General features: G+C 51.1%; 59 protein-coding genes, 2 riboswitches and 1 other annotated feature (2 of these 62 cut by a window edge). Of the genes, 2 read left to right on the forward strand and 57 right to left on the reverse strand.

Features of this window, described 5'->3' with window-relative positions; all coding sequences use genetic code 11:
• From QTL79_RS08445 to QTL79_RS08455, 3 genes are all read right to left on the reverse strand, one after another.
• Positions 1 to 455 carry the 5' portion of a TVP38/TMEM64 family protein gene (locus QTL79_RS08445; protein ID WP_346354528.1) on the reverse strand. Its footprint begins 247 nt before the window's first position, so the window shows 455 of its 702 coding nt (coding positions 1-455); its start codon is at positions 453 to 455; its stop codon lies beyond the left edge, outside the window.
• A 73-nt stretch (positions 456 to 528) separates the two neighbouring features.
• Positions 529 to 2586, reverse strand: coding sequence for an ATP-dependent DNA helicase RecG (recG, locus tag QTL79_RS08450; RefSeq protein ID WP_346354529.1), 2058 nt, complete (start codon positions 2584 to 2586; stop codon positions 529 to 531).
• A 37-nt stretch (positions 2587 to 2623) separates the two neighbouring features.
• On the reverse strand, positions 2624 to 2812 hold the full coding sequence (locus QTL79_RS08455; RefSeq protein ID WP_346354530.1) for a DUF1858 domain-containing protein: 189 nt from the start codon (positions 2810 to 2812) through the stop codon (positions 2624 to 2626).
• A gap of 167 nt (positions 2813 to 2979) precedes the next feature.
• Here QTL79_RS08455 and rpmB point away from each other — a divergent pair, with 167 nt between their 5' ends.
• Positions 2980 to 3171, forward strand: coding sequence for a 50S ribosomal protein L28 (rpmB, locus tag QTL79_RS08460; protein WP_346354531.1), 192 nt, complete (start codon positions 2980 to 2982; stop codon positions 3169 to 3171).
• 66 nt (positions 3172 to 3237) lie between these two features.
• On the opposite strand, the gene hslO is transcribed toward rpmB, so the two are convergent.
• From hslO to dapF, 27 genes are all read right to left on the reverse strand, one after another.
• Positions 3238 to 4101, reverse strand: a complete 864-nt coding sequence (gene hslO, locus QTL79_RS08465; RefSeq protein ID WP_346354532.1) for an Hsp33 family molecular chaperone HslO — start codon at positions 4099 to 4101, stop codon at positions 3238 to 3240.
• A gap of 149 nt (positions 4102 to 4250) precedes the next feature.
• Positions 4251 to 4715: a 6,7-dimethyl-8-ribityllumazine synthase gene (ribH, locus tag QTL79_RS08470; protein WP_346354533.1), complete on the reverse strand. Its 465-nt coding sequence runs from the start codon at positions 4713 to 4715 to the stop codon at positions 4251 to 4253.
• Complete coding sequence (locus QTL79_RS08475; RefSeq protein WP_346354534.1) at positions 4715 to 5938, reverse strand: bifunctional 3,4-dihydroxy-2-butanone-4-phosphate synthase/GTP cyclohydrolase II; 1224 nt, start codon at positions 5936 to 5938, stop codon at positions 4715 to 4717. Before QTL79_RS08475 ends, ribH begins: the two co-directional genes overlap by 1 nt.
• Positions 5939 to 5960: 22 nt before the next feature.
• Positions 5961 to 6620 (reverse strand): riboflavin synthase, encoded by a 660-nt coding sequence (locus QTL79_RS08480; protein ID WP_346354535.1) that lies wholly within the window; start codon positions 6618 to 6620, stop codon positions 5961 to 5963.
• On the reverse strand, positions 6589 to 7722 hold the full coding sequence (gene ribD / locus QTL79_RS08485; RefSeq protein WP_346354536.1) for a bifunctional diaminohydroxyphosphoribosylaminopyrimidine deaminase/5-amino-6-(5-phosphoribosylamino)uracil reductase RibD: 1134 nt from the start codon (positions 7720 to 7722) through the stop codon (positions 6589 to 6591). Before ribD ends, QTL79_RS08480 begins: the two co-directional genes overlap by 32 nt.
• 146 nt (positions 7723 to 7868) lie before the next feature.
• A riboswitch (FMN riboswitch) is annotated at positions 7869 to 7999 on the reverse strand.
• A gap of 44 nt (positions 8000 to 8043) precedes the next feature.
• Positions 8044 to 8697, reverse strand: coding sequence for a ribulose-phosphate 3-epimerase (gene rpe, locus QTL79_RS08490; RefSeq protein WP_346354537.1), 654 nt, complete (start codon positions 8695 to 8697; stop codon positions 8044 to 8046).
• Between the two features lie 3 nt (positions 8698 to 8700).
• The gene (rsgA, locus tag QTL79_RS08495; RefSeq protein ID WP_346354538.1) at positions 8701 to 9576 is read right to left on the reverse strand and encodes a ribosome small subunit-dependent GTPase A; all 876 of its coding nucleotides are present in this window, start codon (positions 9574 to 9576) and stop codon (positions 8701 to 8703) included.
• A 40-nt stretch (positions 9577 to 9616) separates the two neighbouring features.
• A complete protein-coding gene (gene pknB / locus QTL79_RS08500; RefSeq protein ID WP_346354539.1) occupies positions 9617 to 11488 on the reverse strand; it encodes a Stk1 family PASTA domain-containing Ser/Thr kinase in 1872 nt (623 codons plus the stop codon).
• Between the two features lie 17 nt (positions 11489 to 11505).
• Complete coding sequence (locus QTL79_RS08505; RefSeq protein ID WP_346354540.1) at positions 11506 to 12921, reverse strand: peptidoglycan D,D-transpeptidase FtsI family protein; 1416 nt, start codon at positions 12919 to 12921, stop codon at positions 11506 to 11508.
• Complete coding sequence (locus tag QTL79_RS08510; RefSeq protein ID WP_346354541.1) at positions 12918 to 14180, reverse strand: FtsW/RodA/SpoVE family cell cycle protein; 1263 nt, start codon at positions 14178 to 14180, stop codon at positions 12918 to 12920. Before QTL79_RS08510 ends, QTL79_RS08505 begins: the two co-directional genes overlap by 4 nt.
• Positions 14170 to 14895, reverse strand: a complete 726-nt coding sequence (locus tag QTL79_RS08515) for a Stp1/IreP family PP2C-type Ser/Thr phosphatase (protein WP_346354542.1) — start codon at positions 14893 to 14895, stop codon at positions 14170 to 14172. The genes QTL79_RS08510 and QTL79_RS08515 overlap by 11 nt, the downstream gene beginning before the upstream one ends.
• Positions 14892 to 15338, reverse strand: coding sequence for an FHA domain-containing protein (locus QTL79_RS08520; RefSeq protein WP_346354543.1), 447 nt, complete (start codon positions 15336 to 15338; stop codon positions 14892 to 14894). Before QTL79_RS08520 ends, QTL79_RS08515 begins: the two co-directional genes overlap by 4 nt.
• Entirely contained in the window at positions 15335 to 16078 is a 744-nt protein-coding gene (locus QTL79_RS08525) for an FhaA domain-containing protein (protein WP_346354544.1), read from the reverse strand. The genes QTL79_RS08520 and QTL79_RS08525 overlap by 4 nt, the downstream gene beginning before the upstream one ends.
• An 82-nt stretch (positions 16079 to 16160) precedes the next feature.
• The gene (gene rlmN, locus QTL79_RS08530) at positions 16161 to 17228 is read right to left on the reverse strand and encodes a dual-specificity RNA methyltransferase RlmN (RefSeq protein WP_346354545.1); all 1068 of its coding nucleotides are present in this window, start codon (positions 17226 to 17228) and stop codon (positions 16161 to 16163) included.
• Between the two features lie 12 nt (positions 17229 to 17240).
• Positions 17241 to 18560: a 16S rRNA (cytosine(967)-C(5))-methyltransferase RsmB gene (gene rsmB, locus QTL79_RS08535; RefSeq protein WP_346354546.1), complete on the reverse strand. Its 1320-nt coding sequence runs from the start codon at positions 18558 to 18560 to the stop codon at positions 17241 to 17243.
• 12 nt (positions 18561 to 18572) lie between these two features.
• Positions 18573 to 19337, reverse strand: coding sequence for a DUF116 domain-containing protein (locus tag QTL79_RS08540; RefSeq protein WP_346354547.1), 765 nt, complete (start codon positions 19335 to 19337; stop codon positions 18573 to 18575).
• An 11-nt stretch (positions 19338 to 19348) separates the two neighbouring features.
• A complete protein-coding gene (fmt, locus tag QTL79_RS08545; protein ID WP_346354548.1) occupies positions 19349 to 20293 on the reverse strand; it encodes a methionyl-tRNA formyltransferase in 945 nt (314 codons plus the stop codon).
• Between the two features lie 3 nt (positions 20294 to 20296).
• Complete coding sequence (def, locus tag QTL79_RS08550; protein ID WP_346354549.1) at positions 20297 to 20752, reverse strand: peptide deformylase; 456 nt, start codon at positions 20750 to 20752, stop codon at positions 20297 to 20299.
• Between the two features lie 105 nt (positions 20753 to 20857).
• Positions 20858 to 23263, reverse strand: a complete 2406-nt coding sequence (priA, locus tag QTL79_RS08555) for a primosomal protein N' (RefSeq protein WP_346354550.1) — start codon at positions 23261 to 23263, stop codon at positions 20858 to 20860.
• Between the two features lie 142 nt (positions 23264 to 23405).
• A complete protein-coding gene (metK, locus tag QTL79_RS08560; protein WP_346354551.1) occupies positions 23406 to 24596 on the reverse strand; it encodes a methionine adenosyltransferase in 1191 nt (396 codons plus the stop codon).
• A 74-nt stretch (positions 24597 to 24670) separates the two neighbouring features.
• A riboswitch (SAM riboswitch) is annotated at positions 24671 to 24778 on the reverse strand.
• Between the two features lie 55 nt (positions 24779 to 24833).
• Entirely contained in the window at positions 24834 to 26033 is a 1200-nt protein-coding gene (gene coaBC, locus QTL79_RS08565; protein WP_346354552.1) for a bifunctional phosphopantothenoylcysteine decarboxylase/phosphopantothenate--cysteine ligase CoaBC, read from the reverse strand.
• An 11-nt stretch (positions 26034 to 26044) separates the two neighbouring features.
• The gene (gene rpoZ / locus QTL79_RS08570; protein ID WP_346354553.1) at positions 26045 to 26251 is read right to left on the reverse strand and encodes a DNA-directed RNA polymerase subunit omega; all 207 of its coding nucleotides are present in this window, start codon (positions 26249 to 26251) and stop codon (positions 26045 to 26047) included.
• Between the two features lie 45 nt (positions 26252 to 26296).
• Entirely contained in the window at positions 26297 to 26911 is a 615-nt protein-coding gene (gmk, locus tag QTL79_RS08575; RefSeq protein ID WP_346354554.1) for a guanylate kinase, read from the reverse strand.
• A gap of 23 nt (positions 26912 to 26934) precedes the next feature.
• The gene (remA, locus tag QTL79_RS08580; RefSeq protein ID WP_346354555.1) at positions 26935 to 27198 is read right to left on the reverse strand and encodes an extracellular matrix/biofilm regulator RemA; all 264 of its coding nucleotides are present in this window, start codon (positions 27196 to 27198) and stop codon (positions 26935 to 26937) included.
• A gap of 43 nt (positions 27199 to 27241) precedes the next feature.
• Positions 27242 to 28126, reverse strand: coding sequence for a YicC/YloC family endoribonuclease (locus QTL79_RS08585; RefSeq protein WP_346354556.1), 885 nt, complete (start codon positions 28124 to 28126; stop codon positions 27242 to 27244).
• Positions 28127 to 28201: 75 nt separating this feature from the next.
• Positions 28202 to 28810: a hypothetical protein gene (locus tag QTL79_RS08590; RefSeq protein WP_346354557.1), complete on the reverse strand. Its 609-nt coding sequence runs from the start codon at positions 28808 to 28810 to the stop codon at positions 28202 to 28204.
• A 104-nt stretch (positions 28811 to 28914) separates the two neighbouring features.
• On the reverse strand, positions 28915 to 29763 hold the full coding sequence (gene dapF, locus QTL79_RS08595) for a diaminopimelate epimerase (protein WP_346354558.1): 849 nt from the start codon (positions 29761 to 29763) through the stop codon (positions 28915 to 28917).
• Between the two features lie 148 nt (positions 29764 to 29911).
• On the opposite strand from dapF, the gene QTL79_RS08600 reads away from it, so the two are divergent.
• Positions 29912 to 31663, forward strand: coding sequence for an Rqc2 family fibronectin-binding protein (locus QTL79_RS08600; protein ID WP_346354559.1), 1752 nt, complete (start codon positions 29912 to 29914; stop codon positions 31661 to 31663).
• A gap of 92 nt (positions 31664 to 31755) precedes the next feature.
• Here the strand turns inward: QTL79_RS08600 and pyrR are convergent, their stop codons facing one another.
• The 27 genes from pyrR to QTL79_RS08735 form a co-directional block, all read right to left on the reverse strand.
• Positions 31756 to 32307, reverse strand: coding sequence for a bifunctional pyr operon transcriptional regulator/uracil phosphoribosyltransferase PyrR (pyrR, locus tag QTL79_RS08605; RefSeq protein WP_346354560.1), 552 nt, complete (start codon positions 32305 to 32307; stop codon positions 31756 to 31758).
• 12 nt (positions 32308 to 32319) lie between these two features.
• Positions 32320 to 33261 (reverse strand): RluA family pseudouridine synthase, encoded by a 942-nt coding sequence (locus QTL79_RS08610; RefSeq protein WP_346354561.1) that lies wholly within the window; start codon positions 33259 to 33261, stop codon positions 32320 to 32322.
• Complete coding sequence (gene lspA / locus QTL79_RS08615) at positions 33258 to 33698, reverse strand: signal peptidase II (protein WP_346354562.1); 441 nt, start codon at positions 33696 to 33698, stop codon at positions 33258 to 33260. Before lspA ends, QTL79_RS08610 begins: the two co-directional genes overlap by 4 nt.
• Positions 33699 to 33788: 90 nt before the next feature.
• Complete coding sequence (locus QTL79_RS08620) at positions 33789 to 34181, reverse strand: carboxymuconolactone decarboxylase family protein (protein WP_346354563.1); 393 nt, start codon at positions 34179 to 34181, stop codon at positions 33789 to 33791.
• Positions 34182 to 34332: 151 nt separating this feature from the next.
• The gene (locus tag QTL79_RS08625) at positions 34333 to 34497 is read right to left on the reverse strand and encodes a DUF362 domain-containing protein (protein ID WP_346354564.1); all 165 of its coding nucleotides are present in this window, start codon (positions 34495 to 34497) and stop codon (positions 34333 to 34335) included.
• Positions 34498 to 34588: 91 nt separating this feature from the next.
• Positions 34589 to 35293: a TVP38/TMEM64 family protein gene (locus QTL79_RS08630; protein WP_346354565.1), complete on the reverse strand. Its 705-nt coding sequence runs from the start codon at positions 35291 to 35293 to the stop codon at positions 34589 to 34591.
• Positions 35294 to 35449: 156 nt separating this feature from the next.
• Positions 35450 to 38236, reverse strand: coding sequence for an isoleucine--tRNA ligase (ileS, locus tag QTL79_RS08635; protein WP_346354566.1), 2787 nt, complete (start codon positions 38234 to 38236; stop codon positions 35450 to 35452).
• Between the two features lie 39 nt (positions 38237 to 38275).
• Positions 38276 to 38511: a binding site (T-box leader), on the reverse strand.
• 52 nt (positions 38512 to 38563) lie between these two features.
• Positions 38564 to 39016, reverse strand: a complete 453-nt coding sequence (locus tag QTL79_RS08640; protein WP_346354567.1) for a DivIVA domain-containing protein — start codon at positions 39014 to 39016, stop codon at positions 38564 to 38566.
• 30 nt (positions 39017 to 39046) lie between these two features.
• Positions 39047 to 39832, reverse strand: coding sequence for a YlmH family RNA-binding protein (locus QTL79_RS08645; RefSeq protein ID WP_346354647.1), 786 nt, complete (start codon positions 39830 to 39832; stop codon positions 39047 to 39049).
• Positions 39833 to 39874: 42 nt separating this feature from the next.
• Positions 39875 to 40309 (reverse strand): cell division protein SepF, encoded by a 435-nt coding sequence (locus tag QTL79_RS08650; protein ID WP_346354568.1) that lies wholly within the window; start codon positions 40307 to 40309, stop codon positions 39875 to 39877.
• Between the two features lie 5 nt (positions 40310 to 40314).
• Complete coding sequence (locus QTL79_RS08655; RefSeq protein ID WP_346354569.1) at positions 40315 to 41031, reverse strand: YggS family pyridoxal phosphate-dependent enzyme; 717 nt, start codon at positions 41029 to 41031, stop codon at positions 40315 to 40317.
• Between the two features lie 152 nt (positions 41032 to 41183).
• Positions 41184 to 41990 (reverse strand): peptidoglycan editing factor PgeF, encoded by an 807-nt coding sequence (gene pgeF / locus QTL79_RS08660; RefSeq protein WP_346354570.1) that lies wholly within the window; start codon positions 41988 to 41990, stop codon positions 41184 to 41186.
• The gene (locus QTL79_RS08665) at positions 41987 to 43717 is read right to left on the reverse strand and encodes a TIGR03960 family B12-binding radical SAM protein (protein ID WP_346354571.1); all 1731 of its coding nucleotides are present in this window, start codon (positions 43715 to 43717) and stop codon (positions 41987 to 41989) included. The genes pgeF and QTL79_RS08665 overlap by 4 nt, the downstream gene beginning before the upstream one ends.
• A gap of 106 nt (positions 43718 to 43823) precedes the next feature.
• Complete coding sequence (gene nrdG / locus QTL79_RS08670) at positions 43824 to 44327, reverse strand: anaerobic ribonucleoside-triphosphate reductase activating protein (RefSeq protein WP_346354572.1); 504 nt, start codon at positions 44325 to 44327, stop codon at positions 43824 to 43826.
• A 12-nt stretch (positions 44328 to 44339) separates the two neighbouring features.
• Positions 44340 to 46352, reverse strand: coding sequence for an anaerobic ribonucleoside-triphosphate reductase (gene nrdD, locus QTL79_RS08675; RefSeq protein WP_346354648.1), 2013 nt, complete (start codon positions 46350 to 46352; stop codon positions 44340 to 44342).
• Positions 46353 to 46362: 10 nt separating this feature from the next.
• The gene (gene nrdR, locus QTL79_RS08680) at positions 46363 to 46839 is read right to left on the reverse strand and encodes a transcriptional regulator NrdR (RefSeq protein WP_346354573.1); all 477 of its coding nucleotides are present in this window, start codon (positions 46837 to 46839) and stop codon (positions 46363 to 46365) included.
• Positions 46840 to 47057: 218 nt separating this feature from the next.
• A complete protein-coding gene (gene ftsZ, locus QTL79_RS08685) occupies positions 47058 to 48113 on the reverse strand; it encodes a cell division protein FtsZ (RefSeq protein WP_346354574.1) in 1056 nt (351 codons plus the stop codon).
• 231 nt (positions 48114 to 48344) lie between these two features.
• Positions 48345 to 48674 carry a small basic family protein gene (locus QTL79_RS08690; RefSeq protein WP_346354575.1) on the reverse strand — a complete coding sequence of 110 codons (330 nt, stop codon included), beginning with the start codon at positions 48672 to 48674 and terminating at the stop codon, positions 48345 to 48347.
• A gap of 1 nt (position 48675) precedes the next feature.
• The gene (locus QTL79_RS08695; RefSeq protein ID WP_346354576.1) at positions 48676 to 49371 is read right to left on the reverse strand and encodes a DUF881 domain-containing protein; all 696 of its coding nucleotides are present in this window, start codon (positions 49369 to 49371) and stop codon (positions 48676 to 48678) included.
• 29 nt (positions 49372 to 49400) lie between these two features.
• The gene (locus QTL79_RS08700) at positions 49401 to 50147 is read right to left on the reverse strand and encodes a cell division protein FtsQ/DivIB (RefSeq protein ID WP_346354577.1); all 747 of its coding nucleotides are present in this window, start codon (positions 50145 to 50147) and stop codon (positions 49401 to 49403) included.
• A 10-nt stretch (positions 50148 to 50157) separates the two neighbouring features.
• On the reverse strand, positions 50158 to 51084 hold the full coding sequence (locus QTL79_RS08705; RefSeq protein ID WP_346354578.1) for a D-alanine--D-alanine ligase: 927 nt from the start codon (positions 51082 to 51084) through the stop codon (positions 50158 to 50160).
• A gap of 1 nt (position 51085) precedes the next feature.
• Complete coding sequence (gene murC / locus QTL79_RS08710; protein WP_346354579.1) at positions 51086 to 52480, reverse strand: UDP-N-acetylmuramate--L-alanine ligase; 1395 nt, start codon at positions 52478 to 52480, stop codon at positions 51086 to 51088.
• A 17-nt stretch (positions 52481 to 52497) separates the two neighbouring features.
• A complete protein-coding gene (gene murG / locus QTL79_RS08715; protein WP_346354580.1) occupies positions 52498 to 53610 on the reverse strand; it encodes an undecaprenyldiphospho-muramoylpentapeptide beta-N-acetylglucosaminyltransferase in 1113 nt (370 codons plus the stop codon).
• An 18-nt stretch (positions 53611 to 53628) separates the two neighbouring features.
• The gene (gene murD, locus QTL79_RS08720) at positions 53629 to 54981 is read right to left on the reverse strand and encodes a UDP-N-acetylmuramoyl-L-alanine--D-glutamate ligase (protein ID WP_346354581.1); all 1353 of its coding nucleotides are present in this window, start codon (positions 54979 to 54981) and stop codon (positions 53629 to 53631) included.
• A gap of 1 nt (position 54982) precedes the next feature.
• Positions 54983 to 55960 (reverse strand): phospho-N-acetylmuramoyl-pentapeptide-transferase, encoded by a 978-nt coding sequence (gene mraY, locus QTL79_RS08725; protein WP_346354582.1) that lies wholly within the window; start codon positions 55958 to 55960, stop codon positions 54983 to 54985.
• A complete protein-coding gene (locus QTL79_RS08730; RefSeq protein WP_346354583.1) occupies positions 55948 to 57312 on the reverse strand; it encodes a UDP-N-acetylmuramoyl-tripeptide--D-alanyl-D-alanine ligase in 1365 nt (454 codons plus the stop codon). The genes mraY and QTL79_RS08730 overlap by 13 nt, the downstream gene beginning before the upstream one ends.
• A protein-coding gene (locus tag QTL79_RS08735; RefSeq protein WP_346354584.1) for a UDP-N-acetylmuramoyl-L-alanyl-D-glutamate--2,6-diaminopimelate ligase crosses the window boundary here: on the reverse strand, positions 57312 to 57671 show its 3' portion. It continues 1134 nt past the right edge of the window; only the last 360 of its 1494 coding nucleotides appear in the window; the start codon falls outside the window, past its right edge; it ends in the stop codon at positions 57312 to 57314. Before QTL79_RS08735 ends, QTL79_RS08730 begins: the two co-directional genes overlap by 1 nt.

A 57671-nucleotide genomic window follows, 5' to 3' on the forward strand; every position in this document is an offset into this window, starting at 1 on the left:
ATAATTCCAGACGGCGCAAGCGGCAACAGCCGCGCAATTAACAATGCTTTGAAGCCGTTTGCCGCACTGTAGTCATCTACTTGTTTCCAATATGGACTGCCGCCGATCCACTTTGCGACCAGCTTGCGAAAACAAACACGGGCAAAGAAAAACATCACTAGCGCACCGAGCACCTCTCCTAGCCAGGAAATCAAAACAGCGCCAAGAATCCCGTACATTATGGCCGCCGCACCGGATAAAATCATAAACGGAAAAACGATTGTGAAGGTCATGACAATGAACAGCAACAACGTAATGCCGATCGACCATCCGCCAAAACTGCGTAAAAAAGCTGCTAAACCAGCAATATCACCGCGTTCAATAAAATGATACGCGGTTGCAAAAAACTCCGGCTGCCACCAATACACCATCGCGCACAGGCCAAGCACTGCCGACCAGCCCCAGAAACGACTCATAGTTTCCTCCTAATTGTTGCGGTAAAAATAAACTGTTTTCACTATACTGCATCGCTACGTAAAACGCAATTTCTCATGCATTAAAAATCAGATCCCCCACTCCAGCAAAGCGAGCCTCTAGAACGCGTTCAATTCGTTCACGGCTTGTTTTTTTCTCAAGCGAAGATTTCGCCGCACTACGCGCCTCCAACAAAATTTCTCCATCGCGGAACACGTCAGCAATCTTAAGATCCGGCAGACCATGTTGACGCGCACCGAAGAATTGTCCTGGACCGCGCAACTTCAAATCTTCTTCCGCCAAAAGAAAGCCATCAGCAACAGACGCCATAATTTCGAGCCGCGCCCGCCCCTCCGGACTCGGTTTTTCGGAAAGCAGGACACAATAGGACTGATGTGCGCCGCGGCCGATCCGTCCTCGCAGCTGATGCAATTGAGCCAGACCGAATCGCTCCGCGCACTCAATGACCATTACCGCAGCATTCGGCACATTCACGCCGACTTCAATGACAGTTGTCGAAACTAAAACCTTTATTTCCCCAGCATAAAAAGCGTCCATCACCACATCGCGCTCCGACGATTTAAGCCGACCATGAACAAGACCGCAAGCGATTCCCTGCAGATAACCGCCAGACAGTTCTTCATGAAGTTCAACCGCGGCCTGCGCTTCAATCTTATCCGATTCTTCAACTAACGGGCAAACGACGTAAGCCTGACGTCCTTTCGCCACCTGATCGCGAATAAACAAATACACCTTTTCACGGCTTTGACGATTTCTCACATAGGTTTTGACCGGTTTGCGCCCCGGAGGCAACTCACGAATCGCCGACACTTCAAGATCTCCATATACCGTAAGCGCCATTGTTCGCGGAATCGGCGTCGCCGTCATGACCAGCATATCCGGCAGGCGTCCTTTCTCCTGCAACTTCGCTCGCTGAAAGACGCCGAAACGATGTTGCTCGTCGGTAATAGCAAGTCCCAACTTTTCAAATTCTACGCCGTCTTGAATTAAGGCATGCGTACCGATTGTGACTTGAATATCGCCCTGTCGGATTGCCGTAAGCAGCGCCGCCTTCTCCTTATCTTTCAATCGTCCAGTCAACAGCGCCACTTTGACGCCATGACGACCTAATAGTTCCTGCATCGTCAGATAGTGTTGTTCGGCAAGAATTTCTGTTGGTACCATCAGCGCTCCCTGATAGCCGTTTTCTACGGTTTTAGCCAAAGCGAGCGCCGCAAGCACCGTCTTCCCCGAGCCAACGTCCCCTTGCAGCAAACGCTGCATGGCAGCCAGTTCTTCCATATCCGCTCGGATCTCTTGCCACACCTGTTTCTGATCCTGCGTCAAGGCAAAAGGCAAGGCTTCTAATACCCTCCGTTCAAGCGCACCTTGCGGCCCATGCTTGATTCCCGGTAAACTCCGGCACTTCGTACGCGCCGCTAGCACCCAACACTGCATCCAGTACAATTCTTCAAAGATCAACCGTTTGCGCGCCGCCGCCAATTCAGTCTGACTGCTGGGGAAATGCACCTGCTGCAGCGCCGTATGCCAGTCCATTAAATCATATTTTTCTTTAATCGCAAGCGGCAACGCTTCCTCTTGCATTTGCAGCATCGCAAATAATTCGAGCGCCTGTTCGATAAGAGTACGAAAAAAACGCTGATTTAGCGGTTCTGTCATGCCATATACCGGCATAATTTTACCCACGCTCGCCCATTCGGCAGCTTCAAAGTCTTCCACTTCCGGATTTGTTATTTCCGGCTGAAAACGTTGCCGTTTCACTTTGCCGGCAACAACGATTGTTTGCCCCACCTTATAAGCCTGTTTACGATATCCTTGGTTGAACCAAACGAGAAAGCATTGGCCGGTACCGTCTGACACCGCTACCTTCAAGATACTGAGCCCCCTGCGAGGTTTTTGTTCTTGAACGCCCGTTACCCTGCACTTAAAAGATGCCAGCAAGCCATCCTGCAATTCGGCAATCGAAGTCCATTTGCTGCCATCCTCGTATCGTTTCGGAAAGTGCTCCAGCAAATCGCGTACGCTAAACAAGCCTAGTTTGCTTAGCATCGCAGCCTTGGCCGGACCAACCCCTTTTAAATACTGTATTCCCTTATCTAATACGCTGTTCAAAAAACCACCTACATCACTTTGCTGTAACTGCGCCTCGTCACTTCAATTCATTCAATTCTTTCAATAGAGCCTTTACATCGATTTCATGCATTTTAGCTCCATTTTCCAAGGTCTCTGTCAACGATCCCATACACCCAATGCAGCCCATGCCGTGTTTAGCAAAAATTTCCCGGGCACGGGGGTGGCTGCGCAACACTTCAACAATCGGCGTCTCTTTGGTAATCATGATGCTACTCCCCCTTTTCTGCTATCTGTCTGTTTATTTTCCATAACCAGGCTTAAAAATCCTGCAAAATCAAACAAAGACCTTGCACAGTTTCATCGTTCTATGCTAAAATACTACTGTTATCGTAAAAAGGATATTTTGTCCTTCAATTAAAGGAGGTGGAATAGATGGCAACTGTTTGCGGAACTTGCGGCAAAGGTGAAGCTAGCGGCAACAACGTCAGCCACTCTAACTTGAAAACCAAACGTACTTGGAAACCCAACATTCAAAGAGTTAGAGCATTGTTGGACGGTGAGGTAAAACGCATTAACGTTTGTACCCGCTGCCTGCGCTCTGGTAAAATCCAACGGGCTATCTAACTTGAACTCTTCAAGTTACACAGATAAAGGACTGGGAATCTTCCCAGTCCTTTTTACTATGCTTTTTTATAATTCGTCTATGAGACATTGCAGTTCTTCACGTTTGAACGCGTAGGCTTCCGCACAGAAATGGCAAATAATCTCCGCCTCTTCTTCATTGGCCATGTCCTCGAGTTCTTCCCGCCCCAGACTAATCAGCATATTGCTGACTTTATCCCGGCTGCAAGTGCAGCGAAAAGCCAGCGGCTGTTCCTCTTGAATCGTATACTCAAGCCCCGCAAATGCATGCTGGATGATATCGCTTGCCGCAAGCCCCGTCTTCACCAAGCTTGATATCGGTGCCAGCGCAGCCAGGTTTTTCTCAACTTGCGTGATCACACCCTCTTCAGCGCCAGGCATTACTTGAATGAAAAAACCGCCCGCTGCGGCAACAGTCGCATCCGGATTAACAAGAACGCCCAGTGCGACGCTCGATAGCGTCTGTTCGGACGAATACAGGTAGTGCGTGATATCCTCGGCAATTTCTCCGCTTACCAAGCTTGCATTGCCCGTAAACGGCTGCTTCATACCGGTAAATCGTGTAACATGGATATTGCCGTTGCCGACTGCGGCAGCAACGTCCAGTTTCCCTTCACGCAGCGGTAAATCGATTTGCGGCTGCTTCACATAACCGCGAACGGTACCCGCGCCATCGGCGTCGGCAATCACTTCGCCAATCGGCCCGTCCCCGGCAATCCGAATCGTGATTCGTTCCTGCGTCTTTAAGTCAGCCGCGAGCAAAAGCGCGCCCGTCATCGTTCTACCTAATGCAGCTGCCGCAACCGGATAACAATCGTGCCGCCGTCGCCCCTCTTCCACTAACTGCGTCGTCACCGCGGCAAAAATCCTCACGCTGCCGGCAGCAACGCCCTTCACGATATGATCGTGCATATTCATCTCCTCCTCTGCAAAGTTTGCACACAACACAATAGGGCGGCTGATTGCCGCCCTATCTTTTAAACTCTGCCAGCATATTCTTTCATTACTATTATATATAATAGTAATTTTTTTTCAACCGTTCTCGTTTTTCACTCGAAGTGTTAGCCGATGCTCTCTAAGAGATTCGCCATTTCAATCGCAGCCACGGCGGCTTCGAATCCTTTATTGCCTGCTTTAGTTCCGGCGCGCTCAATCGCCTGTTCAATGTTTTCGGTTGTCAGTACGCCAAATATCGTCGGCACGCCCGTTTCCATGCCGACATGCGCAACGCCTTTCGAGACTTCGGCGCAGACATAGTCATAATGACTCGTACCGCCGCGAATTACGGTTCCCAAACAAATGACCGCCTGGTATTTGCCGCTGCGCGCCATCGCCTGGGCTACCATGGGGATTTCAAAAGCGCCGGGAACCCAAGCGACCTCAATATCATCGCCTTCGACGCCATGGCGTTGCAGCGCGTCCATAGCGCCGCCCAGCAGCTTACTGGTAATAAATTCATTGAATCTCGCTACGATAATGCCTACTTTCATTCCTTGGGCGGTTAATTTACCTTCATATACTCGCATTACTTATTTTCCCCCTCGTATTGTTTTAACATATGACCCAATTTTGCTTTCTTAACCGACAGATAGCGTTGATTAAAGCGGTTCGCCTTGATTTCAAGCGGCACCCGCTCCGTAATGGTGAGACCATACCCTTCCAACCCTGCCCGTTTGCGCGGATTATTCGTCAGCAGACGAATACTGGATAAGCCGAGATCAGTCAAGATTTGTGCGCCGATGCCATAATCGCGCAGATCCGGCGCAAAACCAAGCAACTCATTCGCTTCTACCGTGTCTTTCCCTTGATCCTGGAGTGCATACGCTCTTATTTTATTAGCCAGGCCGATGCCTCGCCCCTCCTGGCGCATATACAAGAGAACGCCGCATCCCTCCTTCCCAATACGCTGCAGAGCAGCCTGCAATTGGTCTCCGCAGTCACAGCGAAGCGAACCGAGAACGTCACCCGTCAAACATTCTGAATGCACCCTGACCAGGACATCTTCCTGCCCCGCCACATCGCCATGCACCATCGCCACATGGCATTTATGGTCTAGCGTGCTCTCATAGCCAATAATCCTAAAATCTCCGTATTTAGTCGGCATCTTGGCTTCTGCACCGCGCAAAACAATTTTATCATTCGGGTCATGCTTTTTACGATATTTAATCAAATCGGCAATCGTAATCATCTTTAAACCGTGTTTAGCCGCAAATTCAAGAAGTTCTGGCACACGGGCCATCGTCCCGTCCTCGCTCATGATTTCGCAAATAACGCCCGCCGGATAGCGACCGGCCAACTTCGCCAGATCGACAGACGCTTCCGTATGGCCCGCACGGCGCAACACGCCTCCGTCACAATAGCGAAGCGGGAAAACATGTCCCGGGCGGCGCAGGTCTTCCGCTTTCGTTTTAGGATCCAATACGGATAAAATCGTTTCCGCCCTTTCATGTGCGGAAATACCGGTCGTCGTGTTTTTGCCGTCAATCGAAACGGTAAATGCCGTGCAATGCAAATCGGTATTATCGCAGACCATCGCACCAATACCTAGTTCATCGAGGCGCGAACCAATGACGGGCATGCAAATCAATCCGCGTCCGTAGGTAGCCATAAAGTTAATGGCCTCCGGCGTCACACGGTCAGCCGCCATCAGTAGGTCCCCTTCATTTTCCCGGTCCTCATCATCAACCACGATAACAATTTTCCCATCGTGGATATCCTTGATCGCATCTTCAATCGCATTGAATTTCATGACGCCAGCCTCCTCTTTCTCGTTACAGGAATCCATTTTTCTGCAACAGTTCCAAATTCAAACCGCTTTTATTCGGCTTCGTCGCCTGCTCATCCGTCCGAGAAAGCAACTTTTCCACATACTTTCCGATAATATCGCCTTCCAAGTTGACTTTCCCGCCGACGCCTTTGTATCCGAGCGTCGTCAACGCCGCCGTATGAGGAATCAGTGACACGCTGAACCAGTCCGGCCCTAGCGCCACAATCGTCAAACTAATTCCGTCGATCGTAATTGAGCCCTTTTCCACCACATAGCGCATGACTTCTTCAGGCGCTGCAATCGAAATCACAATCGCATTGTCATTTCGCTCCTTGCGGCGGATGCTGCCGACTCCATCGATATGACCGCTCACGATATGCCCGCCCAGACGATCCCCGACCCGAAGCGTCCGTTCTAAATTGACCTTCTCACCATTTTGCAAAGTGCCGAGTACCGTGCGCCGCATCGTTTCCGGCATAACATCAGCCGTAAACCAATCTGCCCCAAACGCCACGACCGTCAAACATGTACCATTCACTGCAATGCTGTCGCCCATTTTAACATCGTCAACGACAACCTTTGCCCTGACGGTAATTCGGGCCGACTGCGCGCCAGATTCGACAGATTGGACACTACCTAATTCTTCCACAAGTCCGGTAAACATCGCGTCCCTCCCGTCGGCTCACATCGCCGCTAATTAAAATATCGTCCGCTATTTTTTCTATTTCAACCTCTTCGAGTTCCGCCATATCGGGAACACGCTCTAGTCCCACTCCGCCAATCGGCCCCGGTGCAGCATCCCCACCGATGACCTTCGGCGCAATAAACCAATAGACGCGATCCACGAGATTATCCGCCCAGAAAGAAGCATTCAGCCTCGAACCACCTTCAAGCAACAAGCTGCTAATCTGCGCTTTACCTAATTGCTGTAAAAGAGCCCGCAGATCAATTCGTCCAGCCGTATCGGCCTTGATCAGCCAGACCTCGACACCCGCCTGGCGCAATGCTTCAATGCGCTCCGGCGGCGCAGCCTCTGTCACCGCAATGATCGTCTGCGCCAAATCATCGCATACGACCTTTGCCGTCAATGGCGTCTGTGCATGGCTGTCGACAATGACCCTCAGGGGATTTTTTCCGCCCTGCGGCAAGCGGGTCGTCAATTGAGGATCATCTTTTAACACGGTCCCGATTCCCGTCAAGATCGCATCATGGCAATCTCTCAGATGATGTACCCTCTCCCTAGCTGCGCTTCCTGTAATCCACTGCGAGTGCCCTGTTTTCGCAGCTACCTTGCCGTCAAGCGACATGGCCGTTTTTAAGCTGACGAAGGGCAACCCGGTACTAATCCACTTTAAAAAAACAATGTTTTGCCTGGCCGCTTCTGCAGCAAGGACACCTTCCACCACCTCAATCCCCGCCTGGCGTAAATAAGCTAGACCTTTACCAGCCACTAAGGGATTCGGATCCAGCATCGCAACAAACACGCGCTTAACGCCCGCCTCCGCCAACGCTTTCGCGCAGGGACCCGTCCGACCTCGGTGTGAACAAGGTTCCAACGTAACGTAGATATCCGCGCCGCGCGCTAAATCGCCCGCCTGTCGAAGTGCATGAATTTCTGCGTGAGCGGTTCCGGCTTTGCGATGCCAGCCTTGACCAACGACACGCCCTTCCTTCACAATCACAGCTCCTACCAGCGGATTCGGCGTCGTCCGTCCTTCGGCAAGTTTTGCCAGTTGTAAAGCCAAATGCATAAATTCTGGTTGCATAGGACCCTCTCCTTGCCTCTTTCATTCTATGGATATCGATGTAGGAAGAAGGTACTTTAGCAAAAAGGCTGTTAATGGCGTAAATCGCCGCTAACAGCCTTAAAAGACAAAGAAACACAAAGTCTTAGTTTTCTAAGACTCCCGTTGCTAACCTTTTCCCATCCAGACTATACTGTCGGCTCTGGAATCACACCAGATCAGCCAAATTTGGCTCGCGGGCTTTACCGCCGGTAAGGAATTGAAAGAAATTCTTTCTCACCTCGTCCCAAAGGCTCATTATTTAATTGTTTACATATATATTATCAGCAACAAGATAAATAATCAAGCCCCTCTAATCGCATCAATGGCTTGCGCAATATCCGGCGCCTGATAAACTGCCGAACCAGCGACGAGAATCGTCGCACCCGCTTTTTTTACCAATACGGCCGTCTGCGAATTAACGCCCCCGTCGACCTGAATTTCAGCTTTTGAACCACAATTTTCGATGCGCTTTTTCAATCGGATAATTTTATCAACAGAAGCCTCAATAAACTTTTGTCCGCCAAAACCAGGATTTACGCTCATAATGAGAACCATATCCAATTCCGCCAACACCTCATCGAGCGCCGTAAGCGAAGTACCCGGATTCAGAGCTACACCAGCTTTGACGCCAAGTTCTTTAATCTGTTGTACGAGTCGGTGCATATGCGGAGCCGTTTCGGCATGAAAAGTAATCCAATCGGCACCGGCTTTTGCAAAGGGTTCAATATACGCTTCAGGATTCGTCACCATCAGATGAACGTCAAACTCCAGTTTCGTATGCGCGCGCAGCGCCGCGATAACCGGAGGACCGAACGTAAGATTCGGAACGAAATGCCCATCCATGATATCAATATGAACCATGTCAGCGCCTGCCGCTTCAATCCGTTTGATTTCTTGCGCCAAACAGGCAAAATCGGCTGAAAGAATCGAGGGAGCTATCTTAATCCTATTCATCAATCAAAACCCCTTTTTTGTCACTTTATTTTCGTTGCAAATGGCAACATAGTTTTCATAGCGAAGTGCGTCAATTTTTCCAGCCGCGACTGCATTTTTGACGCCGCAAGCCGGTTCATGCAGGTGCAAACAGGAACTAAAGCGGCAGTCTGCCGTCTCTTCAACGAACTCACGAAACCAGTGCCGCAGTTCATCTGGGGCAATATCGGTGATTTCGGCCAAACTGAAGCCCGGAGTATCAACGACAAAGCCGCCGCCCTGCAGCGGCATCAATTCGGCATGACGCGTGGTATGCTTTCCGCGACCGATTTTATCGCTGACTTCGCCAGTCATAAGATTCAAACCCGGCTGCAGCGCATTGAGCAAAGAAGATTTTCCGACGCCGGACGGACCGGAAAAAACGCTAACGCGCCCGCTCAACGTCTTTCTCAATTCTTCCAGGCCTTGTCCGGTCTTCGCCGATACTTCGATCACTTTGTAACCGATCTGTCGATAACATTCCGTCAAGGCACCAATTTCTTTTGCACAGCCTAACTCACTCTTATTGATGCACAACACAATATCGAGTTGCGAACTTTCGGCCAATACGAGAAACCGGTCGAGCAACAGTCTGCTGATATCCGGACTGGCTGCGGCAAAGGTCAAGATAACTTGTTCTACATTAGCCACCAATGGTCGTTTCAATAAGCTGCGTCTCGGCAGGATCGTTTCGATTACGCCCTTTCCGTCGGATAGCAAGCTAAATTGCACCTCGTCACCGACCAGCAGCGAAAAGCGTTCTTTTTTGAATCGGCCGCGCAACGTGCACATAACAACCGCATCCGGTTGCTGTACATAATAAAAACTATTGTACGCCTTGATGATAATCCCCTGGTTCACATTGTGCCTCCTTGTTCGGCTGGCAAAGTTTCAGCGCATCTTAAAACGCCTGTTCTTTGACGCTCACTCCATTGACAAATACCTGAACTTTTCCAGAAGCGCTGCCTTCAACGGTCTTTTCTATCCGGTCGCCCGGTTTATGAACATTCTCGTAAACCGTCCTTTTTCCAGCGGCGTCATTGACAACAATCTGAACGGTCTGGCGACTGGGACCGTCAGGAACCGTGATTTGTACCCCGACGCGTTTAGTGGAAGATCCGGTCTTAGAGACCACCAGATCGACGCTGGAATCTTCGATGACCTCTGCCCCGCCAGACGGATTTTGAGAAATAACCGTTCCCGGCGCATATCGTTCGCTCGCCTCTTCCGTCACTTTGCCGATTTTAAGTTTAAGACTTTCCGCTTGCGCCGTCACGCCGGGAAGCGGCAACCCACGCCAGTCAGGCAAAGCTACTTTCTTCACGCCTGAATTGTGATTGATCACCAAATCAATGGGTGTGTTCTTATTCACCTGCGCCGGCGGGCGGGGATTTTGCGAAATAACCGATTCCAATGGCAATTCCGGGTTATAGACCTCATCAACCCTGCCAATTGTCAGTCCGGCGCTTTTCAGTTTCGCTTCCGCATCCCGGCGGTTCAACCCCTTTAGATCCGGCACGGTCGTCACTTCGCTGCCTTTGCTGACCACCACAGTGATCGCGCGTTGCTCCTTAACCACCGCTCCCGCTTCCGGATATTGCGATATGACATGACCGAGCGGCACTTTATCATCATAGCTTTCCGAAAGCGTAATCCTCAAATTTTGATTCAGCAGTACATTGCGCGCAATGTCCACCTGCTTGCCGACTACGTCAGGAACCGTCACTTCACGGCTGCTCCAAAACTTCCCATACGAGAGAAATGCACCGCCGGCAAAACCGGCCAGCAGCAATAGAGCAACAATAAAGCTCCAACGCCGACGTCTACTCATCGTTCTTTCCGGACGCGCCGACGGCCTGACAACAGTCTGCTCGGCAGTCAATTCATCCGCTTGCGGCACGCCGATAATCTGTGTGGCAAACTCCACGCGTTCCAAGCGCTTCGTGCTGTCATCGCGCACAAATCCCTGCAACGATTTCAAATCGTGAATCATCTCGCGAATGTTGCGAAACCGCTGTTCCGGATCCTTGGCCATCGCCTTCAAGATTACCGCTTCTAAGACGAGCGGAATCGTCGGATCAATCTCACGCGGCGCTTTCGGCGCTTCCTGCAAGTGTTTGAGCGCAATGCTGATCGGCGTTTCGCCTGCAAACGGCAGCGTGCCGGTCAGCATTTCATACATTACAACGCCAAGAGAATACATGTCCGCCTTAGCGCCGATTTTTTCGCCCTTAGCCTGCTCCGGTGAAAAATAATGCACCGAACCGATAATGGTTGAGGTATGGCTCATCGTAGCCGAACTGACCGCCCTGGCAATACCAAAATCGGTGACTTTCACGTGTCCTTTGCGCGTCATGAGGATGTTATGCGGTTTAATGTCGCAGTGAACCAGATTGTTATGGTGCGCATGTTCGAGCGCCTCACCAATTTCGCAAGCGATTGCAAGCGCCGTGTCTACCGGAATAATGCCGCGCAAAATATGATCTTTGAGCGTGTCGCCATCGACATATTCCATCACGATATAATGCACGGTTCCTTCGCAGCCTACATCATAAATATTGACGATATTCGGATGGGATAATTTTGCCGCCGCCTGCGCCTCACGGCGAAATTTGCGGACAAATTCATCATCATGCGTGAATTGGGAACGCAAGACCTTCACAGCCACCTGCCGATCCAGCAATGTATCGAGCGCCTTGTAAACATCCGCCATGCCGCCGCCGCCGATTAATTCTAATATTTGGTATCGCTGTGCTAATATACTGTTTAACATAAGCGTCAATCACCTCCTTATTGTATTGCCATTGACATGATTCTTCGCGCGATTGGCGCCGCCACGCTTCCGCCGCCGCCGCCATTTTCAACGATTACCGCAATCGCGATTTGAGGATTATCCGCCGGAGCAAAGCCAATGAACCAAGCATGCGGCTGCCCTTGCGCATTTTCCGCCGTACCGGTCTTGCCCGCTACTTTTACACCGCCAAAACGGGCAGAAGCACCGGTGCCTTCTTCCACAACCTGCACCATCATTTTTCGAATTTGCCGCGCCTGTTCGGACTCCACCGGCTTAAGCCATATTTCCGGCGCAAAACTGCGCAGGATCTGACCGTCTGCAGTCTCAATGCGATTCACCAAACGCGGCAGCATCATAACGCCGTCATTGGCAAAAACGCCCGCCAGCATTGCCATGCGCAAAGGAGTCACTAACAACTCTCCCTGTCCGATCCCGGTCTGTGCCAAATCGCCGCGCCCAAGCGCGGTAAAATCCGGCAGATGTGATCGCTCCGTCGAAAAACCCGCACCGAGCTCTTTTTCAAAGCCGTAGCGTCGAAAAGTCTCTTGCATGGTGCGGCCGCCAAGTTCGAGCGCCAACGTGCCGAATGTTACGTTGCAGGAGACGGTCAACGCTTCTGCTAGATTGATTTTTCCATGCGCCCGTTTCTTATCCTCGGTCAGATGGTAGTCTGGCGGGATAAATAAATCGCCGCTGCATTCAAATAAGGTGTTCAGATCGGCTTTCTTCTCGCGCAACGCCGCTTCGGCAACCAACACCTTAATGATCGAGCCTGGCGGATACAAGCCTTGCGTGGCTCGGTTCAGAAGCGGACTGTTTGGATCGTTGCTGACAGCCGTCCAATTATCGTCCAGACTGGCTGGCGAAAAACTCGGTCGGCTGACCAACGCTAAAATGGCTCCGGTTTTGGGGTTGAAAGCAACCACCGCGCCTTTGCGCGAACCCAATGCCTCATAAGCGGCCTGCTGCAGCGCAGCATCAATATTCAACACCAGATTATTGCCAGCGCCCGTTTGCCAGAGCGTTCCTACCGGCCCCAGCTGACTGAGCGGATTATCGAGACCCAGCAGTTGCTGCGCCCAAGCGCTTTCCAGTCCGGTGCTGCCTCGCTGCAGTGAACTGTAGCCGATTACCGGCGCCATAATCGCGCCATATGGATATTGACGCTGAAAACCGTCTTTCGTCTTGCGGCTATCCGCAAGCACTTCGCCATTGCGATCGAAAATCAAGCCCGGTTTTATTTTTTGCGCGGCCGCCATATTACGACGGTTCAGAGAATTTTCCGCCAAATCTTTAGCGGAATACAATTGGATATACGTCAGATATGCCAGTAAACTAACCATGGCAGCCAGTAAAACATAGGCTGTTTTTCGGATGAAACCACGCATATCGTCTAAAGGACGCAACATCATGAAGATTCGCCCTCCTCGCCCATAGCCGTCAGCAGACCGAGCAACGCATAGTTGGCCACCATCGAACTGCCTCCATAACTTACGAAAGGAAGAGTAATGCCGGTCAACGGCAAGAATTTGCTGATCCCGCCGACAATCAACAGCACCTGTAAAGCCAACGCAGTTGCAAACCCTGCCGCAGCTAACATGCGGAATGAATCGCGCCCGCGCAGCGCAACACGAAATGCGCGTACGATCAACAATAAATATAAAAGGAAGACGGCCATACTACCAGCAACACCTAATTCTTCCGCTATCGCAGCAAAAATGAAGTCGGTGTGCACTTCCGGGATCAGTTCCGGACGCCCCAGGCCAAGCCCTTTGCCAAACAAACCACCCGCTGCCAGTGCGAACAAGGATTGAACTATCTGATAACCGCGCCCGTTAGGATCGGCCCATGGATTCAACCAGATATCAACCCTGGTTCTAATATGGTAATACCCATAATAGCAGACAACGACGCCAAGGAGGAAAAGCGCAATTCCGGCAATCACATAGATCTTACGTCCACTGGCCATATACAACATCGCAAGCGTGATCGAGAAGAAAAGCAATGCGGTACCGAGGTCAACCTGCGCAACAACCATCAGCAGCGTCATTCCCCAAACAGCCAGCAGCGGTGCCAGATAACGCAGCTGTGGTACGCTGATTCCAAATAACTTACGATCGGTCTGCGCAAGCACAACATGGCGTTCACACAGATAAGCAGCCATGAACATGACCAAGGTCAGTTTGGCGATCTCAGACGGTTGTAAACGCAACGGTCCCAAAATGATCCAGCTGCGATGCCCGCCGATATCGACGCCAAACAAAGCCGTCGCCATAACCAAGCCAATCGTCAATACACCCCAAGAATATTTAAACAGTGACATTTTCAAAAACCAACGCCCCGGCAGGAGCGCCATTACTGTAAACACTGCCAGTCCAAGCGAACACCAGACGACTTGCGCTTGAAACAGCTCTGGTTTCAGTCGCAGCAACATCGTCAGGCCAAAACCGGAAAGGCATACGGCAATCGGCAGAAATAATTGATCACCACGCGATTTTCGTAGCGTTAGTACCGCATGCGCCGATACGGCAATTGTTGCGATCACCAATGCCGACTGCATGATCTGCGGCAGCGATTTTCCGCTGGCCAAACACGCAACGGCAAATCCATTAAGCAAAACCAGCAGCGCCGCAGCTAACAGCCCTCGTTCGCATCCCCGCTTAAGCGCCATGAGCCGGCATCTCACATTCTATCAGGATGAAAGTCACGTTATCCGGCGCCCCGGCAGCTTTGGCCATACCGAGCAAGCGATTCGCTTTCTCTTCAAGACTCTCCTGTTTTTGCTCTAACACCTGCTGAATTTCCGCTTCACTGACGACTCCGGTCAAACCGTCGCTGCAAAGCAGCAAATAATCGCCCGCCCCTATTGAAAAACTCCCTTGTTCCACCAGCAATTCTCGCGCCGTCCCCACTGCACGCGTCAGTAAATTGCGCCGCGGATGTTCACGCGCTTCTCCCAGCGTCAAATTTCCGCTACGCACCATTTCACCGACCAACGTATGATCCTGCGTAACTTGTCGGCACTGCCCTTCACTTAGCCAGTAAAGGCGGCTGTCACCGACATGCGCCCAAAAAGCTTGATTCCCTTCAAGCAAGACTACGGTCGCTGTTGTTCCCATCCCTTGCATTCCGTCTTCTTTTTGCGCGCGTTGATAGATCTGCGCATTGGCGTCTTCGATTGCCGCAGCCAAATCTTTCTCAAGGACAAGTCGTTCCTGTACCGCCCATTCCTTGATCACTTCGACTGCCATTGCACTCGCTGTTTCTCCGGCGGCATGCCCGCCCATACCGTCCGCTACCGCAAAGAGGCGCGGCGGTTGATACAAATAACTGTCTTCGTTATTGCTTCGGACCAAACCGACATCTGTTCTTACAATGCTTATCACGCTAAATCACCTCGCCGAAACTCCAATGTCACCGGCCCAATGCCGATACGATCGCCCTCGGTCAGACACACCGGTTTTTTGATTTCCCGTCCGTTTAAAAAGGTCTTATTCGTACTTTCCAGATCTTCGAGCCAGTAACCGTCACCCTGCCAAGCAATGCAGGCATGTTCCGCCGAAACAAAAGAATCTTCGATTACCACATCATTGCGCGTACTGCGTCCAATCATAATTGCGTCGCCCTGCAAAGTGAAACTGGACGGCCAATTCGGCAAAGCACCTGCAACAACAAGCAAGCGAACCGGCAAGCGTTTGGCAGGTCTCTCCCGCAATTGTCTGACCAGACTGCGCAAGACCCTATAGATAAAATAATAAAGAAGCGTCAAAAACGTATAGTGTAAGAATATGGCCGCCATATTCCAAATCGCTATCCTTGAAGGCATCATGTATTCACCTCGTACTCCAACTCCGTACTGCCGATGCGAATACGGTCTCCATCGCGCAATGCAGCCTCCTGAATCAACACTTCATTGAGCTTGGTGCCATTAAGGCTCTGCGCATCATAGATCATATGCATTTCCGTTGCTTCTGCCCAGCAAATATACGCGTGCAAGCGCGAGGCGCTCTGATCCGCCAATACCAGATCGTTGCTTTGCAAGCGTCCGATATTAATTCGCCCTGCCCCTAACTGTAAAACAAATCCAACGTCCGCCCCCTTGACGATTCGAAGGCGCGCCGGTCGAGCCGCAGGTAACGCCAAAGAAGGAAACTCCGGTTTGGCAAAGATGCGCGTCGATTGCAGTTCGTCTTCCGCCGGACTTTCCGCTTCACAACTCGGTGTAAACGTCGCCTCAACGCGCAAGCAGCCATGCGCCAGCGCGGCATCCGGCAAGAGATGAATTTCCAGCGCACCGGAAAATTTCAGCTGCTGCTCTTGCGCTTCTTTTGTCAGGCAAACCTTAAGCTCCTCTAACAGAGTCTGATCAGCGGTCAGGCGTACCTGTTCCTCCGGCTGCAAGTATACACTATAGCGTTGCGGCGCAATACGCTCCGTTGCCTTATCCAGCATCGTCTTAATTAATTGTTGCAGCACTTCTACCGGTTGCAGCGTCCCAGCCAGTTTTTCATTGAAAAAACCTTCTATACATCGCTCTAACGCGCCTTCCATGCGTCGCATCCAGCTCATGACAGTCCCTCCGCTTATCGTTCGTCATATTTTTATATTATACGCCATTTTCTCCGGTTACGTCAAAAAGCCGAAGGCCAGGCTACTCGCCTGTCCCCTCGGCTTCACGCCCTTCCAGATGGCGTTTTCGCAATTGTCCGCAGGCCGCTTTGATGTCGCCGCCCATTTCGCGGCGCAACGTCACACTGAGCCCCTGCGCCTCAAGCCAATCTGCAAAGCGTTGTACATGCTTCGCGTCCGGCGGAGTCATCCCCTGTTCCGGAACAGGATTGACCGGAATCAGGTTAATATGGCAAAGCTGCCCTTTTAGCAAACGGCTCAAATTGAGCGCATCAAATTCCCTGTCATTTATTCCGTCGATCAGTGTATACTCATAAGTCACCCGGCGTCCGGTCGCCGTAGCATATCGTCGTCCTGCTTCCACGACTTCTCGGATCGGATACGTGTCATTCATCGGCATCAAGCGGCTACGCGTCACATCATCCGCCGCATGCAGCGAAATTGACAACGTAAGCGGCATCCCTTCGGCCGCCAATCGATCAATCCCCGGTACCAATCCGACCGTAGACACAGCAACCGAGCGTAAGCTGAGGTTTAGACAGTAGGGGGCATGGCAAAGTCGAATAAAGTCGACGACTGCCTGGTAGTTGGCCATCGGTTCGCCCGACCCCATCACGACGATGCTGTTGACGCCTTGTCCGGAAACTTTTAAAAGAGCGTCGGCGAACAGCACTTGGTCAAGGATTTCACCAGTCGTCAGACTGCGGCTCACGCCATTCAAGGTAGAAGCGCAAAAACGGCAGCCCATCGCGCAACCGACCTGCGTTGAAACGCAGACGCTGTTGCCGTAACGGTGGCGCATCACAACCGTTTCCACCGCCATGCCGTCGGCAAAAGCGAGCAAATACTTGCTGGTATCGCCACGCTGGCTATGCTGTTCGTTGATTATCACCGCACGTTGGATTACAAAGACAGAGGCCATGCGTTGCCGCAGTTCCTTGCCGAGATCCGTCATTTCCTCAAAAGCTGTCGCATTACGCTGATACATCCAACGCGCGACTTGTTCGGCCCGATAACTTTGGCAACCTTCGATTGCTTGAAATGCGTTTTTCAATGCGGCCACGTCATATCCGAATATATTTGTTTGCAATGTCTTCTTCTCCTACTTTCGCCGCATGCGGCAAATAAAAAAGCCGTCCGAATCATCCTGTTGCGGCCAAAGCTGCAGCATTCCCGGAGTCTCTGAAACATCGTCCGGCAGCGGCGCGAGGGTGAAATCCGTATGCTGAGCCAAAAACCAGCCGATAACAGCCTGATTTTCCTCTTCTTCCGTCGTGCAGGTACTGTAAACCAAGATGCCGCCCGGTTTAACGCAAGCAGCAGCACTGGATAAGATTCGCCGCTGCAGCTCCGGCAACTCTTTTAACATTTCCGGTTTTTTGCGCCAGCGGGCGTCAGCCCTGCGGCGCAGAACGCCAAAACCAGAACAGGGTGCATCAACCAAGACGCGATCCGCAAGCGAAGGAAATATCGAGTCGACTGCACAGGCATCCTGCAGCATCGGTTCAATATTGGAAAGCCCCAATCGCTCTGCATTCTGATGGATCAATTCCAGTTTATGTTCGTGAATGTCCAGCGCGATAACACGTCCGGTATTTTCCATCAACGTCGCAATATGCGTTGTCTTGCCGCCCGGTGCAGCGCAAACATCAAGGATCAGTTCCCCCGGTTGCGGCTGCAGCCAGTGAGCAACCCGCATCGAACTCTCGTCCTGAACCTGAAACAGACCTTCTTTAAGCGATACCAGGCTAGACAAGGCCGGGTGCGCATGGATCACAACGCCTTCCGGCACTGCACTTGAAGCCTCCGCAGTAACCCCTTCTTGCGCCAAACGCGCCAACAGTTCCTCGCGCGAAATTTTAAGCGTATTTGTCCGTACCGTCAGCGTCGGCGTCACATTGTTGATCCTGCAAAGTTCTTCCACGGCTTCGCGGCCGAGCCGTTTCAGCCAACGTTCTACAATCCAGAGCGGATGACAATATTTCCGAGCCAAAAACAGCGCCGGCTCTTTTTTCTCGTCCGGATAGACAATGCGTTCCGGTTGGCGCGCAATCGTACGCAATACGCCATTGACAAATTTCACCGTTCCGGCATGTCCGTAGATTTTGGCGAGTTCAGCCGCTTGGTTGCAAGCCGCCGAAGCAGGAACCTTATCCATGAAAATCAACTGGTAAATTCCCATTCGGAGCACATTGCGAATCACTGGCGGAATCTTACTAAGTGGACGCGCAACGTAAATCGACAGCATCCAGTCCAGCGTCTCGCCTGCCTTCACAGTTCCGTAGACTAGTTCCGTCACAAATCGTCGATCCTGATCCTGCAGCGAGTGACGGGTTAATTCTTTAGCCAACGCTATATTCGCATAAGCGCCGTTATTTTGAACCTCATTAATAATTCGCAGGGCAATTTCCCTTGCTTTCATGTTTGCACCTCATTATTTAACGACAAACTCCCTTACCGCTTCATCCACCTTATCTACATCGATGCGGGTGTTGCAGCATGGGCCGAAGGGCCGTTCATTTAATACACCGATTACCGGCAATGGAAATACATCCTGGATGCCGCTCGTCAAATCGCGCTCGCAGGCAATTGCAAGAACCGCTTTCGGGCGCAAACCTTTGATAACTTTGCGCGCCAGGGTTCCTCCCGTGACAACCGCCAGATGGCAGCCATGACGCCGCGCGATTTCCAACAGCTCGCCAACCTGACAGCGGCCGCAGTTTTTGCAGTTTGAAACATCGTGCGTAATTTTATGTGGACAGCTCTCATGCTGCAGGCAATGCGGCGTAAGAATCAACAGCCGCTCCGGCGGCACGTGTATGCCCCGATTCTTTACCAAATGATTGCTGGCTTCAATGAAGGAACGTTCGATGCGTTCCTTGTCTACATCCAACAAGCGTCCGATTCTGATTGCCAAGGGAAACAGTAAGTTGACTGCCGACCAGGCCGGAGCTTGGAACATGGTGAGCGTAGGAAAACCGGCAATCGTCAATATGACGCCGCCGATTCCCACCGCTAGAACCAAGAGAAAAAAAGCCAATGCCCAGCCCAGCAGCACCGGCAGATATGCACTTATATTCGCCAACCCCGGAAAACTCACTACCCATAAACCATAGGTAGACATGGCCGCAAGCAGCAAGCTTACCAAAATGAGCGCCAGAAACAACCGTTTCTTCGGTCGAACCATCGCATTAATCACAACGTCACCTTCTATGCTAAAATCATGCCCGGCTTGACCTGGTAGCCGGTTGCAAACTCTTTCGCCGTCATGCGACGTTTCGATTCCGGTTGCACTTCAAGCAGTTCAAGTACCCCCTGACCGGTAGCGAGCCAGAAACCATTCTCCGTCATAGCCAAAACTTCTCCAGGCTGACCGCCCAACTCCGTCAGTGCACTATCGATTTGTTTTGTTCGCCACACTTTAAGATTCTTATTCTGAAATGTTGTATATGCACCCGGCCAAGGATTGAGGCCTCTGACGCGGTTATGAAGCTGCTGCGCCGACAGAGTCCAGTCAAGACGCTCCATGTCGCGCTTTAGCATCGATGCATAGGTGGCATTCTCACCCTGCGGCAGGCGCGGCGCTTTGCCGTCGAGCAAGAGACACAGCGTCTTTGAAAGTAGCTTCGCCCCCATTGCCTGTAACGCATCATGCAGTTCACCGGTTGTCATATCGGGGTCAATCGACAATTCTTCCCTTAAAATCATATCACCCGTATCCATTCCTACGTCCATATGCATTGTGGTAACGCCGCTCAGCGTTTCCCCTTCCATAATCGCCCAATGAATTGGAGCCGCACCGCGATACTTCGGCAACAATGAGGCATGCACATTAATACAACCCCACTTCGGCAGATCCAAGAGAGTCTTCGGCAAAATCTGACCGTAGGCAACGACGACCATGATGTCCGGCTGCAGCGCCATCAGACTTTCCAGCGCTTCCGGTTCGCGAATTTTTTTCGGCTGCAGGATTTCAAGGCCATGCATCAATGCCGCCTCTTTGACCGGCGAAAAAGTGACCTTCTGTCCCCGTCCGCGCGGCCTATCGGGCTGCGTCACTACTGCGACAATCTCATAGCCTTCTTTGACCAGTATATCCAAACAGGGAACGGCGAAATCCGGCGTTCCCATAAAAACAACACGTGTCTTATTCATCTTTTACAACCCTTTCTGCAGAGTCTGTGCTTTTTCAATAAATAAAATCCCCTGCAAGTGGTCAATTTCATGCTGCAATACCCGTGCGAGGAAACCTTCCGCATTAATGCGAACCTTACGCCCGCTGCGGTTCAAGCCTTCGACAACTACTTTCGTACACCGTTCCACATCACCAAATACACCCGGTACGCTCAGGCAACCTTCTAGCCCCGTTTCCGAACCTTCACTTTTTAGGATCGACGGATTAATCACTTCAAGCAATCCATCTCCGGCATCAACGACGATGATTTGCAGCGACATGCCAACCTGCGGTGCGGCTAAGCCTACGCCATCCGCTTCATACATGGTTTCTGCCATGTCGTCGAGCAATTTTTTAATTCTTTTATCTATGCGTTCCACCGGCAAAGCCTGTTTCTTTAAGACAGGATCACCGGCTTTGCGGATTTCCAGCATCGCCATATCCGGCTACCTCCTAGGCATCATTGATATCTTCACAAATTCTATCATAAGTATTTAGAAAAATCCACGAAAAACGGACGACTTCCTGCCTCAAACTCATTTCTCTCACAATAAATTAAGCGGGTCAACATCGACTGCCACAGCGGGAAAACGTTCCAATAGCAAGCTCTGCAGCGCCGCCTTCCATCGCCCAAGCTCGCTTCCCTTGAGCAGTACCTGCATCCGAAATCGATTATTCACACGATATAGCGCCGCCGGGAATGGGCCGAGAAGCTGCCCGTCGAGCATGCCGGGGAGACTTCTTACCGCTGCGGCAAAATCGTTTGCCAGCCGCGCCACCGCTTCCTCTTTTTCACCACTCAGCATGAATTTGACCATTTCACTGCACGGCGGATATTTAAGCGCCTGACGATGTTCGATTTCCTGCTGATAAAAAGCTTCATAAGACTGGAGCGCGCCAGCCTGCAATGCATAATGTTCCGGTTGATAGGTCTGCACGACAACCCGGCCCGGTTTTTCGCCGCGGCCGGCCCGGCCTGATGCTTGCGCCACCAAAGAAAAGACCCGTTCGGCAGCACGAAAATCCGGCAGGTTCAGTACGCTGTCCGCCGCGAGAATTCCGACAGCCGTCACATTTTTGATATCATGGCCTTTGGCCACCATTTGCGTACCTAGCAAAATATCATATTCGCCACTGGCAAACGCCTTTAAGATGCGGTCATGTGAAAATTTCGCTCCGGTCGTATCCTGATCCATGCGAACCACCCGCGCGGTCGGCAGTAATTTGTGCAGCTCCTCTTCCAGTTTTTGCGTTCCCGTTCCAAAAAAGCGAATATAGCGGCTGCCGCATGCCGGACACACATCCGGCGTCGCATGATTGGCCTGGCAATAATGACACTGTAACCGTTTGCTTGTTTGATGATATACCAATGAAACATCGCATTTTTCACAAGTCATCACATGACCGCATTCACGGCAGAGAACAAACGTCGAATGGCCGCGGCGGTTAAGCAGTAAAATCGCCTGCTCACCCGCCGCTAGCGCCTCTTCCAACAATTCACGCAGCGCCTGCGAAATAACCGAGCGACGCCCAGCTTTCAATTCAGCGCGCATGTCGACCAACGCAACACTCGGCAAAGCCGCTCCGTCTACCCTTTCTTTCATGACCAACAAACGCTGTTGATCGGCCAATGCCGAGTGATAACTTTCGAGCGATGGCGTCGCGCTGCCCAGCAATAGGACGGCGCCCGCTTCACTCGCTCTTGCTTCCGCCACTTTTCTGGCATGGTAGCGCGGCGCTTCTTCTTGCTTATAACTAAATTCATGTTCCTCATCAATAATAACCAGGCCAATATCTGTGAGCGGCGCAAAAAGTGCGGAGCGTGCACCGATCGCGATGCCGGCCTGCCCCTGACGCAGTCGTTTCCACGCATCAAATCGCTCGCCTGCCGAAAGCTTGCTATGGATAACCGCAACATCATCGCCAAAGCAGTCACGAAAGCGAGCGACCATTTGTCCGGTCAAAGCAATCTCCGGCACTAGCACAATAACCTGCCGCTCTTGCCGCCTAGCCGCTAAAGCGGCCAGGATATAAACCTGAGTCTTACCGCTGCCGGTGATGCCATGCAGTAAAAACGATTCATGGGCGCGTTTTTCAAGCCCCGCTTCAACCGCATTTAAAACAACCTGTTGTTCCAACGTCGGCGGAAAATTTTGGCACTGCGTTTCTTGGGCGGCATAGCTGTCGCGCATAATTTGCCGACTTTCCAGTTTCGCTATCCCATCTTCGACCAAGCGGCGGCATTGCACCGTGTCAAATCCCTCTTCCCGCAGCTGCGCCAGCGCTATTTCCGGCTGTTGCAAGAGGCGATCAATCAAGCGTTGCCGAACCGGCGCTCGCTTGGCATTTTCCCGGTACGCGACAATCGTTTCGCTTTCTCCGATCCGCACCAGCCAGTTTTGATATTTAGCGTGCAAGCGATTGCTGCCGCCGCGCTGTACGTCTAACCAGCCTTTGCGCTGCCACTGCGCTAATATATCGAGTACGCCTGTTCCAAAACGCGCACGCAACTTAGCTGCCGGTACGAAAGCCGTAGAACGAAGCGCCGCAAGCAACTCGTCGCTTGCGTCAGGAAATAGGCTTGGCGCCGAATCGCTCAAACGATAATAAAGTTCTCGTTTAAAGCCGGTCTTTCCCGGTATAAAAAGGCGCATCGCTTCCGTCAGACTGCACAGATAATATTCGCTCATCCAACGCGCGGTGTGGAGCATATTGACGTCAAACCAAGCTTCATCATCGGGCACTTCCGCAATTTCCCGCAGCTTCTCCGCCTCCGTCGCCTCCGCTTCTCGCACCGCCACGACAAAGCCTTCGCACATGCGGTTTTGCACGGGCACGATAACCCGCCAACCATCTGAGACGAGTGCTGCATCATCTGGAATCAGATAGGAAAACGGTTTGGATAAGCTGCGCGTATTAATATTCAACAGCACTTCTGCGACTCTAAACATGGCCCCTCCTGCAAGTAACGGCTGATTTTAAGACGCAAGACATGCTCCATGCCTCACGTCCGATACCGCACTAACGAAAAGAAAAGGGTCTCCTCCGAGCCCCTTTTCTTCGCAATATCTATTCTATTTCGCCGGACAGGAACTAAAGACCTGCTTCCTTGCGGAGAATTTCAGCCTTGTCGGTTTTTTCCCACGGCAGCTCAACATCGGTACGGCCAAAATGACCGTAAGCAGCTGTCTGACGATAGATCGGGCGACGCAGATCGAGCGTCTTGATGATGCCGGCCGGACGCAGGTCAAAATGTTTCTTAACCAGGCTGGCAATCAACTCTTCGTCAACCTTAGCTGTGCCAAATGTTTCGACCAGAATAGAAACCGGATGCGCAATACCAATCGCATATGCCAATTGGATTTCGCATTTCTCGGCCAGACCAGCCGCTACGATGTTCTTTGCAACATAACGCGCCGCGTAAGCCGCAGAACGGTCGACCTTTGTTGGATCCTTGCCGGAGAACGCACCGCCGCCATGACGAGCCATACCACCGTAAGTATCGACGATGATCTTGCGGCCAGTCAAGCCGGCATCGCCTTGCGGTCCGCCGATGACGAAACGACCGGTAGGATTGATGTAGTATTTCGTTTCCGCATCAAGGAATTCGGCGGGAACGATCGGTTTGATCACATGTTCGATCAGGTCTTTTTCGATCGTAGCCAGGTCCACTTCGGGACCATGCTGCGTAGAAATAACGATTGTGTCAACGCGAACCGGTTTGCCGTCGACATATTCAACCGTAACCTGAGTCTTACCATCGGGACGCAGATAATCGAGCAGATTGCTCTTGCGCACTTCAGAAAGACGACGCGACAACTTGTGCGCCAGCGAAATCGGCATCGGCATAAGTTCCGGCGTTTCATTGGTCGCATAACCGAACATCATGCCTTGGTCGCCCGCACCGATGAGATCGGCCTCATCTTTGCCGCCTTTTTTTGCTTCCTGCGCTTTGTCAACGCCCATCGCAATGTCAGACGATTGTTCATCAATCGAAATCAACACGCCGCAAGTGTCGCCGTCAAAGCCAAACTTAGCCCGCGTATAACCAATTTCTTTTACCGTTTCCCGAACCAGTTTCGGAATGTCCACATAGCATTTTGTGCTGATTTCGCCCACCACATGAACCATACCGGTCGTCACTAATGTTTCGCAGGCAACACGGCCCATCGGATCTTGTGCCAAAATCGCATCCAACACGGAATCGGAGATTTGGTCGGCAATCTTATCCGGATGTCCCTCCGTTACCGACTCTGAAGTAAAGAGTACGCGTTTTGTCGTCATTGCACTATATACCCCCTCGTTTGATTTTAATTTTTTTAAAACAAAAAACCTCCATAGGGAGGTTTACGTTTCCTCGCCCATCTCGCGGTCATACTGCCGCTGGAATTGGCACCGTTTTAGCACGGGGCTAATGGTTGCCGCGGTTTCATCGGGCCTATCCCTCCACCAACTCTTGATGAGTTCCATATACAATTTTACCGAATTGTATTGTACCAAATGTACATCTATTTTTCAAGTTTATTTTTCCGCTAATTTAATAATTCTTTTCAGCAGTTCTATTGCCAGACTTTGTTTGTCCATCTGCGGCAAGTCTTCTTGGTGTCCATTCGCATACAACAGTTTCACGATATTCGTGTCGCTGTTGAAGCCCGCCCCCGGCAAACTTACATCATTGGCGACAATCATATCCAGACGTTTGCGTTCCAGTTTGCCGCGTGCATGCGTGAGCAACTCCTGCGTCTCCGCCGCAAAACCGATTAACAGCTGTCCGGCTTGCTTGCGTTGGCCCAGTTCGGCTAAAATGTCCGGATTCTTTTCCAGCACCAGCGTCAGCTGCTCCGCCTGTTTTTTTATTTTATGCTGCGCAGCCGTTTGCGGTCGATAATCGGCAACCGCCGCCGCCTTGATCGTAATATCGCTACCGGGGAATTCTTCCAGTACCGCCGCCATCATTTCCTGCGCCGATTCCACCCGGATCACTCTGACGCCCGCCGGATCGTCAAGCGCCACAGGTCCGGAGACTAGGACGACTTCGGCGCCAAAACTTGCCGCAGCGGCCGCTAATGCATAGCCCATCTTGCCGCTCGAACGGTTGCCGATATAGCGCACCGGGTCAATCGCTTCGCGCGTACCGCCCGCCGTGACCAGAATTTTTTTTCCAGCCAAAGGCAACTGCGGACACAATAACTCGATCACGGCATCAACAATCCGTTCCGGTTCCGGCAAACGTCCCGGACCTTCCACGCCGCAGGCCAACATACCGCAATCCGGCTGCAGAAAACGATAGCCAAGCGCAGTCAGTTTTGCTATGTTTTGTTGAACGATCGGATTTTGGTACATATTACTGTTCATTGCAGGCGCCAATAAAACCGGCGCCGTCGTAGCCATCAGCGTGGTCGAAAGGCTGTCATCGGCCAAACCATTAGCCAGTTTTCCGATTAAATTAGCCGTCGCCGGCGCAATCACGAAACCATCGGCCCGCAGCGCCAACGCGATATGTTCCACATTCCAGCTCTTCGGTTCATCCCACATGTCAACGACAACCGGATTGCCGCTGATTTCCCTAAAAGTCAGCGGCGTAACGAAATTCGTCGCGCCCCGACTCATAATCACCTGCACTTCAGCCTGCTGCTTGCGCAGACGACTGACCAGTTCCACCGCTTTGTAAGCGGCTATGCCGCCGGTGACTCCTACAACGATGACTTTGCCTGTCAACATAGCAGTGCCTCCTATTTGATGCCGCTTTTCGTCCTTTCATAGGACACCTTGTCTTGCGCAATTTCTTCCAGCGCAATCGTCACATGTTTGTGCGACGGGCATTCCACCAACGCTTGCGCTCCATCCATAAGTTCCCGTGCCCGTTTGGCAGCCAAAACCACCAACGTATATTTGCTGTCCACTTTCTTTACCAAGACGTCTAATGATGGATTAATCATAATGTCCTCCTCCGACTATTTAGCCCAACTGCAATTGCAGTTTTCTTAACAGGAAGTATGCAGCACTTCGTCCACAACATCCAGATTCCGCTGCACACGACAACGCTCGGCAACAATGATAGCACGAACTTTATCTACGGCTTGATCCAGCTGATCGTTGACGACCACGTAATTGTATTCGCTGGCACAAATTAATTCTTCTTTCGCACAGCTCAAGCGTCGTTCAATCACATCCGGCGCATCTGTGCCTCGGTTATAAATCCGTTTCGACAATTCTTCAAGCGACGGCGGCACGATGTAAATGAAAATACCCTCGGGGAATTTTTTTTTCACCTGCAATGCCCCTTGGGTATCGATTTCCAAGACCACATCTTTGCCGGAAGCCAACATCTCCATAACATAACTGCGCGGTGTACCGTAGTAATTTCCGTATACCTCAGCCCATTCCAGCAGGTCATCCTGCTCAATCATTGTTTCAAACTGGGCTTTAGCAACAAAAAGATAGTTTACGCCATCCACTTCGCCGGTACGAGGCGCGCGCGTGGTGGCAGAAATAGAATATTGCAAATCGCAATGTTGTCGGAACATTTCCTGACAGATTGTTCCCTTGCCGGCACCGGAAGGCCCGGATACCACGATTAAATTGCCCTTCCTTGCCATTCGCCTATCGAGCTCCTTCCGCTTTACTCTGCACCTTCATCGCTATCCTTGCTGGCCAACCGATGGGCTACGGTCTCTGGTTGCACTGCCGAAAGGATAACATGATCGCTGTCCGTGATGATCACGGCGCGCGTCCGGCGTCCATAGGTAGCGTCAATCAGCATGCCGCGGTCCCTCGCTTCTTGGATGATCCGCTTAATGGGCGCCGACTCAGGACTGACGATGGAAATAATTCGATTCGCGGAGACAATGTTTCCAAAGCCGATATTGATAAGTTTAATTTCCATAGGTATGTTCCTCCTGCCTTTCCCTAGCCTGGCAAAAACCGGCTTATTCGATGTTTTGAATCTGTTCTCGCATCTTTTCAATTTCACTTTTCATATCCACGACTAAATTAGCAATCATATAATCGTTTGCCTTTGAAGCAATGGTATTTGTTTCGCGGTTGATCTCCTGCACCAAAAAATCCAACTTTCGTCCCACCGCATCCGTACTCTGAAGTGTAACACGAAACTGCTTCACATGACTTTTTAAACGAACCAATTCTTCCGCAATACTGATTTTATCGGAAAAAACAGCCGCTTCCTGCAGGATTCTGGCTTCATCCGGTTCTGCACCTACGGCTTGCAACATTTCGCGCATCCGGTCGAGCATTTTTTTCCGGTACTCTTCGAGCACTGCCGGCGCGCGTTCTTCAACCTTCTCAATCTGCAGCAGCAACATCGCCAAGCGCCCATCTAGATCCTGTGCCAGATTGGCCCCTTCTGTACGACGCATTTGCATCAAATTGTCGACAGCCTCGCCAATAGCCTCGCCAAGCTTAAGCCAAAGCAATTCGACGTCTTCCGTCTCTTCTTCGACTTGAACAACGTCTGGATATTTAGCCACTTGATGCAAACTGTCCGTCAGAGGCGTTGCAAGCAAATCAGCCAATTCTCTTAAAGCATTATGGTACGCGATAGCCAACTCTTTGTCAACCCTTATACGACGCTTGGCATGCGCATATTCATCCATCGTGATAAAGATGTCGATTCGCCCGCGCGACATCTGATCCGCAACCTTACGCCGGATTCGATCTTCCAAGGGGCCCAATGTTTTTGGCATACGAATCGAAAATTCATTGTAGCGATGATTCACCGCTTTTATTTCCACTAAAAAACGGTGCGAACCATCTAAGAATTCACCCCGTCCAAAGCCGGTCATACTCTTGAGCACGCAAGTGCCTCCTCTCCTGGTCCAAATTCATCATTTCGCTATATTTCGTCGTTTTTGGGGCAATTCCTCTTTTTTTCATTTGATCCTCGTTAAATCAAATGAAAAAGAATGCTCCCGTCCGTCGCCGGTAAACAATGACAAATTAGCACTTTCCGAAATTTTAACGCTGCGGTCGGCAAAATATACATAGCAGTTCGCCTTCAGGTAACTTTTCCCGCCATGGCTGACTTGCGGCAACTTGCCTTCCGGCCAGACCAGGCGATAGGGTTGCACGCTACTTTTCGTCTGCTGCAACGCAACTTTGGGCGCATGCTTAAAACTCTCTTCCCCGGAAGCGAACAGCACAACGCTAAAGGTAAGCGTTCCGTTATAATCGGCCAGCGCTTTTTCACTATCGGCAAGCGCAACATTCTGGCCACTCAACGTCCGTTCTCGTGCATCGACCGCAATGACGAGGTACGGCGTATAAAGATAAGCCTGCGCTTCCGGATACGCCGTCACCGTCTTGGTCAGCACGCCCTGCCATGGGTGAATGAATTCCTGAAAAGCCAGATGCGCATTGCTTCTTCCGTATTCCTGCGCCTCCCTGATCGCTTTTGCATCAATCAGTGCCATCGCGGAAGCCGTCGCCACTCCACTGAGCAGCAAAAAAAAGATCACTGCGCATGCTAGCCTTTTTTTCATAATCATCCCTCCAGCAAAATCTCTACACGTGGATACATCGCCATACGCAGCACGGTTTAATAATAAGACTTGAAATTCCGCTTTCTAACCTTATTTTCTTCTGCTTAACGCAGTTGATATTCACCGCGGAACACTTCGACCGCCGGCCCTGCCATGTGGACGTGGTTGTCTTCTGCCCAGCGAATCTTCAGACTGCCGCCATCCAAATCCACTTTGACTTCACGCTCGGTCTTCTTGTTCAGCACGGCCGCCACAGTCGTCGCACACGCGCCGGTACCGCATGCCAGAGTAATTCCTGCCCCCCGTTCCCAAACGCGCATTCTAACCTGCCTTGTATTTAGCACCTGCACAAACTCTACATTTGTTTTGCGCGGAAACCAGTTCGCCGTTTCCAGCGCCGGACCGAGCGCGGCAAGATCAAGCGCCGCAACATCCGGCACAAAGATCACACAATGCGGGTTTCCCATCGATACGCAGGTAACCTGCCAGGTCTTCCCATTCACAGTCAGTGGCAGATCCACAGCAGCATCGCTCGCTGCGCCTTGCGTCATCGGAATCTCGCCTTGTTTTAAACGTGGTTCCCCCATATCAACCGATATTTCCTGCAACTTTTCTCCCTGAAAAATCAATTGCGGTTTGATGATTCCCGCCTTTGTTTCCAGCGTAATCGCGGTCTTATCCGAAAGACCATTATCATATACATAGCGAGCAACGCAACGCGTTACATTGCCGCACATCTCCGCTTCACTGCCATCCGAATTGAAAATGCGCATTTGAAAGTCAGCCGTCTTAGACGGCAGAACGAACACGAGACCATCAGCGCCTATTCCGAAGTTACGATCACAAACCTCGATTGCAGCTTTTGCATAATCCGTTATACCATGTTGTTCAAAACCGTTGACAATGACAAAATCATTTCCCAGACCATGCCATTTGCTAAATTTGAAATTCATGCGGACACTCCCTTATCTTACTTAATATACTTCTTCATTATACCACTACCGCTTCGTCAAAACCTCTCACAAACGAAAAAAACATTCCCGTCAGTTGCCTTACAGGCTTATAATATAAAGTACGCCATATGCAAAGGAGGAATCAATCATGCAATTAGATGGCTTATCCTTATCCGCCTTGGTTGCGGAATTACATAATCAATTAACCGGCGGTCGCATCGACCGGGTTTTTCAACTTGACGCCTGTTCACTACTGCTTTGGGTCCGCAACCACAATCAGGATTTCCCCGTCTGGCTTTCCGCTGCGCCAAGTCAACCTGACATCCAGATTTTAAGCAAGATTCCGGAAAACCCTGCCGCGCCGCCCGCATTTTGCATGTTGCTGCGCAAGCATCTCGAAGATGGACGCATCATGTCCGTCAGCCAACAAGGATTAGACCGGATCATTCATCTCGACATCGATATCCGCGGCGAAGGCGGACGCATCATCACGAAGACTTTGGTTGTCGAATTGATGGGCAAGCACAGTAACATCATCCTTGTACAGGATGGTCAAATTATTGATTCGGTTCGCCGCGTCAGCTATCAGCTCAGCCGCTTTCGCCAGGTACTGCCGAACCGCCCTTATCTTTCGCCCCCCGGCCAGGAACGTCTGCCTGCCGCCGAAACACCCTGGCCAGAGATACAAACAGCGCTGCTGACACTATTTGCCGATCTGCCGCTGCACAAAGCGCTACTGCAAGCAGTCAACGGCCTCGGCCCAATCAGCATCCGCGAAATACTCTGGCGCGCCGGACTCCCTCAGCAATTAACGCCAGTCCGCCTCGAAGAATCAGATTGGCGCACGCTCCAGGATGCATGGCAGGAATTGTTCGCCCAGTTGGCAGCCGCCGAATATGAACCGACGGTCGCCACTTCTGCCGAAGGCCGGTTTCTGGCTGCCGCCTGCTTTAAACTGCACCATCTGAGCGAACAAACTCTGCATAGCTTTCCTACGATGGCAGTCGCAACCGACTTCGCCCGCGCACTGAATCCTGCGCCGCGCCGCGCTCCAAAACAAGAGGAGTTGCTGCATCAGGTCACCGACTTACTGCAGCGCCAAAAGCATAAATACCCGCTCCTGCAGCAAGAGCTGACCGCTGCCGAAGACTGCGATCAATGGCGACGCGCCGGTGATATCTTGATGTCACACCTGCACCTCGTCCCCACCGGCAAGAGCGAAGTGACATTGCCTGATATTTACAGCGAATCCGCCTCGGCCAGCATCACACTCTCCTTACAACCACTGCGCACAGCCATCGATAATGCACAAGCCTATTATAACCGTTACACCAAAGGCAAGCGTGCGCAGGAACTGCTGCGTCAACAACTCAGTCAATGCAGCCAGGACATCGCCTATTTGGAGAGTGTTCTGCAGGCTGCCGAACAAGCGGAAACAATGGCCGAGTTCGCTGAAATCCGCTTGGAATTGATCAGTCAAGGCTATCAAAAGGCCGAAGGCAAGAAAAAACCGAGCCAACTTCCCGCGAAGCCTCTTTCACTCACGCTGCCGAATGGCACTGCGCTATTAATCGGTAAGAACAACCGGCAAAACGACCTCGTAACCTTTAAATTAAGCCAAACGAATGACCTTTGGTTTCACACGAAGGACATTCCCGGTTCCCATGTAATTCTGCGCATAGAGGGCGCCGCGGCTTCGGAAAGCGACATCCATACCGCCGCGCTTCTTGCAGCCCATTTCAGTAAAAGCCGCGGTTCTTCGAACGTACCAGTCGATTACACACAGCGCCGTTACGTCAAAAAACCAAACGGCGCCAAACCCGGCTTCGTAATCTACGATCATCAACAGACACTATATGTGACGCCTGATGAAAATGCCTTGGAGAAATATCTGAAATGAAGTAATCCTTGCCGATTTAATTCGCTATCGCTACCTTGAAAGCAAAAAGACGACGAAGCATTTGTTCTTGCTTCGTCGTCTTTTTACTGCCCCTATTCGGGACGTTCGTTGATTGTCACACGGTCTTCACCGTCCACGTCAGACAGGTGAACGCAGACGACTTCACGGCTTGACGTCGGAACATTCTTGCCGACATAGTCAGCTCGAATTGGCAGTTCACGATGACCACGGTCAACCAAAACCGCCAACTGGATCGTCTTCGGACGGCCAATATCGATGACCGCATCGAGCGCCGCGCGTACGGTGCGCCCCGTATACAGTACGTCGTCAACCAATAAGACCGTCTTGCCGTTGATGTCTGCCGGAATTTTCGTTTCATGCACGATCGGCTGGTAACTAAGCGTCGACAAGTCATCGCGGTACAATGTTATATCAAGAATTCCCACCGACAACCTTAAGCCTTCGATTCGTTCGATTTCAGCAGCCAAACGTTCTGCGAGCGGCACGCCACGTGTCCGGATACCCACTAGGACAATATCCGCAATTCCCTTGTTCTTTTCAATCACTTCGTGCGCAATCCGGGTAATAGCCCGGCGCATCGCCTGATCGTCCATGAGCAGTGTTTTTTCCGCAAGATTCATCAAGAGAAAGCCCCCCTATCTATATTTTTCCCTTAGGCTAACGATCACTTTTTCCATCTCGAAAGGAAGAGGCGCATAAAAGTCCATCTCCTGCCCGCTCACCGGATGGCGCAAGGTCAGCTGCGCCGAATGAAGCAACTGTCCGGCAACGTCAAACGGCGATTTGCCGCGCGGACCGTATAACGGATCGCAGACCACCGGATGACCGATATAGCTCATATGCACCCTGATCTGATGCGTTCGACCAGTCTGTAAACGACATTCGACCAGCGTATACGCGTTGGCGAAGCGCTCTTTCACCTGAAAGCTCGTCTGAGCCGTCTTGCTGTTTTCAAAAACGACGGCCATTTTTTTCCGGTCATTCGGGTGGCGTCCAATCGGAGCTTTGATAATCCCCTTATCTTCAGGGATCGAACCGTGCAGCAAGGCAACGTATCGCCGCACCGCACTTCGGCTGCCGATCTGCTCCGCCAGCGACAGATGGGCAGCGTCATTTTTCGCCACCACCATTACGCCGGTGGTATCTTTATCGAGGCGATGCACAATGCCGGGACGTATCACGCCGTTGATGCCGGATAAATCCTTACAGTGCGCAAGCAACGCATTGACTAACGTACCGCTTGCATTTCCAGCCGCAGGATGAACAACCATCCCTCTGGCTTTATTGACGACCAGAAAATCGCTGTCTTCATACAAAATATCAAGCGGGATTTCTTCCGCCTTTACCTCAAGCGGTTCCGGCGGCGGGACGTTAACGACGACGCATTCGCCGCCCTTGCTTTTATAATTCGCCTTAGCCGTCTTGCCGTTCACCTGCACCAGCTCGGCTTCGAGCCAGCGCTGTACCGCAGCGCGCGAAACATCGCCGATATGCTCACAAATCAGGACATCCAGTCGCCGGCCTTTTTCCTCGGCTGTCAACGTCCATTCCAATCTTATTCCATCCATCTCGTTCATTCCTTTACCCTGTCGCTTTGCCAAATGTCCCAGGTCATCAACGCGACGCCGCAGACAATGGCTATATCGGCCACATTAAACACCGGCCAAATTCGAAAGTCAAAAAAATCCACTACATATCCAGTCCGCAAGCGATCAATGACGTTGCCCACGGCTCCGCTTGTCATCAGCGTCATGCCCCACCGCAAGTAAATTCTCTGTTTGGGCAACCGCGGATACAGGTATGCGACCAGCGCAATCAAAACGACCGCTATCGCCAGGAAAAAGCCCGTCTTGTATTTGAACAAGCCGAATGCGGCTCCCGGATTCAGCACATAGGTAATGTGAAAAATTCCGTTAATCACGGGCAACGAAGTTTCAGGAAACATGTTCAACGAAATGTAATATTTCGTCAACTGATCCAACGCCACTATGAGTATGATTACCAACCAAACCACTCTGTATCTCCATTCTTTACTCAGACTCACCAGCATCAGCCGGATAGTACTATATTATACAAAAATAAGCAAAAGGTAAAGGATAGCCGCTTAATTTGTGCTATCCTTTACCTTTTGCGTTGCTGTTATTTTCTCTAAAAATTGCAGTAGAGGCATTATTTTAACCAGTACCGGAGCGCCGCGAAGCCATACTTGCTGCTGCAGCGTCTCTTTTATCTCCGCCTGCGTTGCGCCACAGCGCAGTGCTTTGAGAAGTTCCATCCGCGCACGATAGTCCTCATCGCCATATACCGCAGTCGCCAGCGCCATCAGATAACGATATTTCAGCGGAATTTCTCCCTCGCCCCACGTCAGTCCATGAAATTTTTCCATGACTTCGCCCATTTCCGTTCCGAGTTGCGCGGCACTGATCATGCATGGCGGCGTAAAACCAAAATGCTCTTCAAACAGTTTTTTCAACTCTTGCGCATTCAAATCCGACATATTCATCCCTCCCTTATCTACACTATAATGCAAGCAACGCTAATAAGCTGTGATTTGCATCATATCCGCATTAAACAAGTTGAGCCCTGCACGCTCCGTTTAAACGACAAAACGCCCCGACCGATTGGCCAGGGCGTTCTGTTGCAGTGCATTATTCTGCGCTGATTGCTCCTACCGGGCAAGTGGATGCGCAAGAACCGCAATCGATGCATTTTTCGTCGATGACGTATTGAGCGTCACCTTCGGAAATAGCTTCTACTGGGCATACAGGAGCACAAGCTCCGCATTTGATACATTCGCTGCTGATTTTATACATAGCTCGTTTTCACCTCCCCCAGATTAATCACGATACTATTATAACCTCCGCCACCAATAATTCCTAGCCACAAAATAGATTTTTCTCCTGATTATTTTTTCCCATTTTCTTCAATTCGCAAACGACGCTGGCTCCAATAATAAAGACCCAGTGCAAAAACAGCCGCTAAAAGCGTTAATGCGGCGGCACCTCGCCAGTTGCGCTGCAGTTCCTGCCCAAGGTAAGAATACAATAGAATCGGCGGCGTCTGCCCGGTAGCCGTCGCTAACAAATAGCGTGAGAATGGCAAACCGGTCAATCCTGCACTGTAACTGATCACTTTGAAAGGCATGAGCGGCGTTAATCGGGTAAGAAATATCAAGACAAAGCCTTGCTGATCAAGAAATTTTTCAATCCTCTTCACCCATTGCGCTTCGCTTAGACAACCCAGCCACGGCCGTCCGAACCAGCGAGCCAGATAAAAATCCAACCCAGCTCCAAACAAAGCACCCACCCATGAGTAAAGCGCACCGTATTGCCAACCGAACAACCACGCATTAACCAGTGTAAGAAAGAGCCCCGGGACAAATGGAATCACGCTTTGCAACGTCATCAAAGCAATACTTGTCAGCGGTGCCCATTGTCCATAGGCAAGAATCATTTGGCGAATGCCAACAAAATCGTGACGTTTTATCAGCCACAGCCCCCGCGCTAAAAAGTCGCGCACAAAATCAAGCTGCCAGCCAATGCCGACCAACAGCAAAAAAAATGCTACGCGCAGCAAATAAAGACGCAGCCCCATCTTGCACAAAGCCATCCGAGTCCCTCCCTGTCCTACTCTATATTACCGTTAGCCAATCATCTCTCTTTTCCTGCCGCATAAACAACAATTCCATTGCACGCATTCCCAACACTTTTTAGCAAAATAATAACAAGAGACTCCGCAGCCAATTGGCCACGGAGTCTCTTGTTATTAGCGCAGCGCCTGTGCGCAACGCTTGCAAACCGTTGGATGTTCGGCATCTTGGCCGATTGTGTCGGCATAAAGCCAGCAGCGCTCACATTTTTCGCCGTCTGCCGCGACAACGCGCAGCGCCAGATCAAAGCCTTCCGGTTTGCAGGCCTCTGCAGAAGCTTGTTCCAAACCGGCATGAATCTGTACTTTGGAAACAATCAACAGTGTCGCCAATTCCTTCTCGCCGAGCTGACTGAGCAGCGCTAGCGTATCACCACTTGCCCAAAGTTGCAATGCCGCATCAAGCGAATGTCCGATGACCTTGTCGCGTCGTGCGCCTTCGAGCACCTTGGTTATTTCTCCGCGCAGCTCCAAAAGTTTCGTCCATTTTTCTTCCAGTGCTCCGTCCAAATGTTCCAGCTTTGCTTCCGGCCAGTCGGCCAATTGAACGCATTCTTCCATACCTGCTTCTTTCGGCATGAATTTCCAGATTTCATCGGCCGTAAACGTCAATACAGGCGCTAATAGGACGACTAATGTCTTGAGAATTTCATACATCGCCGTCTGCGCAGCGCGACGTTCTACCGAATCCGCCTTCGCAGTATAAATACGATCTTTCAGCACGTCAAGATAAATCGAACTCAAATCGACAGTGCAAAAATTATGGATCGTATGATAGATCACATGGAATTCATAGTCTTCATAAGCCTTCGTCACACGCTGGTTCACCTGTTCAAGACGCATCAGCGCCCAACGGTCAATTTCCAGCAAATTAGCCGCTGCCACTTTATCCTTGTTCGGATCAAAGTCATTCAAGCTGCCGAGCAGATAGCGGAAGGTATTACGAATCTTGCGATATACTTCCGACAGCTGTTTGAGGATATCATTAGAAATACGGATATCCGCCTGATAATCCGCCGATGCGACCCAAAGACGCAGAACGTCCGCGCCGTATTTCTTGATTACATCCGCAGGGAAAATAACATTACCGATCGATTTTGACATCTTGCGGCCTTCACCATCGACGACAAAGCCGTGCGTCAGTACCGCTTTGTAAGGCGCAACGCCACGCGTCGCAACGGAGGTCAGCAGGGAAGACTGAAACCATCCACGGTGCTGATCACTGCCTTCCAGATATAAATCCGCCGGCCAGGAAAGCTCCGGACGTTGTTCCAGTACAGCTGCATGGCTCGATCCACTGTCAAACCAGACGTCCATGATATCGGTCTCTTTGCGGAAACCGCTCTTTTGGCAATGCGGGCAGGCATACCCCTCCGGTAATATTTCTTCCGCGCTCTTAGCCCACCAGGCATCGGCGCCTTCAGCACGGAACAATTCCTTGACCGCTGTAATCGTGTCGTCATTGATAATGTGTTCATGGCAGGAATTACAATAGAAGATCGGAATAGGTACGCCCCAGACGCGTTGGCGCGAAATGCACCAGTCGTTGCGGTCGGCCACCATATTGTTAATCCGTTCCTGACCCCAGCCGGGAACCCATTTCACATCACGAATCGCATCCAACGCCGCTTTGCGGAATCCTTCGACCGAAGCAAACCACTGCTCCGTCGCCCGATAAATAATCGGATTCTTGCAGCGCCAACAATGTGCGTATTGATGCCGGACCGAACTCTTGCCAAGCAAAGCATTACCGGCAGCGAGTTCCTTGATAATCGGCACATTGGCATCTTCTACGGCCAAGCCTTCGAATTTTCCGCCTTCGGCTGTGAAGCGTCCCGCATGGTCAACCGGATTGATGATTGGCAGGCCGTATTTTTTACCAGTCTCAAAGTCGTCCGGGCCATGGCCAGGAGCGGTATGTACGCAACCGGTACCCTGTTCGAGCGTCACATAATCCGCAAGAACGATCGGCGACAAACGGTCGATGAACGGGTGCGCAAACGTCATCCCAGACAACTCTTGGCCCTGCATCGTTTTCAAGATCGTGTACTCCGTCATTTTGGTCGCTTCTGCAACCGACTGTACCATTTCTTTCGCCACCAGATAAACTTCATCGCCGGACTGCAGCCAGACATATTCAAACTCCGGGTGCACTGCAATCGCGACGTTAGATGGCATCGTCCATGGCGTCGTTGTCCAGATCACCGCATAGGCCTTGTCTTTAGCGATGCCAGGCGGCAACAGACCGAGATCGTCGACAGAACGAAACTTGACGAAAATACTGTGTGATTTCTTCTCGGCATATTCGATTTCCGCTTCGGCCAATGCCGTCTCACAAGACGTACACCAGTAAACAGATTTCAGGCCTTTATAGATGTGCCCCTTCTTTGCCATTTCGCCGAATACTTCGATCTGCTTCGCTTCATATTCATGGCGCAGCGTCACATATGGATTCTCCCAGTCGCCAGCCACGCCGAGACGCTTGAAGTCGTCACGTTGTATAGCGACGTACTTTAGCGCATACTGTTGGCATTCTTTGCGCAAATCCAAAATATCGAGTTCATGGCGATTTAAGCCCAGGATTTTTATCGCAGCATGCTCAATCGGCAAACCATGCGTGTCCCAGCCGGGTACGTACGGCGCATAATAACCTTGGTGCGATTTGTATTTGATAATGACATCCTTCAAGATCTTGTTCAACGCATGGCCAATATGAATATTGCCGTTCGCATAAGGAGGACCGTCATGCAGGATAAATGTCTTTTTACCCCGCCGTTTTTCCAATACCTTTTCGTATGTTTTTTCCGTCTGCCATGCTTCGAGCATAGCCGGCTCCCGTTCGGGAAGATTGCCGCGCATCGGAAATTCCGTTTCCGGCAAATTTAATGTTTTGCCATAATCCATTAGAAAACACCTCCAAAATAATACAACCCCTCATCCCCGGTAAGGGACGAGAGGTTTATTCCCGTGGTACCACCCTTTTGGTTGCCAAGTAAAAACAGCAACCGCTTGAAAACCCGCTAACGAAGGTTACCCGGCAGAGCCTAAGCCGCGAACCATGCGCAACATTCGGTCTGCTGCTCAGGAGTGATTTTCATTTCTTTTCCCCTACCGAGCTCACACCTGCCTCGGTTCGCTGTCAGGTTAGAAAAAACTACTGTCTCCGTCATTGCATCAATATGATACATGTATTATACCTAAGTGGCCAAACTCTGTCAACGAAGACGCTATCTATTGATCTTCATCTTCCGCATCTTTGAGCAATTCAAGCTGCGCCTGGACAAGTGTACGCATCCGAGTTCGATAGACGTGAATCTGCTTTTGCAATTCTTCCTGCTCTGTTTCCAATTTGCGTACCCGGTGAGCCGCTTCATCAGACAGTTTTTGTGCAAGAACCTGCGTTTCCTTGAGCATCAGTTCCGTTTCTTTTTTCGCGTTCAACTTAACTTCTTCCGCCGTCTCTTGTGCGATCAATAGCGTATTATGCAACGTGCCTTCCATATGCTGATAATGTTCCAGCTTACTGCTAAGTCGCTCCATGTTTTCCTTGATCTCAATGTTGTCACGATAGAGCTGTTCATAATCCTTAATGACCCGATCCAAAAACTCATCGACTTCCTGTTCGTTGTACCCGCGAAACCCGCGACGAAACTCTTTGTTGTGAATATCTAGCGGCGTTAGCATTCCGCTCCTCACACTCCTCTTTTTGCAGTATTACAAAAATCGCTTTAACAGCAAGCTGATCCTGCCTTTTTTAGTCTGCCCGACAATCTCGCATACTTCTACACGACCACGTCCACGCATTGAAATGATATCGCCCTGCTTGACGGCCTGCGCCGCACTCTTTGCATCCTGCCAGTTCAACTTCAACTTATCGGCAGCAATTTCTTCCGCCATCCGGCTGCGCGATACGCCAAAACCGGATGCGGCAACGGTGTCCAAACGAAGCGATGGTACTGTCGTTCGAATATCCTTGATTTTTTCTTCTTTCGCTGCCAGTTCCGTCAAGTCGATTTCTTTGACCTCTACAGTGGCTGCGCCAACCGTCGTAATTTGTTTAAGAAAATAGTCCTTTAACTCCACATCGACTACAACCTGGCAAGACGGCCCCTGCATAATGATGTCGCCCATCACTTCACGCTTCAAACCCAGTCCCATCAAAGCCCCCAATACGTCACGATGCGTAAGGCGGTAATAGCGTTCATCCCAGGTCAATTGGACAGCCGCCAGAGAAAAATCGGCTTCGCCGCGATATTCCTCATTTATAAAAGCCGCTCTCACACGTTCTGCCCCTTGAAAACCGCCCCACGCCTGCAGTTTCACCCTCGGATAATGTGCAGCTACCGTCTCCGCAATACTATAGCCATGCGGATCAAGAAATTCGCTGGTTTTCGCGCGTCGTCCTTTAATCGCGCCTTCCGCCAAATCAATCAGTCTGGCAGCCAGCTCACCATCGCCGCTTGCTTTATAATACCGGACAATCTTTTCCCGTTCACTCACTGGTTTCGTCCTCATTTCCTTCACGGTCATTAGCTAACTCTTTTATTTCGACTCCCAAGGCAGATAAGCTTTTAATTGATCATCTTCTGCACTGACATCGACATTACTGGGTGCACAAAGAAAGATTCGCGCACCGACTTTTTGAATGCTGCCGCCTAATGCGTATACCGTTCCGCTGATAAAATCCACCATTCGATTCGAGTTTTCTTCATCGCAGTTTTCAAAGTTTACAACAACCGGCTTACGATTTTTCAGGTGATCAGCAATATGCTGTGCATCATCGAACGAAATCGGTTCGACAACCATCACTCGCATCTGTTTGCTTGGCGAAGGCGTCAAATTCACAACGTTGCTGCCTTTTTTGCCTCTTTGGGGTTCCATTTCCGCTTCTTCATTGCGATGGTGTCTGGACTCTTCCTCGCTTTCAACGGGTTCGAACAAGCCCAGTCCACTCCACACTTTATCCATAAATTTCATGTTTATTAAAGACCTCCTTGCACGCCATAACTGCGCGGCCCAAATATTCCTGTTCCCACCCGGATAAGATTCGCACCTTCCTCGACGGCCACCTGATAGTCATTGGTCATCCCCATGGAAAGCCAACGGAAATCAGTGCCCGGCAGTGCAAGTTCTTTCAGCGCGAGAAACAATCGCTTCATCTCTTTAAAATACGGTCGCACCATTTCAGCATCTTCGACAAACGGAGCAATCGTCATCAAGCCGCAAAGCCGCAGCCCCGGTAACGTCGCAGCGACCCTTTGCGCCATATCCATCGTTTCTTCGGCCGGCAAACCGAACTTTGTCGCTTCGTTCGCGATATTGACTTGCAGCAAAATATCTTGCCGTTTGCCGCAAGTAAGCGCAGCTTTGTTAAGCGCCTCCGCAAGATGCCAGCTGTCAACCGATTGAATCAAATCAAAGAGCTTAACGGCTTGTTTCGCTTTATTGGTTTGCAAATGGCCGATCAAATGCCACTTAACGTTTGCCGACGCTTGCGCCTGTTTCTCTGTGGCTTCCTGGACGCGATTTTCCCCCACAATTGTAAGTCCTGCAGCGGCGGCAGCCTCGACAGCGGCCACGCCATGGTTCTTTGTCACGGCAATCAACTGCACCGGACATTCACCTTTTGGGGAGCGTTTCACTTCGGCAATTTGTATATTTTGCAGAATATGCCTGATATTCTTTTCTATATTGTCCATATAATTCACGACCCCCATCATAAGGACAATTCGCGAAAAAAGTTTTTTTTCCTGTTTGCTTCGCGCGAATGGCTAAAAAAAATCTCCTGTTTCGCCTCATTTTGGCAATAACAGGAGAAAAGTCCTATCTCTCAGTCTTATAGTCTATCGAATCACACTTCCTGCAAACTCGCAAATAGAGCCATTCGTCCGGTTCGTCCATTATCACCACGGTAGGAAAAGAAAGTTTCTCTATTACAACAGGTACAAACCCCACTCTCCATGATCCTATCAGGCCGAACACCTCCTGCAATCGCCTGCAGACGATTGGCAAGCTGTAGGTCAAGTTGCCATTCCGACTCATTTTGCCTTGTCGCACACGCCGCAGGAAATTGTTGCGCTACCGCAGCGCCGACTTGATAACAGCAAGGGTGGATTGACGGGCCAATGGCCAGCCAGCAGTCTTCCGGTTTCGTGCCATATGTTTCCTGCATCCGTTTCAACGTCCGTCTGCCGATTTCCTGTGCAGTTCCTTTCCATCCGGCATGCGCCAGCCCGAGCACCTTGCACAAAGGATCGTAAAGAAGCAGCGGCACACAATCGGCAAAAAACATCGCCAGCGGCAGTTCTGCCGCATCGGTGATCAGCGCGTCGGCATCGCCTAAAACAGCAGCTTGACTAAAAGCTCCTTTGCCGGCATCGTCCTGCGCCGCGACCAACACCCGATCGCCATGAATCTGGTTGACGGCAACCAACGCCGCCGCATCCATCTGCAAACTGACAGCAAAGCGCCGTCGGTTTTCTAAAACGCGTTCATTGACATCATCGACATGCAGCGCCAAATTAAGCGAAGCATATTGCGAATCGCTGCAACCGCCCATGCGTGCAGAAAAGCCGTGTCTTACGCCCGCAGCCAAAAGTGTCGGAAACGCGCCATACCACACGCCAGCTTCTCCCTGCATCAAACTAAATTCCCTCATTTGCACACCCCGCAACGTTTGCATCCCGTATGACAGGGCGCCGTTTCCTGTTCCGCCAGACTGCGCTGCCATTCCGTTTGCAAATAATTTTTCGTCACGCCAGGCAACAAATGATCCCACGGCAACACTTCTTTTGCTGCGCGAGTCCGATACAAGTAGTCTTCTTTTGTAAGACCCGCTTGCGTCATCGCCTTTGCCAGTTGTTTGCTGCCACCGCTGGCCTGCGCAGCGAGCAGCGCTTCGCCAAGTCGGCGGTCACCGCGCGCCAGGATCCCCTGTAGATAGGCTTCTTTCGGAGATTCCGTTAAAACTTCAATGCTCCGCTGTCCCTTAAACGCCTGTTGTAAATATTTCAGCCGCTTTGCCACTACGGTCTGTTCAGCCATGGGCAGCCATTGAAATGGCGTGAACGGCTTAGGTACAAACGGGTTTACGCTCAACGTCAGTTTCCCTTTGCTGCCAAGCTCCAGCATATGCGCTTTCATGCGCAGCGCCAGTTGAACGATCGCTTCGATATCTTCGTCAGTTTCCTCCGGCAGACCGATCATGATATACATACGTACATGCGGAATCCCCGCCTTAACGGCCATCGCAGCCGCGCTGAACAAATCATCTTCCGTTAGCGTCTTATTGATAATCGCACGCAAGCGCTGCGTAGCAGCCTCCGGCGCCAACGTAATCGTCCGATGCCCGCTGTCAGCCAGTGCCGCAACGAGCGTTTCGCTTACCGAGTCGGCACGCAGCGAGGCAACCGACAATGCAATGTCGCGTTCACGCAACCACTGGCAAAGTTCATCAATCTCCGGATAATCCGAAATGGCCGCCCCCATCAATCCGACGCGTCGTTCCGACATATCCTCCGCTTCCACTGTACGTTTTAACTCGTCCAAAGAACGGTTTCGTGGTCGCCTGAAACAATAGCCGGCCATGCAGTATCGACAATGCCGACCGCAGCCGCGCGCAACTTCGAGCAACAGCATATTGCGAAATTCCGTGTGCGGCGTCCGAATCACAGTCTTGGCCGGATAACGATCCAGTTCCTTTATCCAACGCCGAGCAATCTTCTCAGGCAGTCCATCCTGCGCTGCCAAGCCAAGAAAAATCCCGGCTTCGTCATAACGTTCCTGATAAAAGATTGGCACGTATACGCCTTCGATCTCAGCAATGCGGCGCAGCGTGGCAAGCCGACTCTCGCCAGCCAGCCGAGCTTCATGATAGGCGTCGAGAACTTCCCCAATCACTTCTTCGCCTTCGCCGATAATGCAAACATCTGCCACCGCCGCCAAAGGCTCCGGATTGAAGGTAATGCATGGACCACCCATCAAGATCAGCGGTTGGTATTCATCGCGCTCCGCAGCGCGAAGCGGAATCCGGCTGAGTTCCAGTTGCGTCAGGATATTAAAATAATCCATTTCAAAGGATACCGCAAAACCAATCAAATCAAACTTTCCCAACGGGCGCTGCGTCTCAAGCGTCATGATCGGCGTTTGGGTTCGCAAGTATTCGGCCAGTTCTTTCGCATCCGGCAAAAACGCACGCTCGCAGTCGGTGTCGGTTCGTTCATTGATCAACTGATATAGAATATGCATGCCCAGATTAGACATTCCAACATGATAATTATTCGGATATACCAACGCAAACGAACTCCTCGCTCCGGGAACCGGAATCAGCGCCCCATCTTCCTCAGCCAATCGTTTACGCAGTTCTCCTTTTAGATTCCACTTCAAATCAGATCGCCTCCTTTCCCTCTTCCTTTTCGCACACGGCTTGCGTTGCGCAACAGCTCTAAAACATCTACGCCCACTCCTTACGGAGTGGGCTCAGCTTATTTTCCTACCAAGCGTTGGCTTCCTGCCAGGCGACAGTTTGTCCTTGCTGCAAGCTTTTCATTACATCGACCAAGCGTTGATTGGCCGAACCGCGAAACGCGAGTTTCAGATCACGCTGTTCCTGAATGAATCGGCCATCAATCAATAAATCGATATATTGCAACAGTGCAGCTGCGGCCGTTTTAGCTTGGAGCTCTTCAAATCGGTAGCCGCTGTAAGCCGTTACCGTAAGACCTCGCTCTTTAGCCGCCTGCACCAACGGCAGCAATGCTTCCGCCTGGAGAAACGGTTCTCCGCCGGACAGCGTGATGCCGCGAATCAATTTGGCTTCCTGCAACTGATCGATCAGCTCCGCCACGTCAATTTCCCTGCCGCCCGTCAAATCGTGCGTCGCCGGATTATGACAGCCCGGGCAATCATGCACGCAACCTTGCATAAAGAAAACCAGGCGGATTCCCGGTCCGTCCACCACACTTTCCGGCGTAATGCCGGCAATGCGTATTTTCATTCTCGATCACCTTCAGTTTTTAAAATGACTGGTCCGTTCCTTCAATTCTTTCGTCTTGGCGTCATTGAAGCGTTCCATCGTACTCAGATAACCCGTAATGCGTCGCACACGCCGAATGCTCGCCGTTGCGCAGTTCGGGCACTCATCTTCCTGGATCACGCCGATATAACCGCAGGCATCGCAAAAATCAACCGGAAAATTGACCCCGGCATAGCCAAAGTCGGCATCCTTCATCTGACGCAGGACATCTTCGACAGCCGTCAGGTTATTGACCGGTGGTGCGGAAAATTCGACATAGCTGATATGTCCGGCATTGGCATATTTGTGATAGACGCCCTCCGTTTGAATCTTGTCGAAGGCGCTGATCGGATAATTTACCGGCACATGGAAAGAATTCGTATAATATTCCTTATCGGTCACGCCGGGAATGATTCCGTATTCTTTGCGATCCATGCGGACAAAGCGTCCCGATAATCCTTCGGCCGGCGTAGCCAGCAACGAATAATTGAGATCATATTTTTCGGCCGCTTTATCCACTTTATCACGCATGAAAGCGACGATTTCTTCACCGAGCCCCTGCGCTTCAGGACTTTCTCCATGATGGTAGCCAGTCAATGCAATCAATGTTTCGGCCAGACCAATAAAGCCAACCGACAAAGAACCATGTCGAATCACATCGCCGATACTGTCAAACGGAGCGAGTTTTTCCGAATCGAGATAGAGTCCCTGTCCCATCAAGAACGGCATGTCTCTGACCTTGAGTTTGGCTTGAACCAAGAAACGATGGTACAACTGTTCGCATGTCAGTTCCATCATATCGGACAAACTCTGGTAAAACTTCATCAAGTCCCGTTCCGCTTTAATCGCCAAGCGTGGCAAGTTGATTGTAGTAAAACTGAGATTGCCGCGTCCATCGGTGACTTCCGGGCCGCAGCGGTTGGCCATGACTCTGGTCCGACAGCCCATATAGCCGACATCTTCGCCGTACGCGCGATTAAAAGATGAGTCCATGAAGCTAAACGTCGGGTTCAGGCGCTGCGCCGCAACGCGAATGGCCAGCTTATAAAGGTCATAGTTCGGATCGCCCGGATTGAGATTGACCCCTTCTTTTACCCGAAAAATGATATTCGGAAAAATCGGATTTTCACCGCGCCCCAGGCCTTTTTCGTAGGCGAGCAGCAAATTCTTGATGACCTTTCGGCCCCCCTCCGACGTATCACAGCCGAGATTCAAGCTGGAAAACGGAACTTGCGCCCCTGCCCGGCTGTGCATCGAGTTAAGATTATAAACAAAAGCTTCCATCGCCTGATAGACTTCTTCTTCCGGCGCATCAACCATAAAAGGCGCCATATCGCGATCGAAAAAAGCAAAAGACTGACCGCCATGCATATCGTTTTGCGAGCTTTGCAGCACGATCGCGGCTAAAGCCGTAGCCGAGGCAGGACGTTTGGGCGGCCGGATATAACCATGACCGTTATTAAAACCCGATTGCAACAACTTGCCAAGCGGGATCTGCACACAGGTCAATGTCTTGCCGTAAAAATCAAGATCATGAATATGCACATCCCCCTTGGTATGGGCCATCGACATTCGTTCCGGAATCAGCCGGTTCAAATAATACGCCTTGCTGGCCGCACTGGCAATTTGCAGCATCTTTGCCGAGGGCGAATTCGAGACATTAGCATTTTCGCGGCTCGTCTCCACCAGGATATCCCCCACCGCATCCATCAGATCCGATTTCGCTTCCCGGATTCGCGTCCGCTTTGCCCGGTGCAATATATACGCCTTCGCGGTCTTAGCATGACCGGTTTCAATCAATATCTTTTCCACGCCGTCTTGCACATCCTCGACGCCGAACAGGCCGCCGTTGTGGCGCTGTTTTAAATGTTTCAAAACTTCAAGCGTCAATTCCATCGCCAATTGCTTATCCGCGCCGCCGACTGACTTAGCCGCTTTAAAAATTGCCTCTGTAATTTTTGACGCGTCAAATTCCAGTTCCCGACCATCGCGTTTTTTTATTTTCATAAACATCGTGTTATCTCGCCGCCTCTTGATTAGTTTTTCCCCGCATCAAAATTTCCAACTCTTGCATGAAATTTTGAATATCGGCAAATTGACGATAAACAGAAGCAAAACGGACATAGGCCACTTGGTCTAAATCCTTCAGTTGCAGCATCACCATTTCACCAATTTTTTCACTGGCCACTTCACGGACCATCGAATAGCTGATTTCTCTCTCCACACGTCCCACCAACGCCTCAATTTCAGCGATGGCAATCGGTCGTTTTTCACATGATTTAGCCACACCCTGCAGCAGTTTATTCCGATCAAATAACACACGTCGGCCATCCTTCTTGACAACGAGTAAGGGAACTTCTTCCACTACTTCGTATGTCGTAAAGCGACGATTGCAATCCTGACATTCCCGTCGCCGCCGGATAGAATTTCCTTCTTCCGTTGCCCTTGAATCAATAACTTTGCCTTCCATTGAACCACAAAACGGACAGCGCATGTCATCCCTCCGACTCTTTCGACAGATTTGCCTATTCGGCTCGCCTCGAACCAGGCGACCTCATATATTGTACCATAGGGAGACAAAAAAGCAAAAAGCGAATACAAGATGTTGTATCGCTTTTTGCTTTTTCTCGCTATATCTTGTGCCTTTTCTTGCTATCTCGCACAATAAAAGAAAAAGATGGCCGCCTAAAGCAAAACCATCTTTTATCCGCTCTATTTACGCATAAAGGAAGGGATGTCAAAATCACGAATCTTGAACGATTCAATCTTTGCATCTGCCTTCTCGCCACTCACCGTTGCCGAAGAACTGGTCACCCGTCCGTCAAAGCCGGTTGCAATAACCGTTACTCTGATTTCATCTTGGAACGATTCATCAATCACCGCGCCAAAAATAATATTAGCCTCCGGATCGGTAGCGTCTTGAATGATCGAAGCCGCTTCATTGACTTCAAACAGTCCGAGACTTGTCCCGCCCGTGATATTAAGCAACACGCCTTTTGCGCCGGTAATAGAGGTCTCAAGCAACGGACTGTTGATGGCAGCTTCCGCCGCCGCCGCTGCACGGTTTTCGCCTGTACCAAAACCGATTCCCATCAAAGCCGATCCGGTATCGGTCATAATCGTCTTAACATCGGCAAAGTCCAAGTTAATCAAGCCAGGAACGGCAATCAAATCCGAAATCCCCTGTACGCCTTGACGCAACACGTCATCGGCAATACGGAAAGCCTCCATGATTGGCGTATTCTTGTTGACAACCTGCATCAAACGGTCATTGGGGATCGTAATCAGCGTATCCACTTTTTCCTTCAGCTTAGCCGACCCTAATTCCGCCTGATTTTGACGACGACGTCCCTCAAAAGAAAAGGGCTTCGTCACCACGCCAACCGTTAACGCGCCAACCTCTTTCGCACATTCTGCAACAACCGGAGCCGCGCCCGTACCGGTCCCGCCGCCCATGCCTGCAGTAACAAAAACCATATCGGCTCCGCGCAAGGCTTTTATGATTTCATCACGACTTTCTTGCGCTGCTTTTTCACCGATTTCCGGATTCGCACCGGCGCCTAGGCCTTTGGTCAACTTTTCACCGATTTGTATCCGATAAGGAGCCTGCGCATGAAGGAGCGCCTGTGCATCAGTGTTAACGGCAATGAACTCTACCCCATTTAAACCGGCCGCAATCATCCGGTTGACAGCATTATTTCCGCCGCCACCTACGCCGATTACTTTGATGGACGCGAAGCGATCCAAATCCATATCAAACTCAAGCATGGAAAACTTCCTCCTTAGTTTTATAAAAAACTTGCTGCAGACGGCGTACCGACTTGCCGCACCGAGCTTTCTTCTCATTTGCTGCGCATTTTTCTGCGCTGGACATTATGTAGCTGGTAAGACTCCGTTATTCTTCAAAGCTCCATCTACAGCCATACTTCCATAATGCCTATAGTTCAACGCAAAAAGACAATTCCCTTTTTCTTTATAAGATTTTTTCACAAAACAATTCTATTTGCGCAAAAAATAGCGTCGGATAATGGCCAGATTTTGGAATATTCTCAGACCAAACGCTAACAATGCTACATAATACAGATCAATACCCAAGCGCTCACCAATATAAACCAAACCGGCGGCCAATAAGGCATTCGTAAAAAAGCCCGTAGTGAACACGGTGTTGTCAAACTTTTCTTCCGCGACGGCGCGTAACCCGCCAAATACCGAATCAAGCGACGCCAATAAGGCTACCGACATAAATTTTGCATATTCGAGCGGAATAGAGAATGGGAAGATCATTCCTAAGAAAAGGCCAAGCAATAGCCCTGCGACAGGTAATGCCATATCATTTCGCCTCCTCTTTCACCGCTTTTGCATGTTCAAAGCGAAACGGCCCCTTGTAACCGGGAATTTTAATGAGTTCCTGTTGCTTGACGCTAACCTGGATCCCCCAAAACTGCAACGTTTCAATAACGCCGCCGCGCATCTTAAGTGCTGTTTCCAGTGTTTGCGGTTCGCCAATCGCTCTGATCTCATATGGCGGAGAGTAGCGTGTGTTATTGACCGACAGCGTCGGTCCCGCACAACGGATCTCGGATGTCGCAATCAATCTCTGTTCATTGATTGAGGCCGCCTCAGCGCCGGAAGCCCACAGCTCATTTATGACTTTCAAAATATCATCATCATGAATCAAATATAAATTGGGATTTTCACCGGGTTTTGACACTCGTTTGCTGTCGTCAATCGTAATAATAACACCTTTTCCTTCAACCGGCAGAACTCCAGCTCCCATTTTTAACATTTCGGCCTCTTTTACCGCGGTCTCCGGCACGGAAGCTTTGCGCAATTCATTAACCTGTTTCAACAGGCTATCCCGCTCCTTTTCCGTCTGGCTGAGCCGCTGTGATAAATCTTCAATCCGTTGGTATGGGACACTCGAACGGATATCTTGCGTGGTCCGAAATTGAACGGCCAGCATAAAGCCCAAGACCATGCACACGAGTGCTATGGCCGCTTGTCCTTGTTGGCGGATCGGCAACACATCTCTCACTCCTCTCTATAGACTAATTTTTAAGGCTGTTTTAATTTAATTACCGAAGGGGTGACCCCTAAATCCACATATTCAAGCTGTGCTTGTTTCGGCTGCAATTCAAGCAAGGCAGCCTCTGTCAGTTTCGCTTTGTCCAGCAAACGTTCCTGATTGCCTAACCGAACTTGTAAATTCTGAATCGTATACGTCGTCATCCGACCATCCGGCGCCATATTCAATTCCGATAGCTGGCGGCGCGTCTCGTCATTTAACGCGGCTAAATATTGCAGCATTACGGCAACCGGAGGATCGACAACCCGCTCTCCGATATAAGGATATTCTCCTCTGACGCCCGTAAGAATCGGCAGTTCAAATCGTTTCAGGCTCTTGTGGATCGCAAGGACAGTTCCCATTGCGTCAACTTCTAAAAAACCGTATTTTCCGGTCAGATAGGCGACCGCTTTGCGCGGTTTGACCTCAATGACAATATCACCGGTCCAGCTGCGGTTCACCGCCACCTGATCAATCCTCAAATCCCGTTCCAAGCGTGTCTTAACGTCTTTAGTCGATAGACGAAGAACATTAAGCGGTTTGCTGACGCCAAGAATCAGTTCAACATCGCTGACGCTGACTGGCGCATCGCCTTTAATAATAATGCTGCCATAGGAAAAAAGCGGCGATACCTTTAACCAAGCCATCCAAACGACTGCGCATATGAGCCCAATGATCAAGACCGCGCGCAGCAAAACAGGTTTTGCTGCTGGTCTTTCGTTATGCCGTCTGATCACATTATCACCCCTATTGACAAGCCAGGAGCAGACGTTCGCACAAATCTCCGAAGGAAAGACCGACGGCCGCTGCCGCTTTAGGCACTAAACTCGTCTCCGTCATGCCCGGTATCGTATTGACTTCCAGTACATAGGGATTTCCCTGCTGATCCAACATCACATCCACCCTGGCAATACCAGAGCAGTGCAGTACTTTAAACGCGTCGGCTGCAACCTGCTTGACCTTGGCTTCGACCACGGCCTCAAGCTGCGCCGGAACACGATAATCACTGGCCCCTTTGGTATATTTTGAATGGTAATCGTATTGACCGGAATGCGGTACAATTTCAATCACCGGAAACACTTCGAACTTCGCTCCGGCTAAGACAGCTACCGTCAATTCCCGTCCGACGATAAACTCTTCTACCAGCAGTTCTTCACTGTAGCGAAATGCCTCCGCAACAGCGGCCGGGACGTCCTTTGCCTCTTTGACGATCACAACGCCAATGCTCGAGCCTTGCGACGTCGCTTTCACAACTACCGGAAGCGAAAACTCCGCCGCAATCCGGCTCGTCACCACCGCCTGGTCTTCACTGCGCTGAAACAAGCGCGAGCGCGGCGTAGGAATTTGAGCCGCCTCAAACAATCGCTTCGAAATGCCTTTATCCATCGCCATTGCACTGGCCATGACCCTCGACCCGGTATAAGGAATTCCCGCCAATTCAAGCGCGCCCTGCAAGACACCGTCTTCGCCGTATAAGCCATGGACGGCATTGAATACGACGTCAATCTGTTCTTTACGCAGCTGATCCAGTAAATTCGCCGGTTCAAGATCGATCCCAACCGCATTGTACCCTTTTTCCTGCAACGCGGTCAAAATGGCTCCGCCGGTTCGCAGCGAAACTTCACGCTCCGTCGAAGGTCCGCCCATAACGACCGCAATCTTCTTGTCTTTCATCTCAGTTTCCTCCTGCCGGTTGCTTAGCCGTAAGCAATTCGATTAATTCTTCACCAGTGCGATAAATATCGCCCGCGCCCATTGTCATGATCAGATCGCCACTTTCCGCTGTTTCCGCCAAATAACGGGCTATCTTTTCTCTCTCCGGAATATAAACGATCGGCCGCTCCAATTGCCGCTCCACTTCCTGACGCAGCACTTCACCGGAAACGCCGGTGCGCGGCGCTTCGCCCGCCGCATAAATATCCGTCAAGATGACGACATCGCAATTCGAAAATGCACCGCCAAATTCACGCAGCAACAATTGCGTCCGGCTAAAACGATGCGGTTGAAATACGCAGATCAGCCGACCGGCCTCCGTCTGACGCGCCGCTGCAAGCGTCGAAATAATTTCCGTTGGATGGTGGGCATAATCATCGACAATCCAAACTCCATTCAGCCTTGCTTTCGTTTGGAAACGGCGCTTTGCACCATAAAAATGCCCCATGCCGTCAACAATTTGTTCAAACGTCAAACCGCTTTCCAAGCCGACAATCACAGCCGCCAGCGAGTTCAAGACGTTATGTTCTCCCGGGACATGGAGTCGCATTGTCCCAAGATTTTTTCCCTTGTGATGAATATCATAAAGCGTCTGTGCGCCATTCGTCCGCAGGTTGCACGCGGTATAATCCGCGCCGGGCTGCAATCCGTAAGTTAAGCAGCGCGCACGAACTTCCGGCAGCAAATCGCGCACATGTTCATTGTCCAGACAGACGACAGCCAGACCATCCACTGGCGACAGGTTTTGTAAAAACGTTCTGAACGCCTGCAAAACATTCTCCATCGTGTGATAATAGTCCATATGGTCATTTTCAATATTCGTCACCACGGCAACTTTCGGTGCAAATTTCAGAAAAGAGCCGTCGCTTTCATCGGCTTCCGCAACGAGAAAACGTCCGTTGCCCCACTTCGCGTTGCCTTTTATATAATCGAGTTCACCACCAATGATGACGGCCGGATCCAGTCCGCCATGCTCCATCATTAAAGCAATCATCGACGTAGTTGTTGTCTTGCCGTGCGCACCAGCTACCGCAATACCGGTTCGCTGATTCATCAGTGCGGCAACCAAATCCGAACGATGATAAACCGGAATTCCGGCGGCTTTGGCCGCAACGATTTCCGGATTCGCAGCCGCAATGGCTGTAGATACGACAAGAGCCTCGGCGCCAGCAATGTTTTCCGCTTGATGCTGCGCGAATATCTTCGCGCCAAGCCGGGCCAGTTTCTGCGTCATTTCCGACGCGCTCATATCAGAACCGGAAACGACATACCCTTTTTCTAGCAAAACCTTGGCAATCGCGCTCATGCCTGAACCGCCGATGCCGACAAAGTGAAAGTGGCGAATTTTCTCTAACAATCCTAACCCTCCAATTATCAACGTCTCCCTAACGACCAGGCTATTTTAGCCAAATCGGCCGCCGCTTCCGGCCGGCTCATACGAAGACTATTTTCTTTCATTTCATTTCGTTTCTTTGCATCAGACAACAGCTCCTGTACCGCCGCAGTCAGAGAAGCGCCGCTAAGCGATGCGTCATCAATAACAACAGCCGCACCGGCTTGCGCCACGCTGCGTGCATTCCACTCCTGATGATTGGCCGCAGCGTACGGGTAGGGAATCAAAATTCCCGGTATGCCGCGCACAGTAAGTTCGGCCAGCGCAATTGCCCCTGCACGAAAGACTGCGATATCAGCCGCCGCCAGCGCATTGGCCATGTCATATAAATAGGGATGTACCTGTAGCCGAGTTCCCAGACCATGACTGATTCCAGCCTGAGCCAAACCTTCCACTACTGTATCATAATCCTGCCGCCCTGTCACATGAACAATTTGCAGATTGCCTGCCGCCGCAAAAAACTGATGCACTGCCAGCATCGCCTGATTGATGCTGCGCGCTCCGCGGCTACCGCCGGAAACCAGAAGTACCGGAAGCGTTCCGTCAAGTCCAAGACTTTCAAGACCGGCCTCGCGCGTCGCGGAAAGAACCTCTGGGCGCACCGGGTTGCCGCAGACAGCAGGGTGGCACGATATCGGAAACTGCGCTACCGCATCCTCATAACCAACTGCGACTTGATTTACCAAGCGAGCCAAGATACGATTCGTCATACCTGGCACGACATTTTGCTCTTGAATCATCGTTGGAATACCAGCCAGTTTCGCCGCTAGCAAAACAGGCCCGCACACGTAGCCGCCTGTACCGACTACCACTTGCGGCGCAAACTCCTTTAAAATCGCAAAAGCATCGCAGACACTTGCGGCTGCCTGCCAGGCAATTCGCAGGTTCTCGATCGTCAGACTGCGCCGAAAACCGCTGACCCGTATCGTACGAAAAGGGATGTTTTCTTTTGGGATGATATCCGACTCCAAGCCTTTATCGGTACCAATATATAAGACTTCCACTTCAGGATGCAATTCCTGTAATTTACGCAAAATGGTCAGTGCCGGATAAATATGCCCGCCGGTTCCGCCACCTGAAAAAACAATACGCACGCGATCCTCCCCTGTCGGCTAAAGTGCCTCAACCAGGCTCTTATAATGCCGACCCCTTTCCTCATAGCCGCTATACATGTCGTAACTGGCGCAGGCGGGCGAAAGAAGCACCACCTGCCCCTTTTCGGCACTCTCCTTTGCGAGCGCCACGGCAGCCGCCATATCGACGGCGCGCCGAATGGTCACAACGCCGTTTTGCGCAGCCGCATCGGCAAAGCGATCTGCAGCTGCACCAATCAGGATCAAAAGCGCGTTTCGCTGCGCTAACAGTTTCATCATCGGCGTCAAATCCGTATGCTTGTCATAACCGCCGGCGATCAGCAGTAATTTTTCCTCAAACGCCTCAATCGCCTTGATCGTCGATTCCGGATTTGTCGCCTTTGAGTCATTATAATAATCAACGCCATCGACGGCTCGGACCCATTCAATGCGATGTTCGACGCCGCGGAAATTTGCCAGAACCGCTGCCATTTTATCCGGCGCGATGCCCGCAAAAAAAGCCGTGCCACAAGCAGCCAGGACATTTTCCACATTATGATCGCCTTTGATTTGCAGCTCAGATAAATTGAAAACAGCATGCTGCTGCCCCTGCCAGCGAATGCAAACCTGCCCTTTTGCAACGAACACGCCTTCGTCGAGCGTCGTCAAACGACTAAAGTAGACGACTCTTCCTTTGCAATGCGGTGCCAGAGCGCGTACGCCAGAATCGTCATGATTCAACAGCACATAGTCGTCCTGACTTTGACCAAGAAAGATCCGCTCCTTCATCGCCGTATACCCTTCAAGCGTCTTATGACGATCCATATGATCCGGCGTGATATTGAGAATCGCTGCAACATGCGGTGCAAACTTGTCCACCCACTCCAATTGAAAACTCGATATCTCAGCCACTGCCAAATCATTTTCTGTCAGCGGAGTAACCTGCAAAGATAACGGGTCGCCGATATTGCCGCCAACCGCAACTTTGGCAAACGTCGTTTTCGCTAATTCACCAAGCAGCGTCGTCGTCGTCGTCTTTCCATTCGTCCCGGTGATTGCAACCATCGGAGCGCGACAAAGCCGGTACGCCAACTCCACTTCACTCCAAACCGGAATTCCAAGTAGCACGGCCTGCTGCAGTAGCGGATGCTCCTGCGCAATTCCCGGCGAAGTCACAACCAGCTTCATTTTCGCTAGAAAATCAGACGCTGCATCGCCCAGTTCCAAATGTACTCCCTCTTTTGAAAGAGCGATTAATTCCTCTGACAGCGTCTCTGGCTTTTTACCATCCCAGAGCGTAACGTCTGCGCCCAAGCCACGCATGACCTGAGCCGCAGCAATGCCGCTGCGCCCTGCGCCCAAAACACAAGTTTTGTTTCCTGTCATATCCATATCAGCTTGCGCCTCCCATTCGGCTTAGCAGCATCAATCCGACCGCGAGCAATCCGGCGGCAGCAGCCGCACTCCAAAAGGTTAGCACCACGCGTGTCTCTGACCAGCCGCCTAATTCAAAATGATGATGCAACGGACTCATGCGAAAGATCCGCTTGCCACGCCATTTATAAGATGTCACCTGGATCATGACCGACAGCGCTTCCGCCACATAGACCAGGCCCACAACGATCAAAAGCAGTTCCGTCCGCGTCAGCACCGCAACCGTTGCCAGAGCGCCGCCTAACGCCAGCGATCCGGTATCTCCCATGAAAACTCTCGCCGGATGCGCATTATAGCGCAAGAAGCCAAGTGCGGCTCCAGCCAGCGCCGCACAAAACACACCCAGCGACAATGCGCCGAGCAGGTAAGCAACCCAAGCGTAAACGGCTGCAGCAATCACGGTAACGCCTGCCGCCAATCCATCCAGACCATCCGTTAAATTAACGGCATTGGTTGTTCCTACCAATACCAAAAATAAAAAAGGATAATAGCCAAGGCCAAAATCAAACAACATTGTCGTTCCCGGCAACCAGACCGCAGTACCACGTCCCATCAGCTGAACGGAGGCATACGCCATGACCGCTGCAATGGCTGCTTGTCCGAGCAGTTTTTGCCGAGCCGTAAGGCCGAGCGAACGCTTCTTTGCTACTTTAATAAAATCATCGGCAAACCCCAGTGCGCCATGACCGAGAGTAACAAACAACGCCAACCACAACGCCGCTCCATGTGGAGCAAAGACGACAGCCGCAATCGATAGCGCAGCTAAAATCATGACGCCGCCCATTGTCGGCGTTCCAGCCTTTGCATAATGGCTTTCCGGTCCTTCCTGGCGGATACTCTGGCCAAACTTTAACCTTCTAAGTACCGGCAAGACAAGTGGTCCGCTGGCAATTACCAAAAGAGCCGCAACAATCGCCGCATACATCATTTGCTGCATGGTTCGAATACCTCCATCATTTGTTCCATCCGCATGCCGCGCGACCCTTTCAACAAGACCGTGTCGCCGGCTTGTAGCGTTTGGCGCAGGAAGGCTTTCGCCTCGCTTGGACTTTCCGTCCAATAAACAACGACACTCCTAGCATCGCATTTTGCCGCATGGGCCAAATGTTTGGCCCATGGCCCCAGTGCGATCAAAACTTCCACACCGCTTTGCACTGCATATTGCCCCACTCTCGCATGCGCTTCAGCGGCAACCTCACCCAGTTCGAGCATATCTCCAAGCACCGCGACCCGGCGCCCGATCGAAACTTCCTTCAGTGCATCGAGAGCAGCCAACATTGACATCGGACTGGCGTTATACGCATCATTGATAATGCAAAACGCACCGCGTCGCTCAACATGCAGCCGCATCGCACTAAGTTCGAGCGACGAAAGTCCGGCGGCAATCTTCTCTTTCGCGACGCCCAGCGCCTCGGCAACCGCAACGGCAGCCATTGCATTATAAACGTTATGACGACCGACAACCGGAATTTCCAGCTGCCAGTTTCCCTCCCTCGTCCGAAGATCAATCCTTGTCCGTCCGTTTTGATAGGTATTGCCGAGCGCCTGTACGTCAGATGCCGGATCGCAGCCATAAAAGACCACTTTTCCTTTCGCCAAAACATCCATCTGGCGGACATATTCATTGTCATAATTTAAAAAAACAGTCGCCGTTTCCGGCAAATCCTCGACGAGTTCTCCTTTGGCTGCAGCAATCGCCTCCAGGCTGCCCAACAGCTCCATATGCGTCTCGCCGACATTCGTTACAATGCCGTGCGTCGGGCAAGCAATCCGCATCAATTCTCTAATTTGTCCCAGTCCGCGCATGCCCATTTCGACAACGGCCGCCTGATGCTCTTGCGTCAGCTGCAGCAGCGTGAGCGGCAAGCCGATCTCATTATTGAAATTTCCCTGCGTCTTCAACACATGGTAACTGGACGCCAATGCAGCCGCAACCATGTCTTTGGTCGTCGTCTTGCCATTTGATCCGGTGATTGCAATCACCGGAATGGAAAAACGCAGACGGTGGAATTTCGCCAATGCCTGTAGCGCAGCGAGCGTATCTCTGACTTTGAACACCGGAATATCGAGCGTGATTTCCTTTGCGGCAATAATGCCTGCAGCCCCTTTTTGTGCCGCCTCTGCCGCAAATTGGTGTCCGTCAAAGTTTTCTCCCTGCAGCGCAACATACAAGTCGCCTTGCTTAATTTTCCGCGTATCGGTGCAAACACCTGAAAAAAGGATCTCTTCGTCGCTATTGACGTAAGCTCCGGTCGCTTCACAGACTTCCTGTAACGTAAACTTTGCCATTACCGTTTCACCTTGAGCCACTCCAATGCGACTTCCTTATCATCAAAATGTATCTTGCCCGTATTAAGAATCTGGTAATCCTCGTGCCCTTTGCCGGCAATAATGACCAGATCATCCGCCATCGCCAATTCAATCGCGCGGCCAATGGCCTGACGGCGATCTGCAATCTTTTCATAGACTTTGTCAGCTGAAAGCTGTTCTTTTATCCCAACTTCAATTTCTTCCAAAATGAGCGCCGGATTTTCCGAGCGCGGATTATCCGACGTTACAATCACAATGTCGCCATAACGGGCCGCAATTCCGCCCATAATGGGGCGTTTCGTCCGATCCCGGTCCCCGCCGCAGCCGAAAACGACGAT

It is taken from the genome of Azotosporobacter soli, assembly GCF_030542965.1.
Classification (GTDB): Bacteria; Bacillota; Negativicutes; order SG130; family SG130; genus Azotosporobacter; species Azotosporobacter soli.

What these genes read in the sequence shown, in the direction of transcription:
- pgeF (WP_346354570.1), bottom strand. Translation starts at nt 41,990, where the DNA reads ATGAGGGAATTTAGTTTGATGCAGGGAGAAGCTGGCGTGTGGTATGGC.
- dapF (WP_346354558.1), bottom strand. Translation starts at nt 29,763, where the DNA reads ATGAATTTCAAATTTAGCAAATGGCATGGTCTGGGAAATGATTTTGTC.
- QTL79_RS08525 (WP_346354544.1), bottom strand. Translation starts at nt 16,078, where the DNA reads ATGAGCTGGATGCGACGCATGGAAGGCGCGTTAGAGCGATGTATAGAA.
- def (WP_346354549.1), bottom strand. Translation starts at nt 20,752, where the DNA reads ATGGCGATGCTGGAAATCCGCAAAGCCGGTGATCCTGTCTTAAAGAAA.
- ileS (WP_346354566.1), bottom strand. Translation starts at nt 38,236, where the DNA reads ATGGATTATGGCAAAACATTAAATTTGCCGGAAACGGAATTTCCGATG.
- QTL79_RS08475 (WP_346354534.1), bottom strand. Translation starts at nt 5,938, where the DNA reads ATGAAATTCAATGCGATTGAAGATGCGATCAAGGATATCCACGATGGG.
- QTL79_RS08655 (WP_346354569.1), bottom strand. Translation starts at nt 41,031, where the DNA reads ATGGACAATATAGAAAAGAATATCAGGCATATTCTGCAAAATATACAA.
- QTL79_RS08505 (WP_346354540.1), bottom strand. Translation starts at nt 12,921, where the DNA reads ATGATGTTGCGTCCTTTAGACGATATGCGTGGTTTCATCCGAAAAACA.
- QTL79_RS08610 (WP_346354561.1), bottom strand. Translation starts at nt 33,261, where the DNA reads ATGAACGAGATGGATGGAATAAGATTGGAATGGACGTTGACAGCCGAG.
- metK (WP_346354551.1), bottom strand. Translation starts at nt 24,596, where the DNA reads ATGACGACAAAACGCGTACTCTTTACTTCAGAGTCGGTAACGGAGGGA.
- remA (WP_346354555.1), bottom strand. Translation starts at nt 27,198, where the DNA reads ATGGAAATTAAACTTATCAATATCGGCTTTGGAAACATTGTCTCCGCG.
- QTL79_RS08480 (WP_346354535.1), bottom strand. Translation starts at nt 6,620, where the DNA reads ATGTTTACCGGACTTGTGGAAGAATTAGGTAGTGTCCAATCTGTCGAA.
- QTL79_RS08625 (WP_346354564.1), bottom strand. Translation starts at nt 34,497, where the DNA reads ATGTATAAAATCAGCAGCGAATGTATCAAATGCGGAGCTTGTGCTCCT.
- rpoZ (WP_346354553.1), bottom strand. Translation starts at nt 26,251, where the DNA reads ATGATTAATCCATCATTAGACGTCTTGGTAAAGAAAGTGGACAGCAAA.
- QTL79_RS08590 (WP_346354557.1), bottom strand. Translation starts at nt 28,810, where the DNA reads ATGAAAAAAAGGCTAGCATGCGCAGTGATCTTTTTTTTGCTGCTCAGT.
- QTL79_RS08705 (WP_346354578.1), bottom strand. Translation starts at nt 51,084, where the DNA reads ATGAAAGACAAGAAGATTGCGGTCGTTATGGGCGGACCTTCGACGGAG.
- nrdR (WP_346354573.1), bottom strand. Translation starts at nt 46,839, where the DNA reads ATGCGCTGTCCGTTTTGTGGTTCAATGGAAGGCAAAGTTATTGATTCA.
- fmt (WP_346354548.1), bottom strand. Translation starts at nt 20,293, where the DNA reads ATGAATAAGACACGTGTTGTTTTTATGGGAACGCCGGATTTCGCCGTT.
- QTL79_RS08730 (WP_346354583.1), bottom strand. Translation starts at nt 57,312, where the DNA reads ATGGCAAAGTTTACGTTACAGGAAGTCTGTGAAGCGACCGGAGCTTAC.
- ftsZ (WP_346354574.1), bottom strand. Translation starts at nt 48,113, where the DNA reads ATGCTTGAGTTTGATATGGATTTGGATCGCTTCGCGTCCATCAAAGTA.
- QTL79_RS08690 (WP_346354575.1), bottom strand. Translation starts at nt 48,674, where the DNA reads ATGGCATTACCTGTCGCAGGGCTATTGCTTGGCCTTTTCTTAGGAATG.
- coaBC (WP_346354552.1), bottom strand. Translation starts at nt 26,033, where the DNA reads ATGTTGACAGGCAAAGTCATCGTTGTAGGAGTCACCGGCGGCATAGCC.
- gmk (WP_346354554.1), bottom strand. Translation starts at nt 26,911, where the DNA reads ATGGCAAGGAAGGGCAATTTAATCGTGGTATCCGGGCCTTCCGGTGCC.
- mraY (WP_346354582.1), bottom strand. Translation starts at nt 55,960, where the DNA reads ATGCAGCAAATGATGTATGCGGCGATTGTTGCGGCTCTTTTGGTAATT.
- ribD (WP_346354536.1), bottom strand. Translation starts at nt 7,722, where the DNA reads ATGCAACCAGAATTTATGCATTTGGCTTTACAACTGGCAAAACTTGCC.
- nrdD (WP_346354648.1), bottom strand. Translation starts at nt 46,352, where the DNA reads ATGAAAATAAAAAAACGCGATGGTCGGGAACTGGAATTTGACGCGTCA.
- murD (WP_346354581.1), bottom strand. Translation starts at nt 54,981, where the DNA reads ATGGATATGACAGGAAACAAAACTTGTGTTTTGGGCGCAGGGCGCAGC.
- QTL79_RS08455 (WP_346354530.1), bottom strand. Translation starts at nt 2,812, where the DNA reads ATGATTACCAAAGAGACGCCGATTGTTGAAGTGTTGCGCAGCCACCCC.
- pknB (WP_346354539.1), bottom strand. Translation starts at nt 11,488, where the DNA reads ATGTTAAACAGTATATTAGCACAGCGATACCAAATATTAGAATTAATC.
- nrdG (WP_346354572.1), bottom strand. Translation starts at nt 44,327, where the DNA reads ATGAAAATACGCATTGCCGGCATTACGCCGGAAAGTGTGGTGGACGGA.
- QTL79_RS08510 (WP_346354541.1), bottom strand. Translation starts at nt 14,180, where the DNA reads ATGGCGCTTAAGCGGGGATGCGAACGAGGGCTGTTAGCTGCGGCGCTG.
- QTL79_RS08620 (WP_346354563.1), bottom strand. Translation starts at nt 34,181, where the DNA reads ATGTCGGATTTGAATGCGCAAGAGTTGAAAAAACTGTTTGAAGAGCAT.
- ribH (WP_346354533.1), bottom strand. Translation starts at nt 4,715, where the DNA reads ATGCGAGTATATGAAGGTAAATTAACCGCCCAAGGAATGAAAGTAGGC.
- QTL79_RS08520 (WP_346354543.1), bottom strand. Translation starts at nt 15,338, where the DNA reads ATGATGCCTTCAAGGATAGCGATTTGGAATATGGCGGCCATATTCTTA.
- QTL79_RS08630 (WP_346354565.1), bottom strand. Translation starts at nt 35,293, where the DNA reads ATGGCTTTGTGCAAGATGGGGCTGCGTCTTTATTTGCTGCGCGTAGCA.
- QTL79_RS08600 (WP_346354559.1), top strand. Translation starts at nt 29,912, where the DNA reads ATGCAATTAGATGGCTTATCCTTATCCGCCTTGGTTGCGGAATTACAT.
- rpmB (WP_346354531.1), top strand. Translation starts at nt 2,980, where the DNA reads ATGGCAACTGTTTGCGGAACTTGCGGCAAAGGTGAAGCTAGCGGCAAC.
- QTL79_RS08650 (WP_346354568.1), bottom strand. Translation starts at nt 40,309, where the DNA reads ATGAAATTTATGGATAAAGTGTGGAGTGGACTGGGCTTGTTCGAACCC.
- QTL79_RS08640 (WP_346354567.1), bottom strand. Translation starts at nt 39,016, where the DNA reads ATGCTAACGCCGCTAGATATTCACAACAAAGAGTTTCGTCGCGGGTTT.
- rsmB (WP_346354546.1), bottom strand. Translation starts at nt 18,560, where the DNA reads ATGAAAGCAAGGGAAATTGCCCTGCGAATTATTAATGAGGTTCAAAAT.
- rpe (WP_346354537.1), bottom strand. Translation starts at nt 8,697, where the DNA reads ATGAATAGGATTAAGATAGCTCCCTCGATTCTTTCAGCCGATTTTGCC.
- priA (WP_346354550.1), bottom strand. Translation starts at nt 23,263, where the DNA reads ATGTTTAGAGTCGCAGAAGTGCTGTTGAATATTAATACGCGCAGCTTA.
- hslO (WP_346354532.1), bottom strand. Translation starts at nt 4,101, where the DNA reads ATGCACGATCATATCGTGAAGGGCGTTGCTGCCGGCAGCGTGAGGATT.